This window comes from Parabacteroides sp. ASF519, assembly GCF_000364265.2.
Lineage (GTDB): Bacteria > Bacteroidota > Bacteroidia > Bacteroidales > Tannerellaceae > Parabacteroides > Parabacteroides goldsteinii.
Map to the genome: position 1 here is coordinate 4959595 of NZ_AQFV02000006.1, position 57671 is coordinate 5017265.

A 57671-nucleotide genomic window follows, 5' to 3' on the forward strand; every position below is an offset into this window, starting at 1 on the left:
ATTTCTGTGTCGGGCTATTCGGACTATCCGGTTGTGTCATTTCAATAACGCCTAATTCTAGTGCCTTTCGAATATATTCGGTTTTAAAGTGAGCTTTATTTTTTAAATTAAGAATATTCATCAGTTCCGTTCTAGACATTTCACCTTGAAACACTCCTAACAGTTCTTCCACAGGCATAGTTAGTGGTACGGTTACTGGTACGGTTACTGGTATGGTTACCTGTTCGGTCGTTTCCGAATTTGCAGCCTTACATTCATTAACTACAACTTCAAACACTGTTAATTTATTTACATCAAACTGTGCTTGCGGACTGCCATTATCCAATAACATACGCTGTACACGATCTATTCCACGATTAAACTTATTGACATACCCCATTACTTTCATTGCTTCAGAAATAATCGGATTACGATAGTCATTTACCGTCGGAAAGTTTTCCGGGCGCGCCTTGCCATACAAGCCTCCTGGGTTCATTATTTCAATCCTATCATTATACTGGTATAATCTCACCGGCATATTCGTTTGAAAGTCCCGGTGCATCAGAGCATTCATCATCAATTCACGAATAGCCCAGTAAGGATAGTTCGACACCATTTTCTCCCTAAGTACAGACACCGGAACCGGACGCTTCTTTACTATGGAGTATTCAATAAAAACATCCAACTGCGGCAACAACTCGGCAAAACATTTATTGAAAGCTCGTTCATCCTCTATTTCAGCCGCTTTATCCAGTCCTTTAAACTTGACAAATTGAATATAATCACCCGGCAAAAAACGTTTCGGAGTTTTACCAAACAATACGATAGCCGCATAGGTCGGACAATCATGTTCTATATCATAGAGGCATAAAGAAGCCATCTGCTCTTTAATATCTCTTGTGTCTGAAGCCAGAATTTCTGCATCTATGGCTTTGGGAAGATAGTCTTGCTTTATTTTATCAACAAGAATATCCTCTATGGAAGCCTGAATACAAGGTGTAATATCAAAAGTCGCCATATTGGCAGTACGTCTTTCTGTCAATATACGTTCCTCGGCTTCAGAGGCTATATCTTTCCGGGGGCCGATCCTGATAAATGTCCTGCCACGGTATCTGACAGGCGGAAAAAAAGAAGGCTGCACTTCAGCGACCAACAAGTCGCCTCCGGGAAATTCGAAACGATCTACATTCATCACAGGCAACGGTAATATATTTCCATCAGAACGAATAGCAGCAATCTTCTTTAATAAAGCATCGTCTACTTTGAGCCCTGATAAAGAACCATCATCATTCGCTCCAAGAATGAGATAACCATTTTGCCTGGAATCAGGGATATCATTGGAGAAAGCGCAAATAGCTTCGCAGAATTTATCCATATTGTTTGTTGACACAGTCCGCTCCACCCGAAAAGTTTCGGTACTCATCAACAATTGTTGCAATTCTTCTTTAGTAATCATATTCCTCTTTGATTTCAGAATCTTTTTTAAGTCTCACAAAATTATAAAATAATACGGCATCACCAAACCCTACTGTGCGCTTGTTACCTCTTTGGTTTCGCCTGCGGGAGTTGCTTTTTTTCACAAGGTCGTTGTGACGCCTTGCACAACGCCCTTTTGACGCCCGTCACAACGATCTTGTGCCGTACAGCACAAAGGCCTTGTGACGGGCGCCACAAAGCCTTTGTGCAAATTTTCTCATAAAGAGAGGACGCTATTCTATTTCGGGCCTGTCGCCGCCTCCCCCGTCGCCGGAAGTAGTAAGCGGGCGTTCGAATTCGATGGTACGGGGTTCTTTCAGCAGGCCGGTACCCGTAGTGTACTGTGTCACAATGCGCAACGTATATTGCGTGCCTTTCGACAGGGTGGCGGGAACCTGTATCTGTACGAATTTCGGATCGTTGCGGCGCAGGCGTCCGGTGGCCTGTGTAACGGCGCCGGAAGCGTCGATAAAGAAAACGCCTACTCCTTCCGCATCACCGGCTATGCGAACTTTATCTCCTTCGATATCGATCGTGTCGCCGATAGTGATCGTGCTGTCTACTGCGCCTGTCGCACCGTCGGTAACGCGGTTGATACCGGCTCCGCTGTCTTTTACGCCCAGCACTTCGACGCCGACTTTTGTCAACGCTTCGCGCATCTGGCTGGAAAGCGTTATGTCGAGCGTTATTTTATGGCGGGCCGGGTCGAACTGGTCTTTTGCCGTGATCCAGCTGCCACTGACGCGGGGAGTGAACTGGCAGGTTTCGGTCAGTACGCTATACCCTTGCTGCACCTTTTCGCGGATAATACGGTCGTGTTGATTGATGATCGACAACATGGTGTCGAATTTGATTTCACTGCCTTCCACAACGATGGCACGGGCGATGTCTTCGTTGCGAAAGGTGTTTTTCATGGTGGAAACTTCGGCTGTATAGTCGTTATCCACATCTTTGGTAAGAAGATTGAGCCGTAGCCAGATCTTCCAGAAAAATTCGTAAACTGCCATTCTGATTTAAGTTTAAATATTAATAATAGTATGCTACTGCTAAAAAAACAGTCAGCAGAAACAAAGATATTCAAATCTTCGGTTCCGCTGCTATGTATTGCCGTTTATTTTACTTGGCAGGGAGGTCTTTGATGCAACGGGCACCATATTTGGATTGCGGGCAACCTGTTTCCATGGCCGGCTGCGGTGTACTGTAACTTGTGGTATTTGCATTATCCGGCCAACCCTATTGTTTTACTTATGTATTCCCGGTTTTATCAATTTCCTTGATAAGATAAAAAACATATAGCCACATAATTTAAAAACTGGCTTGTTTTACATATGTATGTCCAATAATAATGGCTGTGTAAGTATTATGATTACATTTGCGTTCAGTAAAGCAGCAAGGCGATGAACTCAGAAAAACTAAAGGGCCATATACTGATTTTGATAACAAATATATTGTTTGCTATCAATATGCCCATATCCAAATATCTGTTACCTTCCCATGTGCAACCCGAGGCGCTTACCATCATGCGGATGGGATCTGCCTGCCTGTTGTTTTGGTTAACTTCGTTATTTATCAAACGGGAAAAGGTAACGATAAAAGACCTGGGACTGCTTTTTATCTGCGCCATGTGCGGGGTAGGCATCAATCAGGGACTGTTTATTGTAGGGCTGAACCGAACCTCGCCGGTGGATGCTTCCATCATCGCAACAGGCGTCCCTATCTTCGTCATGCTACTGGCAGCCGTTATCCTGAAAGAGCCGATCACCAAGATGAAAGCCTTGGGCGTATTGATGGGATGCATCGGGGGGATATCTTTGATCCTGGCATCCACACATGCTACGGGGCAAGCCAGCAGTCTGGAAGGTAATCTGATGATCATCGTCAGTGCTTTCGTATATTCCATCTACCTCGTTTTATCCAAACCGTTGAGTTTACGTTATTCAGCGGTAACGATGATGAAATGGATGTTTCTTTTTTCCACGTTGGTATTATTGCCTTTTACTTATCGACATGTTCTCGATACCCCTGCTTTCCAGCGGGAAACACTCAATATGCAAGAGCTTGGAGCCATCAGTTTCGTACTGATCGGTGCGACATTCATTCCTTATTTATTAATACCTATGTCGCTGAAACGCATCCGCCCGACAACGGTGAGCATGTATAATTATATACAACCGATTATCGCTTCACTGATTGCGGTCATGATAGGGCAAGACACATTCTCTTTACAAAAAGTATTATCGGCAGTCCTTGTTTTTACCGGGGTTTATCTGGTTACACAAAGTAAGAGCCGGGCAGATTTGGAAAAGGAAAGCCGTTGAAAAAGCTTTTGTACAAACTTGTTAATCACCTTTATAGCCAGAACCTTTATATATTTTATTTGTTTTAAGCAGAAAAATATACGTCACAACTATGGATAGTGTAAGTACTTCTAACAAAACACCCAACAAAAGTATGATATGGCTTATTGCCATATTGGTTATCGCCGTCATTATTGCCTTTCTATGGTGGTGGAACTATCGCAAATATATTTCGACTAATGACGCCAACCTTGACAGTTACCGGGTAAGCGTCGCATCACAGGTCATGGGACCGATGGTCAGGCAATATGCCTGGGAAGGCGATACGGTCAAAGCCAGCATGCTCCTTGCCGAACTTGACAGCAGCGGTATCGTTGCAGAGTTACAGGAAACCATTGCCCGCCGTGAACAGACGATAGCCAACCTGAAACTGGAAAAAGAGAATCTCAACACTGCCATCAAGAACCTCCAACTGGCAGAAATCGCTTACCATCAGGCAGAAGTGAACTATCTACGTGACCAAAAACTATACAGCACCAATGCCGTTTCGCAGGAAACATTCCAGGATGCGGAAGACTCCTGGAAAAGTACAGGCATAAAAGTAGAAGTAGCCAAAGATCAGATCAAGGTCTCACGGGCACAGATCACATCCGGTGAAGCGGCAATCGCCTCAGCTGATGCAGCGATAGAATCCACCCGTGTTTCATTGGGATATTATCGCATCACAGCTCCGGTCGACGGCGTGATTGCCAAACGGTGGTCGCTTCCGGGTGACATGGTTCAACCCGGACAGACACTCTTTACAATCAATGAAGGGAAAGACCTTTGGGTAGCCGTTTATCTGGAGGAGACCAAGTTCCGGACGCTCCGCCTCGGACAGAAAGCCGATTTCACGCTGGACGCCTACCCCGGACTCACCTTTTCCGGAAAGATATTCTATATAGGTACAAACACAGCTTCGGAGTTTTCATTGATCCCTCCTAATAATGCTTCCGGCAATTATACCAAAGTTGCCCAGCGCATCCCGATAAAAGTCTCCGTCGACCAGGTAAAAAAAGGAAAAGAAAATACCCGGATGCCGAAACTGGTATCAGGCATGTCTGCAACCGTTAAGATTATCAAGAAGCAATAATGGGTAAGAACGGAAATACAAATGATAATGCCTACAAATGGCTGGTGTTGGGCAACATCATGATCGGGACATTTATGGCCGTGCTCGACTCCACCGTCGTGAACACCGGACTTCCGGCTATCATGGGGACGCTCGGTGCCAGTATCAACACTGCCGAATGGGTTCTGACAGGATATATGCTGGCTATTGCGAGCATCCTTCCCGCAGCCGCCTGGCTGTCCGACCGGTTCGGATACAAACGGATTTATTTCCTTTCTTTATTGGTATTTACTTTCGGTTCGTTCATGTGCGGAAACTCCACCTCGATCGAAGAACTTATTTTCTGGCGTGTAATCGAAGGCCTTGGATGCGGAGCAATCATGCCTGTCGGAATGGCGATTGTCAGCAATGTTTTTCCTCCGGAGCAGCGGGGAACGGCACTCGGTTTCTGGGCCATCGCTTCGGCAGCATCCGTCTCGTTCGGTCCTTCCATCGGCGGTTATCTGGTCGACAATCTGAACTGGAACTATATATTTTATGTAAATGTACCGGTCGGGGCTCTCGCTCTCTTTGTAACAGCCATCCTGCAAAAAGAATATAAGGCGGAGACAGTACAGCCTTTCGATATTCCGGGATTCATCACTTCCGGCATCTTCCTGCCTCTGTTCATGTACGGGTTATCGGAAGTCAATTCGTCTACCAACACACAAGGCTGGAACAGTCCTGTCGTATTAGGCTCGATGTGGATTTCCGCACTTATGTTCATACTCTTTATTTATATCGAACTGACGGTGAAGCATCCGTTAATCAACCTGCGTATATTCAAAGACCGCAATTTCACCCTGGCAAACGTGATGATGTTCATCTTCGGGGTCGGCATGTTCGGAAGCACTTTCCTGATTCCCCTTTATTTGCAGAACAATCTGGGATATTCAGCCCTCCAGGCCGGCATGTTCTTTATTCCCGTAGGAATCATCCAGGGATTTTGTTCTCCCACTGCCGGAGCATTGGGGCAGAAGATAAACCCTAAAATACTAATTGCAGGCGGACTGATCCTGATGGCACTCAGTTTCTATCTCAACATCTTCCTCTCCTTCCTGACCGAAAAATGGTATATCATGATGAGCCTCTATCTTCGCGGCATCGGCATGGGAATACTTTTCACCCCATTATTAACTTTATCATTAGCCCGTATCAGTGTCGTACAAATGGCACAAGCATCGAGTATCACCAATATCGTCCGCCAAATGGGCGGCAGTTTCGGTGTTGCCATCTTCAGCCATATGCTTACCCAACGCACCAGTTACCATACCCAACGCTACAGCGAAGCATTAAATTATACTGGTGAGATATATCACCAGACAATAGATAAACTGAGTTTCTTCGCCTTACAGACAACCGGCACCACCGAAGAGACAGCCAAATCACTCGCCGAACAGCTAATAATCAAACGTCTCGAACTAGAAGCATACATAGGCGGCATCAACGATGATTTCTATATCGCATTCATCGTCACCTTGCTTTGTCTGCTCCCGGTGTTCTGGTTACGGCAGGTGAAAAAGGGCAAAATAAATAAACAATAGTAATCATCATACCCTCTTTTCCTATCAACTTTCCACTATTTTATCACTTTCTACTGAAAAAATGCTTGCATTTGAAAAATAATGTGTAATATTGCCCCTGCAATAAGATATGAAAACTAGAAAAGTAAAAGAATGATTGCAGGTATAGCATATTATACATGGGCATTGATGACCCCTTGGGGGGTTAGAATTTACAAATAAACAAGAGCAGCGGCCACGTCCTGCATTGTTGCAATCATTTGTATTGCATCCTTTATGCCGGTTCTTTCCGGTTCTTTTTATCAATTAATTTAGTTACAAATATATTGTCAGTTGTCAACCGTCAGCTGTCAATTAAAATAATACATACCGATGAAAGTATTGAAATTCGGCGGAACATCCGTAGGTTCCGTGAATAGTATTTTGAGTGTTAAGAAGATAGTAGAGGCTATTGAAGAGCCTGTAATCGTTGTCGTATCTGCATTGGGCGGCATCACGGATAAGTTGCTGGCAACCTCATCCATGGCTGCCAAAGGGGATGTCGGATACGAAAGGGAGTTCTCCGAAATCATAACACGTCACCTGGATGTGATTCAGGGTGTTATCCCCGACAAGATGCAGCGCATCGAAGTGCAGAAAAAGGTCATGAGCCTGCTGGACGAACTGGGTAATATCTTCAAAGGTGTGTACCTTATCAACGACCTGTCTGCCAAGACTTCCGACACAATCGTCAGTTACGGCGAACGCATTTCTTCACTCATCGTGTCGAATGTCATCGAAGATGCCAAGCTGTTCGATTCCCGTAAGTTTATCAAAACGCTCAAGCAGTTCAACAAACATATCGTTGATTTCGAACAGACAAACCAGCTCATTAAAGAGACTTTCAACCCGCTACCTAAAGTATCGCTGGTTCCCGGCTTTATCTCTTCCAGTACGGAAAACGGAGAAGTAACGAACCTGGGACGTGGCGGTTCCGACTATACTGCCTCTATCCTGGCTACTGCGCTCGATGCCAACGTTTTGGAAATATGGACGGACGTAGACGGTTTCATGACTGCCGACCCGCGCGTCATCAGTTCAGCCTATGTAATCGACCGGCTGACGTTTACCGAAGCGATGGAGTTGTGTAACTTCGGAGCCAAGGTCATCTATCCACCGACGATTTATCCGGTATATCATAAGAATATTCCGATCCGTATCCTGAACACATTCAATCCGGAAGCGCCGGGTACTTATATTTCCAAGGAAAAGGTAAAAGAAGAAGGGAAAGCCATCATCAAAGGTATTTCCTCTATCAACGACACCTGCCTGATTACCGTTCAGGGACTGGGCATGGTTGGTGTGATCGGTGTAAACTACCGTATCTTTAAGACATTGGCAAAAAGCGGTATCAGCGTATTTATGGTATCACAGGCCAGTTCCGAAAACAATACGACTTTCGCTGTCCGCAATGCCGATGCCGACCTGGCCGTGCAGGTGCTGGATGAAGAGTTCGCATTGGAACGCGCCCAGGGTGATATGAACGATACGGTGGCCGAAAAAGACCTGGCAACAGTCGCCATCGTCGGTGAAAACATGAAACGTACGCCAGGTATTGCCGGTAAACTGTTCGGTACGCTGGGCAGTGCCGGTATCAGCGTGATTGCCTGTGCACAGGGTGCTTCCGAAACAAACATATCATTTGTTATCAAGCACAAATATCTGCGCAAGGCTCTGAACTCTATCCATGATTCATTTTTTCTGTCACAATATAAGGTGTTGAACCTGTTCATTGCAGGTGTCGGAACGGTAGGCGGTAACTTACTGGAACAAATCCGTATCCAGCAACCTAAACTGATGGAACAAAACGGCCTGAAACTAAATGTTGTCGGTATCGCCAACAGTAAACGTGCCCTTTTCCTTCGTGAAGGACTGAACCTGGAAAACTGTATCGACGAACTGAAAAAGAACGGCGAAGAGAGTTCTCCCGAACATCTGAAAGAAGAGATTCTGAAAATGAATATCTTCAACTCCGTATTTGTGGATTGTACGGCAACCCCGGCTGTCTCCGACCTGTATGAAACGCTGCTCAACAACAACGTTTCAGTGGTAGCCGCCAATAAAGTAGCCGCCTCGTCCTCTTACAGCAATTATATCAAACTGAAAGAAACGGCCCGCCACCGTGGCGTCAAGTTCCTGTTCGAAACGAACGTCGGAGCCGGACTGCCTATCATCAATACGATGAACGACCTGAGAAACAGTGGCGATCATATCCTGAAACTGGAAGCTGTTCTTTCCGGTACATTAAATTATATATTCAATACGCTCAGTGCCGATATACCTTTCAGCAAGGCAATCCTGATGGCAAAAGAGGAAGGTTACTCGGAACCCGACCCCCGTATCGACCTGAGTGGAAAAGACGTATTGCGTAAACTCGTCATCCTGGCGCGTGAAGCCGGTTACAAAGTGGAGCAGGAAGATGTAAAACGCAACTTGTTCGTGCCGGATAAATATTTCGAAGGTTCGCTCGACGATTTCTGGTGCAAGGTGAAAGAACTGGATGCCGAATTCGAAAACAAACGCCAGCAACTGGAAGCCGAAGGCAAACGTTTCCGCTTCGTTGCCAAAATGGATAAAGGTGTTTGCGAAATCGGCCTGCAAACAGTCGACAGCCATCATCCGTTCTACGAACTGGAAGGCAGCAACAACATCATCATGATTTCCACCGAAAGATACCACGAGTATCCCATGATAATAAAAGGCTACGGAGCCGGAGCCGATGTAACGGCTGCTGGTGTATTCGCCGATATAATCTCTATAGCCAATATTCGGTAAGAAAAGGAATGAATTAAGTTAATACGAAATGAAAAGTATAATAATCCTGGGCGACGGCATGGCCGATGAACCCATTGAGGCACTTGGAGGTAAGACTCCCATGCAATATGCAGATACCCCTTATATGGATAAGCTGGCTGCATTGGGTGTTACCGGACAAATGAAAACGGTTGCCGACGGATTCCATCCGGGCAGCGAAGTTGCCAACATGGCCGTATTAGGATACGACCTGCCGAAAGTATACGAAGGACGTGGCGTACTGGAAGCTGCAAGCATCGGTGTCACCCTTCAACCGGGTGAAATGGCGATGCGCTGCAACCTTATTTGTGTTGAAGGAGATATCCTGAAAAACCATTCGGCCGGCCATATATCCACCGATGAGGCCGACGAGTTAATACAATTCCTCAACGAGAAATTAGGCTCCGACAAAGTAAAATTCTACACTGGTGTCTCCTACCGTCACCTTTTGGTTATCAAAGGAGGCGACAAACGGCTGGATTGCACGCCGCCCCACGACGTTCCCCTCCACCCCTTCCGCCCGTTGATGGTCAAACCGGAAGTGCCGGAAGCACAAGAGACTGCCGACTTATTGAATGACTTGATTCTGAAATCCCAGGAAATATTGAAAGACCATCCCGTCAACCGCAAACGTATGGCAGCCGGAAAAGACCCGGCAAACAGTATCTGGCCCTGGTCGCCCGGTTATCGTCCTGCCATGCAGACCATGCAGGAGATGTACGGTTTCAATAAAGGGGCCGTTATTTCAGCCGTCGACCTGATTCGCGGTATCGGCGTTTATGCCGGCCTCGAAGTTATCAGCGTGGAAGGCGCCACCGGATTATATGATACCAACTACGAAGGCAAAACGCATGCCGCCCTCGAAGCACTGAAAACAAATGATTTCGTCTACCTCCACGTCGAAGCCAGCGATGAAGCCGGACACGAAGGAGACGTAGACCTCAAAATAAAAACAATCGAATATCTGGATAAACGGGCCATCCGCATTATCTATGAAGAGTTGCAGACATGGGACGAACCGGTTGCCATTGCCGTACTTCCCGACCATCCGACTCCCTGTTCGATCCGTACACACACCAATACCCCCGTCCCCTTCCTGATCTACAAACCCGGACAAGAGCCTGATGCAGTGACCTGCTTCGACGAGTTCAGTGTCCTGAACGGTAAATATGGAGTTTTGGAAAAAGATGAATTTATAAAAGAATTATTATGAAATATTACAGCACAAACAAACAAGCTCCCCTCGCCACCCTGGAAGAAGCCGTAGTAAAAGGCCTTGCCGGTGACAAGGGATTGTATATGCCCGAACGTATCGTCCGTTTGGATGAGGGCACAATCAACAATATGAAAAATCAGTCTTTCCACGAAATAGCTTGTACGGTTGCACAGGCTTTTTTCGGTGAAGACATCGAAACGGAAACGTTGAATGAAATCGTAAAAGATACTTTATCGTTCGATACCCCTGTGGTAAACGTCTCTGAAAATATTTACAGCCTTGAACTTTTCCACGGTCCGACACTAGCCTTTAAGGATGTCGGCGGACGCTTCATGGCCCGCCTGCTGGGATATTTCATCCAAAAAGAAGGACTGAAACAGGTTAACGTACTGGTTGCCACTTCGGGAGATACGGGAAGTGCCGTTGCCAACGGTTTTCTAGGTGTACCGGGTATCCACGTGTATGTTCTTTATCCCAAGGGAAAAGTCAGTCCTATCCAGGAATGCCAGTTCACAACACTGGGACAGAATATCACCGCCCTTGAGATAGAGGGGACTTTCGACGATTGCCAGGCGTTGGTAAAATCGGCTTTCATGGATGACGAACTGAACCGCCACATGAAACTGACATCAGCCAATTCCATCAACGTGGCCCGCTTCCTCCCGCAATCATTCTATTATTTCAATGCCTACGCACAGCTGGATAAGCTCGGTAAAGCCGATAACCTGGTCATTTCCGTCCCCAGCGGGAACTTCGGAAATATCACCGCCGGTCTTTTTGCCAACTGGATGGGACTGCCCGTTAAACGCTTCATCGCCGCCAACAACCGCAACGACGTATTCCTTGAATATCTGAGAACAGGCGTTTACACTCCGCGTCCTTCCGTAGCCACGATAGCTAACGCGATGGATGTCGGCGACCCGAGCAACTTTGCCCGCATCATGGATTTATTCGACATCTACGGCGACAAACATCATGAAATATGCCAACACATCACCGGCTACCGTTTCACCGACGAAGAAATCGAATACACCATCAGATATGTATATGAAAACGATGGCTATCTACTTGACCCGCACGGTGCCTGCGGCTATCAGGCTTTGATACAATATGCACTCGAATCTGACGAAACCGGCCTCTTCCTTGAAACCGCCCATCCGGCGAAGTTCAAAGGAACCGTCGACCGTATCCTCGATGCAGACATTGAAATTCCGGCCAAGTTACAATCCTTTATGAAAGGGACGAAACAAAGTGTCGAACTCAGCAAAGACTTTAAAGCGTTCAAGGCTTACCTGATAACACAGTAATCATAGCCTGTTCCGTCCGGTATAGAGATTGTCCCTAGCGGTAGGTACGTTGTATCCCTATCCCTAGGGACAACCTGTACTTACCGGTAGGTACAGAGTGTACCTACCAGTAGGGAGCATCCCGATGTAGCACGCAACTTACCCTCCGTACAGTACAGATGACACATTACCTATCGCCAACCATCAGCTCCTCCAGGTACTTTTTCAAAATAAGCGCATGATTATGGTCCGGACTTTTAGAAGCATATAGCAACGTGACGATCGGATATTGACTGATCTTCTCCACAAATGCCTTTGCTGCCTCCGAACCGTTCAGCTCTTTGCTATACAATGCGGCAAACTCATTCCACCTTTCATCGGGTGCCTGATGAAACCACTTTCGAAGTTCTGGAGAGGGAGTTACATCTTTTTCCCACAAATCGAAATGTGCCGCTTCCTTTTTCATACCTCTGGGCCATAGCCGATCCACAAAGACCCTGTAACCATCCGTTGGCTCCGGATCTTCATATATCCGTTTCAATTTTATCTGTGTCATAATTATTTATCCATATTCCATTTATAAACAGCTTTTACAACCTTATTGTTACCATAAATCATCTTCAAATATTTTCTAATATTCCCGTAAACTTTCCTGTTGCCTATGATGTTTATTAAGTACAAAACATAAATAAACAAAATTATGAGTACAACAGTAAAATCAGAACAAAAAGAAAAAGCGACCCGCACTTCCAATAAAGAGATCGCAACATTTATCGGAGAACTTTTCTCATTCAACAGTAGTCTCAAACTTTTTCACTGGAGCGTAACCGGAACCGGCAGTTATGCTAAACATATGGCATTAGATGAAGCCATCGCCTCCTTGCTGGACGTGATCGACAGAATCACCGAAACAACATTCGCCTTGGTAGGCGACCTCCAGATTGCCATCCCGGAAACCAAAACTCCGAAAGACATCGTAAAACATGCATCAGATTTCTACAACTACGTAGAAAAACACAGAGACCTGTTCCCTGAAGCATTCTCACAATCCATCATCGACGACTATCAGGAAGCAATCCAGCAATTGCTTTACAGATTAGTCAGATTGCAATAGCATTACCTAGTGATCTGCCAGTTATTTTTTAGAGTTTATATATTTACACGGAGGAGTTGTTTTCAAAGACAACTCCTTTTGTATTTTTTTACCCCGGAGTATCTTTAGTTTCATAAACAAAACTATCTTTGTCCAATGGGACAGACAGGAACAAAGAAACTCGAAACAGATATACAGACCCGTAATGACTTATGCGTTACGCAAAATCCCTACGGAGAATTTGATCTGACCGGTATTTATACCGAGACTCAGTCTAAAGGCGGCCGTAACGTACTCCAAAACTGGGTTACCCATCCTGTTAACAATATCCAAACACTCCACTACCGCATCGAATCCATTCGCGCCGGTGGAATACCCAGCTTCGAAATAGACGGGAACACCCTGGACTTCATCGAATATTACCTGAATTATAATGAGCCGTCCCCCACAACCGTATTAGGCGTCCTCTCCTACTACCAATGGTTAAAAAACAAATTGCAGAAAAATCCGTGGAACTATATTAAAAGCCGTGGATGCTTATATTTATGTGAATTGATCCGGGAATTACGCCAGATCTCATCTCCCATAGAAGAGTCCGCACAACCGGACATTATCAAACAAACACTCCGGATGATACGTTCCTATGTGGACAGCAATGTTTTCGCTTCAATCCCGAACAGGGAAACCAGATTAACTTGTTACGAAATAGACCAGTTCGACTACATTTTCCGCAATAGGGGAAAAATCGCTGTACAGGGGATACTTGATATTGTATACGAATTGGACGCCTTTCGTTCCGCGCATCAAATAGCTAAAGAAAAAGGATTTTGTTACCCGGAATTACACTCCGGCGACACAGAGCTGGTCATACACAACTTTTTCCATCCGGCTTTGCCGCAAGCCGTACGTAATGACTGGCATTTGGAGGAAAAACATATCAATATTTTCACAGGTTCCAATATGGCTGGCAAATCGACGACTCTGAAAGCGTTATCGTCGGTTATTTGGTTGGCTCACGCCGGATTACCGGTACCGGCAACTTATATGCGTTGCCCGGTATACAAGGGTATTTTTACTTCCATCAATTTACCGGATTCTTTAAAAAGAGGAGAAAGCCATTTCTATGCGGAAGTATTACGTATCAAAAGCATACTGGAAAAAGTCAAGGAAGAAGATGCTTATTTCATCGTGTTCGACGAACTCTTCCGGGGAACAAATGCCCGCGATGCTTATGAGGCTTCGGTCATCGTTCTCAATCTGCTGAAAAAATATCCGCAAAGCAAATTCCTTCTCTCCACCCATATCATAGAACTTGCGGAAGCCTTTTATACAGAAAAAACATGTCAGTTCAACTACATGGAATCTGAAATAAAAGACGACCGTTTCCTTTGTAGCTATCGGTTGAAAGAAGGAATTTCCGAATCGCGCATCGGCAGCTGGTTAGTCAGAAAAGAGCTAAACACGCCTTAATCGAGTGCCCACTGCTTCATCTCATACATATCCAGATACTCTTCCCATTCGGGATCGACTTCCGTATAAATAGAAATAGGTAACAGATCGAACGGAGCGAGTGCCTCATTCAGACGTTCGCCGAAAACGCGGACTGTACGGGTGTAGAAAACCCATATCTTCTCTCCTGCCCCGGTATAAACAGCGGTAAGGATGGAAAGTTTATCTTTTTCCATGGCTTTCCGCAATGTTTCCTGTACGTTCTCCATCTGTTCGGCAAGTGCATCCATAGGCATTCCTTTCTCATCCCCTTCATATTTCCAGGTTATTTCAACACGTTCCTTGAATTTACCGGACTGGATAAATTCCGTCAGTTCATCGCGTCCGCTTACTGTTACCAAATGCCCGTCTTCGTCTTCCGACAAGGCTGTGAACCATTCATTACTTAATCTCATATATTTTATTCTTTGTTATTTACATTTTAGAATCATTTTTCCGTTTCTTCCACAGCTGCCAGCTATTAAATATATTCTGCCACAACACATAAGAACCCGGACCGACCGAAGAAACCGGGTCGAGATAAGTATAAGACATCCAGATGGCGAGCACCGTGTTCTTTTGTCCCAGAGCCTGACCGGCACTGATACGGTCTTTATAAATAGTTCCGATCCGTTTTCCGAGAAAGAATTGAAGGGCGCAAGTGACAAAACCGGCCAATGCGATCAATATCTCGACCTCTACCGGAATCGTACTGTGGGCAAGCGATTTCACGGTCTGAGCCGTTACGATGGCCAGCGCCATCCCCCACATATAAAAAGCCAGGTCATGGAAACCTAACAAAAAATGATGTATCTTCGGAAGACAATACCGGAAGAACAATGCCAGAAAAAACGGGAAAAGCAACAACGGAAATACTTTACTCAAAATCTTCAGAAAAGCAGTGAAGAAAGTAACGTCCGTATGAGGCTCGACCAAAGGAAAGATCAATGGCACAGCTACCGCCGCCAGAATATTCGATAACAGGGTATAAGTAGTCAGACTGGAAGCACTCCCACCCAACTTACCCGTAATAACAGCCGCCGCTGTCGCCGTCGGACAGATCAGACAAACCATCGCTGCTTCAAAAACCTCCCGATAGGAACCTCCCATAGGTACAAAAATCAACAAGGCTGCCAGGGCACATGAAGAAACAATCTGAAACAGCAACAACCATCCGTGCCACGGAGACGGCATCAACTCCCGCCAATCCACTTTACAAAAAGTAAGTAATAACTGACCAAAGATCAATAAAGGAGTAAGATACGCAATAAGCGTGTTCATAAACGGTTTTGTCGGCTCCAGAAAGGTGAAGTTGGCAAACATCAAATAACCCAATACACCAGTCAGCATTGCAACAGGCAATGTCCAGTTCTTCAGAAAGTTCAACATGAGACCTATCTTTATATTTTCGGCGCAAAGATATATAAAAAAGCCCCATCCGGTAACGAATGAGGCTCCTTATTTACATATGCCTGTTTTTCATTATTTTCTGAACGGCGCTTTGACCACCTGTGCTTTCAGATTACGGTTACGTACTTTCACAAAGAATTCTGAACCGGCTTTTGCATATTCGGGCTTCACATATCCCATACCGATACCTTTCTTCAACACTGGCGACATCGTTCCGGATGTCACAACACCGATAACCTGATCCTCTGCATCCACGATTTCATAACCATGACGGGGAATACCCTTGTCTACCAATTCAAACGCACACAATTTACGGGTAACGCCTTCTTTCTTCTGGCGTTCCAGTTCTGCACGGTTGGTAAATTCTTTTCCGTCCGCAAACTTAGTGATCCAACCCAATCCGGCTTCGATCGGAGAAGTCGTATCATCCAGATCATTGCCATACAGGCAGAATCCCATTTCCAGACGAAGTGTGTCGCGGGCACCTAAACCAATCGGCTTGATACCTTCGGGCTTGCCGGCTTCAAAGATTGCATTCCAGATAGTCATTGCATCATCCGGATAGAAATACAATTCAAAACCACCCGCACCGGTATAACCCGTATTGGAAATGATTACATTCTTACAACCGGCAAACTCTCCGGTCACAAAAGAATAATAAGGGATAGACGAAAGATCGACCGGAGTCAGGCGTTGCAGCACTTCAGTTGCTTTCGGTCCCTGGATAGCTAGCTGGGCAGTACGATCGGAAGAGTTTTCAAGCTCTGCTCCCACTGTGTTGTGACTGACACACCAATCCCAGTCTTTTGCAATATTTCCTGCATTTACGACCAACAGATATTTTTCCGGTTCATAGTGATAAACCAGCAGGTCATCCACAATACCACCTTTATCATTCGGGAAGCAAGTATATTGCGCCTTACCCAATGGCAAAACAGATGCATCATTGGAAGTGATACTCTGGATAAAAGCCAGCGCATTCGGGCCTTTTACCCAAAACTCTCCCATATGAGATACATCGAATACACCTACACCATTCACAACGGTCATGTGTTCATCGATTATGCCGGTATATTCGATCGGCATATTATAACCTGCAAATTCATGCATTTTTGCTCCCAATGCGATATGTACATCGGTAAACGGAGTCGTTTTCATGTTATTATTACGTTTAAGATTTTTGAGCCAGAAGCTCGGTTATTTTTATAATTGTTTGCATACTCTTTTCCAATGAGTTGACCGGAAGGAACTCATAACGTCCGTGGAAGTTCAACCCGCCGGCAAATATATTCGGGCAGGGCAATCCCATAAATGACAAACGGGCACCGTCCGTTCCGCCGCGAATCGGTTTAACCAGCGGTTTAACACCGACAGACTCCATGGCTTCAAAGGCCAGGTCTACGATATATTTCTTCGGTTCAACCACTTCACGCATATTATAATATTGGTCGCGAAGTTCCAGCGTTGTACTGCCCGGATAGATTTCGTTCATACGTTTTACCCACATCTTCAACTGTGCTTTCTTTTCTTCAAACAAAGTGCGCACATGGTCGCGGATGATATAGGACAAGGAGGCTTCCTCTACCGTACCCGACATATTGGTCAGATGATAGAACCCTTCGTACCCCTGCGTATGTTCCGGACGTTGTGAAGCCGGCAGCCACGAAGCGAACTCGATAGCCAGCAACGAAGCATTCAGCATCTTGTTCTTCGCATAACCCGGATGAACGTTCAAACCTTTAAAAGTTATTTTGGCAGCTGCCGCATTGAAGTTTTCATATTCCAGTTCGCCAATCTGCCCGCCGTCGATCGTATAAGCCCATTCACAACCGAATTTCTCCACGTCAAAATGGTTGGCCCCTTCCCCGATCTCCTCGTCCGGAGTAAAACCGATACGTATCTTGCCATGTTCGATTTCCGGGTGATCCTTCAGATATTTCATAGCAGCGATGATGGCTGCCACACCGCCTTTATCGTCGGCTCCCAGCAAGGTCTTACCGTTGGTTACAATAATATCCTGGTCTTTATAATCATTCAGTTCAGGAAACATCTGGGGAGAAAGAACTACATTCTCTTCGGCGCACAGGACGATATCTCCTCCTTTATAATTTACAATCCGTGGAGTCACATCTTTTCCCGACATATCCGGACTGGTATCCAGATGGGCGATAAAGCCGATAGCCGGAATCTTCTTATCGGTATTTGCCGGAAGTGTTGCCATCAGATAGCTGTTTTCATCCAGCGTGATGTCTTCCAGACCTATTTCTTCCAGTTCCTTTACCAATTCTTCTGCAAACACCCGCTGTCCCGGAGTACTTGGTGTTGTCCCGGTCTCTTCACTCGATTGTGTTTCAAACGTTACATACTTTAAAAATCTATCTAATACTGTCATAAGGTATACTTTTATATTTAAAGCATAAAAGTAGGTAAAGAGCGACGAATAACAAAATAATAAAGAGAAATAATTACCCAACGATTGTTTTGTAATTATTTCTCTTTTTATCTGGCTTGAACTATCTTGTCCCCGTGCTTGACACGGGGTCGCAAAAGAACCGGCAGTATCAAAATATACATATAGGATATGGTCTGTACCTTTGCGATCTCGTGTCAAGCACGGGAACGGGATAGTTCAATTCTTTCTATAATTACCCCCTCTTAAAAACAGCCATTGCCATTATAACAATGTGTACAAACACATTCCTTCGGCAGGCCGATCGAAGCGATCAGGTCTTCTACTGTATTGAATTTAAGTGTAGTGATATTCAGCTGCTCACGGATACGTTCCACCAACATATTATATTGCTCGGTACCTGTTGTAGCATATTTATCCAGATCTTTTGCATCATCCCCTTCCAGTTCCTTGACAATCCGGCGGGCAATCAGTTCCAGATGGGACTTGGAAGCAGAAAAACCGACAAACGGACAAGCATGCAGGATCGGAGGACATCCGATTCTCATATGCACCTCTTTCGCTCCATATCCATATAATATATTCACATTATCGCGAAGCTGTGTTCCGCGAACAATCGAATCGTCACAGAAAATCACCCGTTTCCCTTTCAGAAGGGCACGGTTTGGGATCAGTTTCATTTTAGCAACCAGGTCACGTACGGACTGGTTGGCCGGGGTAAAGCTACGGGGCCATGTCGGTGTATATTTAACGATAGCACGACGGTAAGGAATCCCTTTACCTTCAGCATATCCCAGCGCCATACCAATACCGGAGTCAGGGATACCCGATACAAAATCAGCATCCACCTCATCCTTCTTCGCCATAGCCAGACCGCTGGCATAGCGGGAAGCATCTACGTTCACCCCTTCATATTCAGAGACCGGATAACCATAGTACACCCATAAGAAAGAGCAAACCTGCATTTTCTTATTCGGCTTACGCAACTGCGTCATCTTGTCTGCCGTAAGCATAACCACTTCGCCTGGGCCTACATTATAATCTATTTCATATCCCAGATTCGGGAAGCTGCAAGGTTCGCTTGATGCCGCATAGGCACCTTCTTTCTTACCGATCAGGATCGGAGTACGCCCCCATTTGTCGCGTGCGGCAATAATGCCTTCCTCTGTCAGAATAAGCATCGAGCAGGAACCTTTAATCTTTTCGAAAACAATTTCCACACCTTCAACAAACGTCTTACCCTGAGAGATCAGTAATGAAATCAATTCAGTCTGATTGATCTGGCCGGAACTCATTTCTGAAAAGTGACATCCCTTATCCAGCAATTCATTCTGTAGTTCCTCCAGATTGTTCACCTTGGCTACGGTCACAACGGCATATTTACCTAAGTGAGAATTAATGAAGATTGGTTGAGGATCTGTATCGCTGATGATACCTATACCTGAATTCCCCTGGAATTTCTCCAGTTCACTTTCAAAACGAGTACGGAAATAAGAATTTTCCAGATTATGGATAGAGCGTTTGAAGACGCCTTCGTGTAGGGTTGCCATACCGCCTCTGCGGGTTCCCAGGTGAGAATTGTAGTCTGTGCCGTAAAATAAGTCAGTTGCACAAGACGAATTAGAAATAGTTCCGAAAAAACCACCCATTGTTCTTAGTGTTTTTGATTTTTGAATTAGGGTACAAATGTACAAGAATATTTATACATATACCAAATGTAAAGTTGAATCTATAGAAAAAAAGATAACCGCCGAAACAATTGATAAAATACCTCCTTCCGAAAATCTGTTTCATCCTATTGAAACATTTGTTTCATTAGGTAGAAACACTTGTTTCATTACAATGAAACACTATCTATACTGTGTTAATGTTTTTAGTTGACTACTTTCAGCCTCATCTATAATAGAGGTTGACTCGATATAGAGTTTACCGGTAAGATAAATCAAGCCGGCAATAAAGAATAAACACTTTTTAACCACAACTAAAATAAAAGGTTTACAGCCACTTAGAAACAAATATCACCTGTAATGCATAAAAACGCTTGCATTGTAAAAAATAATATCTACTTTTGCACCCGGGTAAGTCCTACACGGCATGCTCCCTCGGAATCCCCCAGGGCTTGACCGCAGCAAGGGTACTTGGTTGTAGCGGCGCGATGTAGCAAGCTTACCCACCTGCCTCTTTAGCTCAGTTGGCCAGAGCACGTGATTTGTAATCTCGGGGTCGTTGGTTCGAATCCGACAAGAGGCTCAGAAGAATTGAAAATTGATAATTAACAATTGAAAATTCAAAAATTTGGAAGAGGAGGTTTATGACAATAAACTTCCTCTTTTTTTATTGTTATACATTGCATATTATAACAAAAGGATTAATTTTGCTGATAGAAACTTTAAAACAGCAGCACAAATGGAAGAAAATAAAGGTCTACTATTAAAAAGCGCGATGACTTATGGTTTAGCCATGGGAATTTTCTGGGTGATCAAGTACCTGTTCTTTATTTTCAGCAATACGGTTCCTGCCCTAAACATTATATATATAGTGCTTACACTGACAGTTCCGTTCATCGCCTATTATTTGACAAAACGATACAAACAGGACATCGGCGGAAAGATCAGTTTCTTTCATGCCTGGCGCTTCGGCACAATGCTTTACTTTTTTGCCGCATTGATCTTCGCCCTCGAACATTTCGTGTTCTTCCAGTTTATCGCTCCGGCCGATTTTCTGGCAAACTCCGTAAACCAGATGATCGAAGTGCTGAAAGACTCACAGGTAAGCACCGAAGTCATAGAAGCAATCGGAAAAACCAATTTCACTCCTATCCATATGGCTATTCAGGGTGTTTTCAATAATATATTTTATGGTATTATACTTTCGATACCGGTAGCAGCCATTCTGTGCAGGAACAATGAAACCGGTGCGATCAGACAAGAACAATAAGGAGAAACAATACAAATAATGGATATATCAGTAGTTATTCCGTTGTACAACGAAGCCGAGTCTCTACCGGAACTGGAAGCATGGATAGAGCGGGTGATGAAAGAACATAACTTTACTTACGAAATTATATTTGTAAACGACGGCAGTACGGACAATTCATGGGAAGTAATCGAGGGTTTACAGCAAAAGAATCCTTGTATCAGAGCCATCAAGTTCCGCCGCAATTACGGCAAATCACCCGGACTACATTGCGGTTTCGAGCGTGCCCAGGGAGATGTAGTCATCACCATGGATGCCGACCTCCAGGACAGTCCGGACGAAATCCCGGAACTCTACCGTATGATCACGGAAGACGGATACGACCTCGTTTCAGGATGGAAAAAGAAACGGTACGACCCGTTATCCAAAACGATCCCGACAAAGCTATTCAATGCCACGGCCCGCAAATTCTCTGGCATAAACAACCTGCACGATTTCAATTGCGGCCTGAAGGCTTACAAAAATGTCGTTATCAAAAATATCGAAGTGTACAACGATATGCACCGGTATATTCCATACCTGGCAAAGATTGCCGGTTTCCATAAGATCGGTGAAAAAGTCGTACAGCATCAGGCACGCAAATACGGAACAACCAAATTCGGGCTAAACCGTTTTGTCAACGGCTATCTGGATTTGATCACGTTATGGTTTACTTCCAAATTCGGAAAAAAGCCGATGCATTTCTTCGGTCTGTGGGGAAGCGTGATGTTCTTTATCGGTTTCATCGCATTGGTATTCGTATTAAGCATGAAACTGATCTCCATGTTCTCCGGCGATTTACGTCCGTTGGTAACAAACTCTCCATATTTCTATATATCGCTTACTGCGATGATCCTCGGAACGCAAATGTTCTTAGCCGGATTCATCGGCGAGTTGATTTCCAGGAATTCATCCAATAGAAACAACTATAAGATAGAATCAGAAATATGAGTACACCCGGGGTGGAAACTTTTTAATTTATGTCAATTATAGAAATAGTGTTACTAGCCATCGGATTATCGATGGATAGTTTGGCCGTGTCCGTAACCGGCGGAGCAGTAATCCGGAATTGCACTGTGTGCAATATGGTTAAGATCGGCTCTTTTATGGGTATCACACAGGCCACAATGACAGTTCTGGGCTATCTGGCCGGTGTCGGATTCCAGAAATACATTACAGCCTTCGACCACTGGATCGCTTTCGTCCTGTTGCTTTACCTGGGAGGTAAAATGATATACGACAGTACGCAGGAAGAAGATGAAGACAGCAAAACAAATCCGCTCTGCAACAAAACATTGTTCGGACTGTCCATAGCAACAAGCATCGACGCACTGGCTATCGGTATCTCGCTGGCTATCCTGAAATCGGATATCATCATCCAGGCTTCCCTGATCGGAATCATCACATTCCTTATGTCTGTTTCAGGCGTTTATTTCGGAAGTCGTTTCGGACGTAAGGTGGATTTGAAACTCGACCTGATCGGCGGACTGATACTAATCGGTATCGGAGCAAAAATATTGATAGAACACCTGTTCTTCTGCTAATAAAATAAATGTATATGAAAAGTCAGGAATTACGTAAATTGGCACCGGAACTTGATTCACTCCGCCTCGGTAGTGGTTGGAGCATTGAAGATCTCAGCAAACCGCAAATCATCGTTGAGAGCAGTTACGGACACAGCCATCCCGGAAGTGCCCATCTGAACAAGCTGGTGGAAGAAGCCGGCAAAGGTATCAGCGATGCCGGAGGACGGGCTGCCAATTACTACGTCACTGACATTTGCGACGGCGAAGCACAGGGCCACGACGGAATGAACTATTCGCTCGTATCCCGCGATATCATGGCAGCCATGATGGAGATACACGTAAAAGCAACGCCTTTCGATGCGGGAATATTCATTACCAGTTGCGACAAATCGGTGCCTGCCCACCTGATGGCGATCGCCCGGCTGAATATGCCGGCCCTGCTCCTGCCGGGAGGTATTATGAAAGCCGGCCCCAACCTGCTGACTTTAGAACAAATCGGAACATACAGTGCACAATACGAACGGAAAGAAATAAGCGAAGAGCAATTCCTCGCTTATAAAAAAGATGCCTGCCCGACTTGCGGAGCCTGTTCATTTATGGGAACAGCCTCGACAATGCAGGTAATGGCCGAAGCGCTGGGTATCGCACTGCCGGGTTCGGCCTTAATCCCTACGCACGTACATTATATAAAAGAGATATCCCGGTACGCCGGCCAGCGTTCCGTCGAATTAGAGAAAGAAGAGTTACTGCCTTCCGATATCCTGACAATCGACGCTTTCAGAAATGCTATTATGGTGCACGCCGCGATAGCCGGTTCCAGCAACAGCCTGCTACATCTGCCGGCCATTGCGCATGAACTAGGCATTGACCTGCCGCCTGAATTATTTGATGAAATCCATCGCCAAATTCCTTTTTTACTGAATATCCGTCCAAGCGGATTCTGGCCGGGCGAATATTTCTGGTATGCTGGCGGCGTTCCCGCCATTCTGGAAGAACTGAAAGACGTGCTTAACCTGGATGTCCGGACAGTAACAGGCAAAAGCCTGGGAGAAAATCTTGAAACACTCCGCACAAACGGATTTTATGAAGGATGCCGCAAATACTTGTCCCCGCTTGGAGTAAAAGTCAGCGACATTATCAAACCGTTTAAAAGTCCGATCCGGAAACAAGGAGCGATTGCCATATTAAAAGGGAATCTCGCCCCGGAAGGAGCCGTTGTCAAACATGCCGCCATCTCCCCCAACCTGATGCAGGCAACATTAACGGCCCGTGTATTCGATAGCGAAGAAGAAGCATTGCAAGCTGTATTGCAGAAAAATATCCATCCGGGAGAAGCCGTCTTTATCCGTTACGAAGGCCCGAAAGGCAGCGGAATGCCGGAAATGTTTTACACGACCGAAGCCATCGCCTCCGACCCGGAACTGGCAGAAAGCATTGCCCTCATTACCGACGGACGTTTTTCCGGAGCCACCCGCGGCCCGGCCGTCGGACACGTCTCGCCGGAAGCATACGACGGCGGTCCTATCGCCCTGGTTGAAGACAATGACCTGATCCGTATCGACATTCCTGCCCGTAAGCTCGAGATCATCGGAACCAACGGCTTCCAACAATCACCGGAGGAAATAGACCGGATTTTGTCGGAGCGTCGTAAACAATGGACACAGCCTGTATCCCGCCATAGCCGCGGTATCCTGGATATTTTTACACGCAACTGCGCATCTCCCATGAAAGGGGCTTATATGGAAAACAAAAAGGCTTGACAACTGACATTGATTGAATTACAATAAATTTTAGTATCTTTGCTGCGCTAAAATTTAAAGAGATGTACAAGAAGATCATTCTGGCGGCCGGTTTATGGATACTTATGTTCACTGCCTGTACAAAACAGAAACAATATTTCGAAGAAAGCGGTTCCGTTTTTCATACTATCTATCATATTAAATATGAAGGTTCTGAAATACTGACAGAAAAGATTGATGCCGAATTTCAAAAGTTCAATCTTTCGTTAAATCCGTTCAATCCGAACTCTATCATATCAAAAGTGAACCGGAATGAGGCGGTCGAAGCAGATGACTGGTTTATCGAGGTGTTCAACAAAGCAAAAGAGGTATCCGACCATTCGGAAGGCATTTTCGATATCACCTGTGCTCCTCTGGTCAATCTCTGGGGATTCGGTTTCAGCAAAATGGACAGTGTGACTCCTCAAATGATCGACAGTATCAAACAATTCGTCGGTTATCAGAAAGTCAGACTGGACGGACGGAAAGTAGTAAAAGATGATTCCCGTATCCTGTTGAATTGCTCCGCGATTGCCAAAGGATATGCAAGCGATATCATAGCACGTCTGCTCGAACGTGAAGGTATTGAAAACTACATGGTCGAAATCGGCGGAGAAGTAACGATGAAAGGCGTCAACCAGAACGGAAAATGCTGGCGTATAGGAATCAATAAACCGGAAGACGATTCAACCGGAATAAAAAACGATATAGAAGAAGTAGTCCAGTTATGCAAAAAAGGAGGCGTTGCCACATCCGGCAACTACCGTAACTACTACGTCAAAGATGGAAAAAAGTACGCCCATACGATTGACCCGCGTACCGGATACCCATCCGAACAAAGCATATTAAGCGCAACAATTGTAGCTGAAGATTGTATCACCGCCGATGCTTATGCGACAGCCTTCATGGCAATGGGGCTGGAAAAAGCACGTGAAGCGGCAAAAAATATTCCCGGTATTGAATATTATGTAATCTACTCCGATGAAAACGGTAAACATCAGATAGAATACTCTACCGGTATGCTTCAATATCTGCCAAACAGGCCGATTGAAGCAATGCTGAACGAGTAGCAATTTTTTATGAAGAATTTTATTAATCAATTTGAATGCAAAGAAGTAAAAGCCGGTGAAGTAGTATATGACACAGAACAAATGGGAAACATATTACTTTTTGTCACTACAGGCAAACTTCTCATCTGTTCGAAAACGGCAACCCCGGTAGTAGAAGTCGATGAAGGGTATTTCGTTTTATTGCCTACGGAAAAACGTCATATCATAACGGCTATCACAGATGCACAGACAGTACTCATGCATGCGGGAACTTTATCCACAATGATCACGGAAGATCCGGAGTGGAATCCGGAACGCCCGGTCGTTCTACCGACTTTCCCGTCATTAGCAAAAACACTATTTTTGCTTGAATCCTATCAGAAAGAAAAAAGGTCTAATATAAATTAGACCTTTATTTACTTTCATTATTTTCTCCTTTTAAAACTGCTTGATCAGGAACGATGGATTGATCCGGAAATAAATCCCTGCCGAAAAACTGGTAGCGCTGCCGGATTTACCGACTTCACCAGCCCCCAGTCCAAACTTATCGACAGACAGATGCTGATATACATCCACATCTACCCCCAGGGAAAAACCTTTCCCGAAACTCTTTGAGTATTCCAACCCCAGATAAACCATATTTTGCCCGTCAAAAGAAACACCTTCATCCGATGTCGATACCGCTCCATAAAACGGACTGCCGAACATGGAGATGAATTTATTACTGTTCCAATAAGATGTTTTCACCCGAAAATCGTAAATATCCGCAGATGCCCGGACATAAAAACCGGAGCCGCTACCATATGGCCATAACTTACCGGCCTGCTGATAATAACCAGCGACATCAAATTCAAGATTTACATTCCGGAATATCGGATTACCTGTGTTCCAAACCGTACCGACTCCCACAGCGCCATTCATCAAAGTTTGTACAGAGTTAGTAAATATCGTATCGATCTCCCCTCCCCGATGTTGGGCCAATCCCTGCACCGGTGCATAAAAATGAAAACGCGCATCCGGATCATTCAGTTTATAACGCCCCGACAACCCGACAGTAAAGGCCTCCTGATGCGTATCTTCACGGAAAATAAAACTTTCCCAGTTCACCCAGACATCCAGATCAAACCTGCGGGAGTCATACAACAACTGAAGTCCGGCTTCAGGATCAGCCGTCAGGTTCAACTCCGGATTATATAAAGGTTCGATCAGGTTATGATTAGCACCGCCATAAATATCGCCAAGAACAATATTCACATGATCGGACAAAGCCATCTGCGCCCGAAAAAAAGGAAGGACATGGAAGCCATGCTGGTACTGGTCGCCTTTCCATTCGGCAATATCCTGATAAGCCAGGCTCGGATATTTCTTTGCACCCCAATAACGGAGCATATGCACCCCCAACTCAAGTTTTATATTACCCAGCGGATAAAAAACAGCTTTCGGTTGTATCCAGAATCCCGGCAAAGAATATCCTTTCATAATCGAACCGGTATATTCATTATCTTTAAAGAAACTTATATTATCCAACTCGACAGATAATTGCCCTTTCTTTTCCGGATCGATCCGGTGGTCCGACTTAAACACCCGGTCGGAAATTTGTGCCTGGGCCGAACATACAACAAATAGATTTGCAATCAGAAAGCAAATACCCGGCAGAAGCAGACGGGTAGATTTCAAGGGAAGAGTTTTCATTTATTTCAAAATTTGCAGCAAACGTAAGAAATTATCAGCAATAAAAAAAGGGATACGGATGTTTAGCTTCCGTACCCCTTCTCTTATACTATTTGTTAAAACTAACTCAACGTCTTGGAGTAGCTTCTTTAACAACCATCTGACGGCCTTCGTATTCAGCACCGTTCAATTCATTGATTGCATTTCTTGCTTCGCTTTCATTTGTAAATTCTGCGAATGCAAAACCTTTTGATCTGTTAGTGTCGCGATCAATGATTAACTTTACTGATTCTACAACTCCATACTCTTCTAAAACCTGCTGTAAGTCAGATTCTCTAACCCGATAGTTCAGGTTACCAATGTAAATATTCATACAAAAATGATATAAAATAATTAATAAAAAAACTGTAACAAATAATCTTGGAAAGGTCCATTACTACAAAATAAATTCACTTGTTGAATATTACATCGGAGATAAAAGAGCAATTTCTGAAAACTATGTTGTTCACATGCCACAAAGGAAAGTATTTTTATTCGATAAACAACTATATTCGTCAAAATTATTTGTGAAACCAATCTATTTTTATAGTTTTGTAACAAAATAGTTCAAGAGATAGATATTTTTTATCTTACGTACAACTCAAAAAACAAGCCTTTAGTACGAAGAGAATAGTACTTTTGTACAGAAAGACTGGCAAGTTATTGGAAATTATAGTATTTTTGACCAATTATATCGCATATTTATCCTTTTTAATTCAATTAAGAAGGCCTAAATTTGCACAATTATTTTTGAACTTAAATTGACATGGAAAAAATCGAAGTAAAAGAAGCTAAAGGGAAACTTGGCATTCTCGTTGTGGGTGTAGGTGGAGCAGTATCAACCACCATGATTACAGGTACTCTGGCTGCTCGTAAAGGAGTAGCGAAACCAATCGGCTCAATCGCCCAGATGGCGACTATGCGATTGGAAAGCGGAGAAGAGAAAGCAATCAAAGACATTGTGCCTTTGGCTGATCTGAACGATATTGTATTCGGCGGTTGGGATATATTCCCCGATAATGCATACGAAGCTGCCATGTATGCTGAAGTATTAAAGGAAAAAGACCTGAACAATGTGAAAGAAGAATTGCAGGCCATCAAACCGATGCCGGCTGCATTCGATCACAACTGGGCTAAACGCTTAAACGGAACGCACATCAAACAGGCTGCCACCCGTTGGGAAATGGTAGAACAACTGCGCCAGGACATCCGTGATTTCAAGGCTGCCAATAATTGCGAACGTATCGCCGTTTTATGGGCTGCAAGTACTGAAATCTACATTCCTCTGTCAGATGAACACATGTCGCTTGCCGCATTGGAAAAAGCGATGAAGGAAAACAATACGGAAGCTGTTTCCTCGAGTATGTGTTATGCTTACGCTGCTATCGCAGAAGGTGCTCCGTTCATTATGGGTGCTCCTAACCTATGTGTAGACACGCCGGCTATGTGGGAATTCTCCAAACAGATGAATGTTCCTATCTCCGGAAAGGACTTCAAGAGCGGACAGACATTGATGAAGACTGTATTGGCTCCGATGTTCAAAACACGTATGCTGGGTGTAAGCGGCTGGTTCTCCACCAACATCTTAGGAAACCGCGACGGCGAAGTATTGGATGATCCTGCAAACTTCAAGACAAAAGAAGTTAGTAAACTGTCTGTGATCGACAATATCTTCGAACCTGAAAAATATCCAGACCTTTATGGTGACGTATATCATAAGGTACGTATCAACTATTATCCTCCCCGCAAGGATAACAAGGAAGCATGGGACAACATCGACATCTTCGGATGGATGGGCTATCCGATGGAAATCAAGGTAAACTTCCTTTGCCGTGACTCTATCCTCGCCGCTCCTATCGCTCTCGACCTGGTATTGTTCAGCGACTTGGCTATGCGTGCCGGTATGTCCGGTATCCAGACTTGGTTGTCATTCTTCTGCAAGAGCCCGATGCACGATTTCGAACACCAGCCTGTTCACGACCTGTTCCAGCAGTGGAGAATGGTTAAACAGACTTTGCGTGATATGATCGGAGAAAAAGCACCTAGCTATCTGGATTAATACACACATATAAAAAGACTTCTTCTATCCGTCCAAAAACGATTTTTTCCTCGGATAGAAGAATTTCTTTTTCATATATCAATCATCTTAATTCAATTAGTTTCTGACAAATATGGATTATGCAATCATTGCAGCTGGCGAGGGTTCCCGCTTGGTGCAAGAAGGAGTAAAATGGCCCAAACCACTGGTACAACTAAACGGTACGGCGTTAATTGATCGTTTGATCAATGTTTTTCTGAAAAACGATGCGTCATCTATCAGTATTATTGTAAATGAAGAAATGACGGAAGTGCAGGAGCACTTGCGAAAACTGGAACTGCCTGTTCCTTTTTATCTGCTGGTTAAATCCACGCCCAGTTCCATGCATAGCTTTTATGAGCTCAGCCATCATCTGGACAGTGATCATATCTGCCTGACAACCGTCGACACGATTTTCAAAGAAGAAGAATTCGGTGGATACATCCAGGCGTTCCTGAAAGAAAGTCAATTGGACGGGTTAATGGCAGTAACCGATTTTATAGATGACGAAAAACCTTTATACGTAGATACAGACAACGATTTAGTAATCCAGGGCTTTCTGGATAAACAAGGAGAACCGCCATGTTCTTATATCTCCGGCGGTATTTACTGCCTGCGACGTTCCGGACTGAAAGTTCTGAATAATGCAATCGGACAAGGCATGTCACGTATGCGCAACTACCAACGTCAGCTTATTGCTGAAGGATTAAAGCTGAAAGCTTATCCATTCAGCAAAATCGTAGACGTCGATCATGCCGAAGATATCAAAAAGGCCGAAGATTTTTTAAACAGTTGATAGTTGACAAGTGACAACTAAATAAAAAAGTAATGAGTAAACTAACAATAGCAGGCATCCGCCGGGAAAATCAATTTTCCCCCAACCATATCGGTAACGATGCCGCCATCTTCTCTCTGACCGTCCAACATCTGCGCGATCTGGGATGTGAAGTAAACGAATACATAGAATCAGATCTGATAATCCATCAATTTGAAGAGACAGCCATCTTCAATATGGTCAGAAACTGGACTTCTATCCATAAACTACAGCAGATGGAAGATCAGGGTTATACCGTTATCAACTCCGGCTATGGAATAGAAAACTGTACACGCGAGAAAATGACCCGCCTGTTAATGTCGAACAACATCTCACATCCGGCCAGCCTGATCCTTCCTACCGATGAAGACCCGACAGCCGCACTGGAAAAAGCCGGATTTTATAACTGCTGGATCAAACGAGGCGACTTTCACGCCATCCACCGGGAAGATGTCACCTACGTCAGGAATCCGGAAGAAGCCAAAACAATCCTGAAAGAATACGCCATCCGCGGAATCAAGACTGCCGTAGTCAACGAACATCTGGTTGGCGACCTGGTTAAGTTCTATGGCGTGACCGGAACTGATTTCTTTTATTGGTTCTACCCCTCCAACCAACATCACAGTAAATTCGGGTTAGAACAGATAAACGGAACGGCCAAAGGCATTCCGTTTGACGATTCAAAGTTGCAGCAACTTTGCAGCCAGGCGGCAGAAGTACTGAACATTCATATTTACGGTGGTGACTGTATTATTTCAGATGACGGATCGATCCGGCTGATCGATTTCAATGACTGGCCCAGTTTTGCTCCCTGCCGGGACGAAGCTGCTCCCCAAATTGCCCGCCGCATCTATAATTTAATCAGCAAGTAATGGAAGAAACAAAAAAGAAACCCGATATAGAGTCTACACTCAAATCCCTGGATACCGAAGAATTCATCGATATCCACTTCTATCGCCCGATCGGTTATCGTTGGGCGTTATTCTTCAATAAGCTGGGAGTATCCCCCAATACAATTACCGTAGCCAGTATATTTATAGGTATTGCAGCCGGTATTTGTTTCTATTACCAGAGCCTGACAATAAATATCATCGGTATGTTATTGCTTATCTGGGCAAACTCATACGACAGCGCCGACGGACAGCTGGCCCGCATGACTGGTAAGAAAACACCATTGGGTCGTATTCTGGACGGAACAGCCGGCGACTGCTGGTTTATTGCTATCTATGCCGCCATCTGCCTTCGGTTGACACCGGAATGGGGTATCTGGATCTGGATATTTGCTGCTATCACCGGATTTTTCCACAGCAAACAAGCCGCCATGGCTGATTATTACCGGAATATCCACCTGTTATTCCTGAAAGGAAAAGCCGGAAGCGAACTCTCCCACTCTCCCGCCCTGAAAGAGAAATACAAGACGATGAGTTGGAAAAAAGATTTTATCTACAAACTTTTTGAAACATTTTATATCAACTATACCGTCGGGCAGGAAGCATTGTCGCCGAAGTTTCAGAAAATGATGAACATCATCCGGACCAAGTATCACGATGAAGCTCCGGAATGGTTCCGGAAAGCCTTCCGTGAAAAGAGCCTTCCGATGATGAAATACACGAATATGCTGTCATTCAACACACGTGTCATTGCTTTATTCGTCAGTCTTTTCATCGATATGCCCTGGCTGTATTTCGTATTTGAAATGACAGTATTGAATATCATGCTGGCATATATGATCGTAACACACGAACGTTTCTGTGCCCAATTCACTAAAGAACTCGAATCAAAATCATAAATATATGTTCGAATCAGACAAGATAAAAGGAATCATATTCGATTATGGCGGTACCATCGACAGCAATGGCATGCACTGGGCCGAAGTGATCTGGATGGCTTATCAGGCCGAAGAAGTACCGGTGAGCAAAGAGATCTTCCGGAATGCCTATGTGCACGGCGAACGGACGTTAGGTAAAAATCCGATCGTAAAGCCCCATCACACTTTCCTCGACATGCTGCGCCTGAAGACAGACATACAGATCGAATGGCTCAAAGCCGGCGATTTTATCCCCGAAGCGTATGCCACTCCCGGATTAAAACAGCGGCTGGCCGACTGGTGCTATGCTTATGCACGGAAGTCGATCGACACAGCCCGTCCCATACTGGAGGCATTGTCTCAAAAATACCCGCTGGTACTGGTCTCCAATTTCTATGGGAACATCGAATCCGTACTAAAAGATTTTCATCTGGATACTTATTTTAAATCGATTGTCGAATCAGCAGTTGTCGGTATCCGCAAACCCGATCCGGCTATATTCGGGTTAGGTGTAAAAGAATTATCATTACCGGCAGAAACGATCGTCGTAATCGGAGATTCTCACGATAAAGACATTATCCCCGCTACGTCTATCGGCTGCAAAACAATCTGGCTGAAAAGTATCGGCTGGAGCGATTACCGGGGGGATGAATCGGCCGACCTGGTTATTACCGATTTCACAGAACTGGAACAGGCATTCAGCCTATAGACTTTCTGACCATCAATAATTCAATAGAAACCTTTCCAATCATAAAAGTAGTCCTATCTTTGTTACCAAAAAGACAGGACTACTTTTATGATAAAAAAATATGCACTAGTACTATTCGTACTACTCACATCATGTGACCTGATAGACTACCATCCATACGACGGCAGAATCACGTACAAGGAAGACAAAGATATCAATGAAATGAATATTTTTAAAATCCGGAACGCCTGCCAGGATAAAGACACCATCCGTTTTATCTTTACAGGCGACACTCAGCGCTGGCTGGATGAAACGAATGACTTCGTGAAGCATGTCAACCAACGGGACTCTATCGATTTTGTCATTCACGGAGGTGACCTGACCGATTTTGGTATCAAAAAAGAATATATCTGGCAACATTCAATTTTATCCAAGCTAAAAATACCTTATGTTGCCCTGATCGGCAATCATGACATTATCGGCAACGGGGAATTGGTATACGAGGATATGTACGGTCCTAAAAACTTCTCGTTCAGCGTTGGCCCCTCACAGTATTATGGCGGAGGTGGTGCAATCCGTTTCATCTGCCTGAACACGAATGCGCTTGAATACGATTACTCTATTCCTGTACCCGATTTCTCCTTTATAAAGGGTGTACTGAACAGTACAACAGAAGATGATAAATGCACGATCTTTGTTATGCATGTGCCGCCCGGAAGCGAGCAATTCAATAACAATGTGGCAGATATCTTCCAGGAAAAGATACGGGAATTTCCCAATCCTCTTTTCTGCTTGCATGCCCACGACCATAACTTTGCCGCCCGCGACCTGTTCGACGACGGGATCATTTATTATTGCTGCGACAATATCGGCAAACGTACTTATTTACTCTTTACCGTAACACCTGATGACTACTCATATGAAATCGTTAAATTTTAAATTACTACTGCTCTTAACCTTGCTTTTTCCGTTTTATACAAATGCTCAGGACAGTATCCCTGCCCCGACTTTGTATGACAGACATATAGAAAGATACACTTCACTATGGGAAAATCTTATCCCTCGGTACAGTAAAATACAATTTGCCGGCTCCATGGGTATGTTCTCTTTCGGGATCGGATGGGACTACTACCGCCATCACTGGGAAACAGACCTTCTCTTCGGATTTGTTCCCAAAACCGCCCGTAACCTGAAAGCAGAAAGTTCAAAAAAACGTCACACCATGGCAACATTCACGGTAAAGCAAAATTATATCCCCTGGAGAGTTCCTTTGCATAAAAACATTGATTTCGAACCGTTAACAACAGGGTTATACATTAACACCCTGCTTGACAGAGATTTTTGGGTACAAAGCCCTGACAAATACCCTAAAGGCTATTACTTCTTTTCAACAAGAGTACGGACCCATATTTTTCTCGGCGAACGTGTCACCTTTAAATTCAATAATCCGGGAAGATGGCATAAATCAGTCACGCTGTTTTACGAACTCAGCTCATGCGATCTGTATATCCTTAACAAATTTGGAAACAAATATCTGAAGCCGAAAGACTATCTCAGCCTGTCATTTGGCCTGAAGTTTCAGATATTGTGATAAGAAATATTATACTTCCATAAGAGATTACTTATCACTACATTAATAATAAATACAAATATTTGTATATGCTACAGACTACATATGTTATTTTTAACCAGTAACCACACACCTGTTATTGTACTATTTAACACATAAAAACAGTCTTTCCAAAACATCAAAAAAAAGTTTCAACCGCCTTTCAAAACACACAATAACAAACTATAAACCACAGATATACAAGCAAAAACTATGACTAAAAAAAACGATCGTTTTAACTAGTCATTATTCTGTTTGTTTTAACAATTGAAGCACTTTCTATATAAGTTTTGAAAATTAAAATCTATATATTTTTTCTTTGTTGTAGATATGAATAAAATGCCTACCTTTGCGGTGACTAAAAAAAACGATCGTTTTAGCTAGTCATTGTTTTTCGTGAGCTCACATCTGTGACTGACGAACTTTGTTGTGTCAATACCTTATAGTTTGTTATGATTTATATATTCATTGCTATTTCTCTATTTATATCAATAGTTCTATCAGCGCTTATTATTCCAAGGATTCTCGTCGTAGCTTTCCGAAAAAAGTTATTCGACATCCCCGACGAACGAAAAGTCCATAGCGGAATAATTCCCCGTCTGGGCGGCATATCATTTGTCCCCACCATCCTATTTTCATTGGCTTTCACCACCGGATTAAGGTATCTTATCGGTTATGAAATCGCCATTGACAGCCTTCATTTCATAGTTCCTGAATTTTATTTCTTAGTCTGTGGCTTAACGTTATTGTATTTATCAGGCATAAAAGATGACTTGGTCGGACTGCGTTACCGAAGCAAATTCGTTATACAGATCATAGCAGCCTCCCTTATCCCCCTGTCCGGCCTATGGATCAACAATTTATATGGTCTTTTCGGTATTGAAGAACTGACTCCCTGGCTAGGAATTCCTTTTACAATCCTATTAACAGTATTCATTGTCAATGCGATCAATCTGATAGATGGCATTGACGGATTAGCATCCGGGTTAAGTAGTATATCACTGTTAACTCTCGGCAGCTTATATATCTATTATGGCCAGTGGATTTATGCCATGCTCGCTTTTTCTACACTGGGAGTACTACTTCCCTTCTTCTATTATAATGTTTTTGGTAATGTAGATCGCTGTAAAAAGATATTTATGGGTGATACTGGGAGTTTGACACTAGGATATATATTAGCTTTTTTAGCTATCTCCTATACCAATAACAATCCTGAAAGAGCCCCATATTCAGAGGGAGCTATCGTTATTGCCTTCTCTACTTTAATAGTTCCTATGTTTGATGTGATCCGGGTAATATTGGTGCGTGCCCGAAATCACAAAGGGTTATTTGACGCAGACAGAAATCATATACATCACAAATTTTTGGATATGGGTTTCAGTTCGCGCAAAGCAATGATCTGTATATTGGCAATGGCGTTATCTTTCAGTATCATCAATATGACATTAATATCCTATGTAAATAACAATGTTTTGTTTATAATGGATATTGTTGTTTGGGTTGGGTTGAATTTGTGGTTTGATAAGATCAGAGATAAAAATCAATAAGTATCGATTTACGTGAAGTGTCTCAAAATTATTTTATCGTAAAGACATACTTTAGATTAAGCACTAACTAAAAAAACATCAAACTTTAAATATTTTAAGTAATAACAATATTTTTTATACACAGTAGAGAATATGAAAGCTTGTTTTATGGGGTTGGGATATATCGGACTTCCCACAGCAATAATTGCTGCAAAGCATGGTGTAGATGTGTTAGGGGTTGATATCAATCCTAATGTGGTAGAAATGACAAATCAAGGTAAACTTCATATTATTGAACCTGGATTGGAGGAATGTTTGCAAGAAGTTGTAGCTACACAAAAGTTGAAAGCTTCTACTACTGCAGAAAAGAGTGATGCGTATTTTATTGTTGTTCCAACTCCCTTTAAAGGAAATCATGAACCGGATATATCTTACGTAGAGGCTGCTACCCGATCTGTTCTTCCATTATTAAAGGAAGGAGATTTGTATGTGATAGAATCAACATCTCCTGTAGGGACAACAGAAAAAATGCAGACATTGATTTTTTCTGAACGTCCGGATTTGAAAGATAAAATTTATATAGCTTATTGCCCGGAACGTGTACTGCCTGGAAATGTTATTTATGAATTAGTACACAATGACCGGGTTATCGGCGGGATCACCCCTGAATCTACAGATAAGGCTGTAGAATTTTATAGTTTGTTCGTACAAGGTAGTTTGCATAAGACAAATAGTAAGACTGCAGAGATGTGTAAACTCACTGAAAATTCATCTCGTGATGTTCAGATAGCTTTTGCTAATGAATTATCCATAATTTGTGATAAAGCAGGCATTAATGTTTGGGAATTGATTGAATTAGCCAATAAGCATCCTCGTGTAAATATTTTACAACCAGGTTGTGGTGTTGGAGGTCATTGTATAGCTGTAGATCCTTATTTTATAACTTCAGATTTCCCGATTGAGTCGCAAATTATCGCTAAGGCACGCGAAATAAACAATTATAAATCATTTTGGTGTGCAGAGAAAATCCAAAATGCTATGCTAAAGTTTGAGTTAGAAAATCACCGTAAGCCCTGTATCGCGATGATGGGATTGGCATTCAAACCGAATATTGATGATTTACGTGAATCTCCAGCTAAATACATCACGACCAAAGTGATGCTAAGTTGTAACAATGCGGATATTCTAGTGGTAGAGCCGAATGTGGAGAGCCATAATGTTTTCAAATTAACCGATTATCGGGAGGCTTATGATAAAGCGGATATAGTGGTTTTCTTGACGGCGCATGATCCATTTAAGTCGTTGCCGTATCGGGAAGACAAAGTTATCTTGGATTTCTGTGGGATTTATAAGAAATAGATGTAAGACGGATTATAAATAATTTGCTCCAAAAAAAGTTTTATCTTTGTTGATAAGGTATATAACTTTGTTATGAGTCAATATATAGTAGTAAGATCGTGATTCTTAAATGAACTAGAATCTTGCGAAAACCGTTGAATACCTTCTCTAAAGACGAATATCGTTCTTAATTTCATTAATACGGTTACTGGAAGTAAGCACTCAATTACTTCTTTGCTGTTATAGAATTTAAATATCTTTGGGTGATCGTAACCCCGAGTGACATACTTCCTTTATGCCAATGACAGGAACGACAGTCGGACGATTCTTTGCATATAAACACTTGACGAGGAACAATCCGATTTTGAAACATCTTCAATATTGGACTCAGGCAAGAACTGTCTTCACAACGTAAGTAAACGTGGCTTTGAGATGTTTGCCTGGTTCTACACTTTGATAGAAACTGAAAAGGATCGTGACCTTCAATTGAAGAAATGGTTAACCTGTCTGATCCGTGAAATGATGCACGGCAACTAGGATTATGCAAGTTTCCTTTAAGGAGTTTACTGTGTACAATAGAAAGAACAATCATTTGAAAACAAAAAACGAGATCCTATTTTGCTGATATAGAATTGAGAGGAAGTGATTGAGTGTTTACGCCAATATTAAATTCAAAATGTTTTTTTAATGAGACACAGTTTAGGAGACTGCAAAAGTGCCCTGAATAGAGTGTTTACTTTATATTGAATGATTACATATGACAAATTGTTCGTATTGGCTTGTCTGTGTTGACTTGTGCTCAAGTCATCAAGATTTTGCGGAATATTCGTTTTCTGATAGATTCCGTGATGATAAATGTTTTTTTGAGGATGAATACTTTCTGCTTATTTGCGATGGAGTTTTGCTGAATAAGAAAGACCTGTTTAGGTCAAACAGTTGTACCTCGATGAAGGATTTACTGTTCCAAATATTATTTGGTGAAACTACAGTAGAGAGATGGACGGGAGTTTTTACAGGATTCGTCTATGATAAAACAAAGCGGAAAGGATATGCTTGGGGAAATCAGACTGGAGATGTATCGTGTTTCTATTCTTTCGATGAAAAGAATAAGAAACTCTTTGTCTCAAACAACTTCAACATTTTAATAGAAAGAGTAGGATGTGGAGCTCTTGATGAGAAAACGTCTCATTTTCTTTTGACATACGGTTTTGTTCCTGATGATGGAACTATTTCCTGCAACATTAAACGAATAAATCCCGGCTGTTTGCTTCACTTGATGGGGACTGGTTTTCGACTGAAGAAATACCATAGGTTCACATGGAGTAAATCTGTTGATATGACAATGGAACAGGCGGTTGAAGGTCTTGACCATCATTTCCGCAAAGCAGTAAGATTATGCTTTGAAAAAGATATTGAGTATGGCTACAAACGTCATTTAGCTGATTTATCAGCTGGATTGGATTCTAGAATGGTGAATTGGATTGCCTGTGATCTTGCTTACAAGGATATTACAAATATTAGTTACTCTCAGTCACAAACTGATGAATATTGTTTTTCAGCTCAAATGGGGGAGAGATTTTTGAATGAATTTTTCCATCATTCTTTAGATGACGCCACGTTCCTCTATGATATTGACGAAATGGTTAAGCTACAGTTTGGCCTTGGTTGCTACTACAGCATCTCAGGTGGATATCAGTGGCTTAGATTCATAAATTTCTGTAATTACGGCTTAGAACATACAGGTCAGCTTGGAGATGTGATTGTAGGCAGTTATCTTCACAATGAGGTTCAAACTGTTAACCTCAATGCTGGTAGATACTCCTCGTTGCTTCCCCTTCGCTTTCATGTTCAACAGGAAGATTATAAATGTCATGAGGATTTTATGATGTACACTCGTGGTTTCAAAGGAATATTGAATACACATTACCTGCGAAACAATTTTACCTATGCGGTGTCACCGTTCCTAGATTTGGAGTTTATGGAATTTTGTGCATCGATACCGTTGAAACTACGATTGGATAGCAAACTATATTGGAAATGGCTTGACACAAAATATCCTGTGGCAGCATCGTTCCCTAGTTCTCGTATGAGGAATGACAGGAAAGTTATTTCCTTTCTCCATAAATTAAAGAACAAGGTTAGTTATGAGTTGTATGATTTGGGATATAAGTTGGGATTGTTGAAGTCATCGGTTAACAGGAATCACATGAATCCTTACCAGTATTGGTATGAGACCAATGAGCATCTGAGAAACTTCATTTGTGATTATTTCGACGAGAATATTCATATAGTTGGTGATTATCCAGAATTATACAAAGAAGCATGTACTATGTATAATAGTAATAATGCGATAAATAAATTAATGGCAATATCTTTACTTGCTACTGTAAAAACATATATCAAATAATCTTTTTTGTATTTGAAGTAGATATAATAAACTATAATTGATAAAAAGTTATCATAATGACAAAAAAGTACGACATGACAGAAGGATTTATCTGGATAAAATTATGCCGTCAATATATAACCATTAATTTTCTAGATAGATTAAAATGAAGATTTTTATTTCAAATTTGCAACTGCTGGATATTGGTGGTATTAGCACATCATTGCTTAATTTCTTGAACGAACTGAAAAAGGATAATGATATCACACTGTGCATTTTATCCAATTATGTCAGCGATAACGTCAGTTTACCCGAGGGTATCAAGTTAATCCAAGGTTCCAACATGCTTGGAGAAGCTCTTCTTGACCGTCGTCGCATCAGTAATATTGGTATTTATCGTAAAGTCCGCATGGTATTATTACGGATGCTGAAAAGATTTTTAGGTGTGAAGTTTATTCTCAAACTTTGCTTAAAAGGGAAAAAGGTAGAGGGATGCTATGATATGGCAATTGCGTTTTCTAACAATTTATACTCTAACAGCGGAGATATTACTTTGGGTGGCGACTATCAGTTTGTGCTCAATAACGTGAAAGCACGTAAAAAACTGGCATGGATACACAATGATGCAGCCAAGTGTGGAATAACCCGACATATTGCAACCGAGATATTTCGTGATTTTGATGGTATTATTCATGTAAGTAAAAATAACAAAATTCTATTTGATAAAATAGCGCCTGAGTATCAAGAGAAATCTTTCGTTATTTATAATATGTATGACATTCTTCGAATTAAACAATTGTCAGTAGAGTATGCCAATCCTTACGAGAATAATGGGAAAATACATTTAGTGACAGTATGTCGACTCGATGAGAAGCAAAAGAAAATTAGTCGTATTCTTGAAGCTGCCAAAATACTTATTGCAGATGGATATACAAATTTTGATTGGAAGGTTGTGGGCGATGGTATCGACCGAATTAGTTATGAACAAAAATTGAATGATTATTGTCTACAAAACTTCATTGAGTTTGTAGGGCTGAAGCCTAACCCTTATCCCTACATGAAGTATGCCGATGCTTTTGTATTGACATCACTATACGAAGGACTAAGCATGGCAAATGTGGAGGCTCAGATTCTCAATACACCGGCACTTGTGACCAACTATGGTGCAGCCGACGAGGTGGTTGTTAACAACATAAATGGTATCATCTGTGAAAACTCAGTAGATGGCGTAGTTGAAATGATCAAACGTATACTTGTTGAGCCTGCCTTACTTAGTAAGTTCTGTCAATACTTCATTGATAATCCTGTCAACAACAATTTGGCATTACAGCAGTTCTACGAGATAGCATTACATTAAGCATATGACTATGAATAGAGTTAACATTGATCTACGTCAGGCATTAGGCTTTGGGGGTATTGCAAATTTTGTAAGAAATCTTTCGTGTAATCTACCTACTACGGAAAATATTGTTTTTACAGGATGCACCTACCTAACACGTCAGAATGACAGTTATAAATATGAATGGTTTCCTGGTATAATCAAACGCACGATACTACCTTCTAAGTATTTTTTTTATTCAAAATTTAAACTCCCATTTACTTATGAAAAATGGATGAGGAGTAAAAGTGACTTCAATATATTTCTTTCATTCACTCTGCCAGTAGTTCGTTTTGAAGCACCTCTGGTAAGTACTATACATGATATTATCCTTTTACGAACGAATAGTGAACCATCGGCTGTCGTTGAAGAACACAAACGTATTTTAAACAAGACGATTGAACGGTCAAAATACATCCTGACAGTATCACAGAATAGCAAGCAAGACTTAATTGATTATTTTGGGCTTGACGAAAAAATAATTCACGTCATCCCAAATGGCATTGACCAACAAGCGTTCAGGCGATGTATAACAAACGCCGAAGAAACGCGAATGAGAAAAAAATACAGATTACCTCCAAAATACATACTAAATTTTGGCATATACCGTAATCATAAGAACATAGAAAGGCTGATAGAGGCATATTCTAAGTTACCACACTATATTAGAAATGAATATAAATTAGTATTAACGAAAAGTCATCCAGCTATAGATGATGCTATTATACGATATGCTATTGGTGATGATGTTAGAATTATAGGTTATGTTGACGAGATAGATAAGCCTGTAATATACAAATTAGCAAGTATTGTATATTATGCTTCGCTTTATGAAGGGTTTGGAGTTCCTGTGATTGAGGCTCAAGCTGCAGGAGTCCCAGTTATAACATCTAATATATCCAGTCTGCCAGAAGTGGCAGGTGAAGGTGCTGTTTTGGTGGATCCCTATAGTACAATTGAAATTGAGAATGCCATTGAGCGTTTGTGTGAAGATAATATATATCGTTCGCAGATTATAGATCGTGGGCTTATCAACTCACAACAATATACATGGGATTGTGCGAGTCAGAAACTTGTTCAATTTATTCATCAAATCATGTGAAAATGGTAACAAGTAGAACAGTCAATTCTTTAAAAAATACGGGTATATCGCTTTCTGTACAGATTGTCTGCATACTGCTCAGTTTCATAGGACGAACCGTATTCATCAAGCAACTGAACATTGAGTATCTTGGAGTAAACGGCTTATTTTCCAATATACTGACTCTTCTATCGCTTGCTGAATTGGGAATAGGCACAGCGATTACATACATGATGTACAAACCGATTGCCGATAATGATACCGAGAAGATTGCTGCGCTGAACAATCTTTATCGGCAAGTGTACAACTGCATAGGACTATTCATTGTATTGGTGGGATTATCTCTTACTCCTTTTATTACCTGTTTCATCAAGGAAGTTCCGAATATTGAGGAGAACATACATATAATTTATGTACTGTATGTACTTAACACTTCGATGTCCTATTTCTTCACCTATAAGAGGTCGTTGCTCATAGCCTATCAAAAGGAGTATGTCAACAACAAGAACGTACTGCAATTCACTTTGCTGAAGGAAGTTTCATTGGTTTTCATACTGTTTACAGTAAGGAGCTACTATATGTATCTTGTGGCACAAGTAATAGTGACATTTCTCTCCAACATTGCCATTTCCTACAAAACCAACCGACTTTTCCCTGAAGTCGTTAATCTAAAGCCAGCCAAAGTCCCTCGAAATGAGATAAAAGTAATAATGAAGAACACGATGGCTATGGTATGTCATCGTATAGGCTCCGTTATGGTTTCAGGAACAGGCAATATGTTCATCTCCTATTACGTAGGAATTGCCATGGTTGGCATCTATTCAAATTATGTGCTTATTTCCACAAGCGCATGCATGATAGTTGCAAAAGCTGTTAATAGCATAACAGCTAGTTTCGGAAATCTTGTGGCAACCGCTGATGATGACAAAGTTTATAGTGTATTCCGAAAGATATATTTCATGAATTTCACTCTTGCCTATGTCATTGCCATTTTCTTCTTCGCATTGGTTAACCCATTTATCGCTGTATGGATTGGAAGTGAATATTATCTAGACAAAATCTCGGTGTTACTTATTGCTGTCAATTCAATATTCTTCAATCAGTTGAGAATTCCATCGCAGATGGCTATTAACACCTATGGACTCTTTTGGCAGATAAAATGGAAGTCTATTATAGAGGCGTTAATAAACCTTGCTATGTCATTTCTGTTTACCGCCTATTTGGGACTGGGAATAAAGGGCATATTGCTATCTATGCTACTCTCAAATATTGCAACAAACCTGTGGTGGGAGCCATATGTAGTATTCAAGTATGGCTTTAAGATGCCTCTTGTGATATATATGAAGGAGTTTGCCAAAAGCACACTCATGATTGTTTGTACAATCATGATTATATCTTTTGCAACATCTTTGATTGACTCGGTATGCCCTGACGTCTTTATCAATTTTATATTGAGATTGTTAATGACAATTATAGTCTCTTGTTCCCTGTTGTATCTTTGTTACAGTGGCTCCGAAGAATTCTCTTATACATTTAGCTTATTAAGAAAACTATCTATCACTAAATGATTACTCTTCTATTTAAGGATTATAGTACTATTATTTCTTCATTCCATGGTATGATAACAATATCGGATTTGTCAATCTTTATCAGTAAGTACGTCATTTAAGGTATATAATTAAACTTCTAAATCTATCTCTGGATCTAATCTTTATATGATGCACACAAATTATAGCCCAAGTTTCATACAGATGTAGGATCTTGAGACAAATCAGAGCTGTCATTCTGCAATAGAGATAAGTTATTATCAAGATTACAGTAATTTTTTAAATAGAACTGCATGAAAATATTATATATAACAACAAGCTATGAGCAAAAGGCAAACTCAGCTTCAATTCGAAACAATGCGTTGGTAGAAGGACTTATCCAAAATGGATGTAAAGTTACAGTATTGACTCCACAATGGCCGGAACATATGCGATCCATCTATTTCACCAATCAGAATAAAGCAGATGTTATCCGAACTTATATTCCCGACTTGTCTATATTAAAAAAGACTTCTGTTCCCGGAAAAAGGAAGAGTAATTCAACATTGTCGTACATTAGAAGTTTGGTACGCGACCTAATTTATTTCCCAGACATTTGTAAGAAATGGAAAAATCTGATTAGCGTCGAAATTGGAGATTCTTACGATCTTATCATTTCATCCTCAGATTTAAAAAGTTCACATTTCGTTGCTTTGAAACTAAAGAAACAAAATCCTCAGATTCCATGGATACAAATATGGGGAGATCCTTGGAAAGATGATGTTAATTTGAGTTGGTTACATAAACGAAAAGCAGGGAAACAGGAATATGAATTACTGAAACAAGCAGACAAAATCATTTACGTTTCCAGCCTAACAAAAGAAAAAATGAGTCGTAACTATCCTGAAATATCAGATAAGTTATTTTATATTCCAAGAGGTTATTACAAAGCTATTCACAAAAGCAGAATGGATAATAATCTTTTTCGTATTGTCTATACAGGAGTATTATCTCCTGGTCGCAATGTTTTAAACTTCTTATCTGCCCTAGAGGAGTATAATAAAGAAAAAGAAAAGAAGATTTGTTTGGACTTCTATGGAAACTATCCATCGGATATGGAAGAAAAAATAAAAAAATATGTAAGTTGTTCAGTTCATTCAAATATCGATTATGAGGAAATCTTATCTTTATACAGAGAGTCTGATGCTCTTCTTTTCATATCCAACAAACAAGGTTCAACCCAGATTCCCGGAAAGTTATTTGATTATATGGGAACAGAATTGCCAATCATCTGTCTGGTGGATGATATAAATAGTGGTATTGTGCAAATATTAAGCTCGTATCCTCGTTGCCTTATTATACAAAATACTCCTAATGATATCCGGAGGGGATTAACAAATATTAACTTTTACTTAGGTAAACGATATGAAGTTGAACCTAACTTTTCACCTAAAGCTGTAGCTTCTGAAGTATTAAAAATGATGATATGATTTTATATATTGCTTCCATACTACTTTGTCTTGTTTCTTATTCAATCCCTCAACTGCGTAAATCGTTACTTTGGTATAATCTGTGCATGTGCATTTTATGTGTATTCTTGTGCTTTGGATACATGACTGGTTCAGACTGGAGACAATATGAGCCAATGTATAACGAAATAGATTTTCACAATCTATTTTATAATTACTTTGCTGAACCAGGATATTACATTTATATGCTAATATTCAAATTTATGCATTTTAGCTTTTGGAATTTCTTTATTCTGACGAAAGTTATTATCTTTTTTCTGTGTGCTCGGATAATAAACGAATATGTACCTGAATTTCGCTTCTTGGTATGGATGTTTTTTTTACCCTGGTTCGGTTTTTACTTATTCATTGACAATCCGATGAGAAATCTGATTGCTGTCGCAATCTTTCTCTATGCTAGTCGTTACATTATCAATCGTTCTTTCCTGAAATATTGTATTTGTATTTGCCTGGCCGTTTCTTTTCATTTCTCAGCGACCATTTTTTTCCCGTTATATAGTCTTTTCACGAAACGTATATCAACATTGTCATTCATCGTCTTTTTCGTTATTTTTATAGGAATATCCATTAATCGCGATCTTTTCTCTTCGATAATAGAACATGTCTTTGGATCCATTCCTTATATACAAAAAAAAATAGAATTCTATATTATGGGGGATAATCCGGATGGAGAAGGGAAGGGAATCTCATTAGGAATGTTTATCCATTTATTTTTTTTTATCCTTCTTTTACTCTATAGGAATCGAATAGAACAAACAAAAAGCGGAACATTTATCCTGAATGCATCTCTTTTTTATTTGTTAATTTATCGACTGGGGTCAACTATCGATATATTCTCTAGATTTCAATTATACTTATCTGTTTTCTATTCTATAGGAATAGTTTTATTAATTAATATTTTTACCAGAAGTTCTCGATATATTTATATAATATCTCTGCTATGTTTATCCTTTATTGCTTCAAGCAAGATTTTTTCATACAAATATATTCCTTATACAAATTATCTGTATTACATTTTGATAGATGAATATCCTTCTTTTGAATATCGTTCAGATTATAATTACAGAAACACACCTTATTCGCAACAATAAAATGAATTTAAAAATGAAACATAAAATCGTATTTTTACAAGCCGCTCTTAGAAATTCTCATTTCATTAAACGTGTTTTATCTTTGCGGGATGGTGGATTTGATATCAAAGTATATGGATTTGAAAGAGATAACGAGAATGCCAATTTTTTCCCAAAAGATATTTCAGTAGAAATAATCGGTTACATGACAAATGGGAAAAATTATCTCTCCAGACTATCAACCTTACAACAGGGACTCAATAAAGTATTCATAGAAAATCCGGATGCAATATTCTATGCTACAACTTTTGATATTGGTTTCTTTTGCTGGAAAGCAAATCGACCTTATATATATGAAATATCTGATTTTGTATATGTCAATTTCCCTGTTATTCTGCATCCTATTTTTAGATTTTTTGATAGAATATTGGTTAAAAAATCAAAAGCAACAGTATTAACATCTGAAGGCTTTCATCAATACCTATTTAAACGGAATAATATAGCTCCAAATATTCTATTTCTTCCAAATAAATTAAACAAGCAAGTGGAAAATATAAAGCGTGAAAGTCTGCAAACAGAGAATGAAAAATCTCTCAACTTCTCATTCATCGGTTTATATCGCTATCCAAATACAATATTAAGATTTGCCCGGATTATCGGGGAATATTTCCCCTACTATACATTTCATTTCTGGGGAAATGGTGAACTTAAAAACGAAATACAGGCTCTTACATATAAATATCCAAATATCATAGAGCATGGTCCATTTAAAAATCCAGATGACCTCCCCACTATTTATGCAAAAACAGATCTTGTGATAGCTTGTTATGATACTTCTACTATAAACGAAAGGATAGCAGAGCCAAACAAATTATATGAAGCCTTATTTTTTTGTAAACCCATTATTGTATCTAAACATACATATTTGGCAGAAAAAGTAGAATTGTTGCAATGTGGTTATGCGATAGATCCATTCAATGATGAAGCAATAGTAACTTTTATAAAACAGATCAGTAAAGAAAAACTAAAGGCAATCAGTCAACATATCTCAAGGATAGATAGCAAACTTTTGATAGACGATCCTAAACAATTATATCATGCGATTCAAAATTATTTTGCATCTGACACTGTACTACATAAATTCTAAAATGAAATATAATGAATCAAAATTTAATATCTATTATTACTCCTGTTTATAATGGAGAGAAATTTATAACTGAAACGATTTATTCCGTACAAAGGCAATCGTATCCGAACTGGGAAATGATTATTGTAGATGATGGTTCTAAAGATGGAAGTGCCCAAATCATCCAGTCTTTTTCAGATCAAGATAAACGAATTAAGTTCATTCAACAAGTTAATGCCGGCTCAGCAGCTGCGCGTAACAATGCATTGCGTCATGCGGAAGGTAGATATGTAACTTTTCTTGATGCAGATGATTTATGGGAACCAGATTTCCTAAAAAAGCAACTGGCGTTCATAAAAGAGAAAGATGCAGATGTTGTTTTCGCCTCATACAGAAGGATCAATGAACATGGATACGAGATTTTAAAACCATTTGTTGTACCGGATAAAGTCAATTATTCAGGTCTATTAAAGACCTGTTCCATATCTTGTCTCACGGCTTTATTCGACAAAGAAAAAACCGGCGAAGTATTCTTCAATGAAAATCTGAAAAGCATGCGGGATGATTTTGTCTTCTGGTTATCTATTCTCAAGAAAATAGATTACGCATATGGGAATAAAGAAATTCTTGCTCGATATAGAGTTTTTGCAAACAGCACAACAGGAAATAAAAAAAGGGTAATCATTCCTCAGTTTAAAGTATATCATGAAATAGAAAAATTAGGTATAGTCAAAAGCCTTTACTACTTACTCAACTGGGCAATTAATGGTTTTATTAAATACAAATAATAAGATGGACATAATTATTGGGGCTGGCGTATCAGGTATCAGTTACGCTAATTTCACAAATAATGAATATATTGTCTTAGAAAAAGATGACAGTATAGGTGGTTATTGTAAGACAATCAAAAGAAACGGGTACGTATGGGATTATTCTGGTCACTTTTTCCATTTCCAAAATCCCGAATTGGAGAAGTATGTATGCAAGAATATAGATCCAACAACTCTTAGGAAAATTAACAAAAAAACTCAGATTCTATACAAGGGGAAATATATTGATTTTCCTTTTCAAAAGAACATTCATCAATTGGATAAGGAGGAGTTTATTGACTGTCTGTATGATTTATTCGTCACAGACGAGATTCAACCAAATAGTTTTAAGAATATGGTATATAAGAACCTGGGGAAATCCATTTCAGAAAAATTCCTTATTCCCTATAATGAAAAATTATATGCCTGTGATCTGAATAAACTGGATGCAAATGCAATGGGACGTTTTTTTCCAAAGGCAAGTAAAGAAGATATCATCCAGAATTTCAGGAAAAGTGAAAACCAATCCTACAACAGTTTCTTTACATATCCTGAAGGAGGGGCCATTGAATATATAAAATCACTGGCTAGCAATATAGAATCGAATAAAATTTTTCTGAATGAAAAGGTCGAACAAATTGATCCGAAGAATAAAATCGTCCAAACAAACAAACGGACATTGTATTATGACCATTTGATTTCCACTATACCTTTTCCAAAACTTTTAGATATTTGTGACCTAGGATACAATAAGCAGTTATACACCTGCAATAAAGTTATGGTATTCAATTTAGGATTTGATCGCAAAGGCAGTGATCTTCAAAATCATTGGGTATACATTCCAGATAAAGACATTATTTTTTATAGAATCGGTTATTATGATAATATCATTCAATCAAATAAAATGTCTTTATATATAGAAATCGGTTTTCCAAAAGACGTTCAATTAAAAGAAGAATCGTTTTATTTGGATAAGGTTATGGATGATTTGAAAAAACTTAGGATTGTCCAAAATGAACAATTAGTCGATTATCATTCAGTTGTTATGGATCCAGCATATGTACACATCAGTAAAGAAAGTCTCGAAGACATTAAACGATTAAAAGAACAGTTAGCTTTTTATCAAATATATTCTATAGGACGGTACGGGAGTTGGACTTATTGTTCTATAGAGGATAACATCAAAGAGGCCCAGAAAGTTGCACAAACAATTTCAAAGAGTTAAAAATAATAATTTGCAATGAAAACAATAATGCTCGTCTTCGGGACTCGTCCCGAAGCAATAAAAATGGCTCCTTTGGTGAAGGAGTTTGAGAAGTATCCCGAACAGTTTAAAACAGTGGTTTGTGTGACTGGTCAACATCGCGAAATGCTGGATCAGGTGCTTCATCTTTTTGAAATCCATCCGGATTATGATTTGAATATCATGAAGCAAGGACAGGATTTATATGATGTAACTGCCCGTGTCCTTACTGGCATGCGAGATGTACTCAAAGAAGTACAACCGGATCTCGTGCTGGTACATGGCGATACGACTACTTCGACGGCTTCTGCTTTGGCTGCTTTCTATCAGCAGATACCGGTAGGACATGTTGAAGCGGGGCTTAGGACACATAACATGTATAGTCCCTGGCCGGAGGAGATGAACCGTTTGATAACGGGGAGGATTGCTACGTATCATTTTTCTCCGACACAGTTGAGCTGTCAGAATTTGTTGGATGAAGGTGTGAAGCAGAAGTCTATCCTTGTAACTGGAAACACGGTGATCGATGCTTTATATCTGGTAGTCGATAAAATTAAAGGAAATGAAGCGTTACAAAGGTCATTGACGGAAGAATTAAAAACTGCCGGATATGAAATCAGGGATCGTCGCCTTGTTCTTATTACCGGACACCGCCGCGAGAATTTTGGGGAGGGTTTCATTCAAATGTGTAAGGCTATCAAGACACTGGCGGAGAAGTATCCGGAAACGGATTTTGTCTATCCAATGCATCTGAATCCGAACGTGCGCAAACCAATTCATGAAGTTTTTGGAAATTCGGATTTGCAGAATATGTTTTTCATTGAACCGTTGGAATATCTGCCGTTTGTTTACCTGATGGAGAAATCGGCCCTTGTGCTTACCGATAGCGGTGGAATACAAGAAGAGGCTCCGGGATTAGGTAAACCGGTATTGGTTATGCGTGATACAACCGAGCGTCCTGAAGCTCTGGAAGCGGGAACAGTTAAATTGGTGGGAACGAATTACGATAAGATTGTACAGGAAGTTTCCGCTTTGCTGGACGATAAAGGGTATTATGACAAAATGAGTAAAGCAGTGAACCCTTATGGAGATGGTAAGGCTTGCGAAAGAATTGTTCATTTTGCAATGGGATAAAGAGGTTATTTTATATGCAAAAAAACCTGTCATCTTCTCCATATGAGAAAAAATAACAGGCTTCAAAATAATTTGGAACCAGCGGTAGCGTCTTTGCACATGTCGGGACGTTTTACTTAGTGGATACTAAAACCATAACCTTGAGAATTGAAAATTTGAAAGTCCCTTATTTCGGAGATGAAAGATATATGTTTTGAAGATAAAATAAGGGACTTTTGAATGCAAAAGATATATGTTTTTTAGAGGAAAAGGAGATTCTACTGTTGACAGGAAATATCTGTTGTACAGCATCAACTTAAAAGTTATGCTGACAGAAGAATTAAAACGCTATAAAAAAAAATTGGTGGAATTGTAGGTAAAAATTTGGCTTTGGATAAATTGGAAGCCTATATCGGAGAGTGTCCGGACCGCCGGATCGAAATAATGAAACTGGCCTGGCTGCTGGGGAGTGATGAGTGTCACCAAAAAAAGGGTTGGACTGATTTGGCAAATAAGTTTTTTGACAAATTCCGACCGGAAATATTGACTTGGTGTGGTTTTGACCTGGTAGATCCGTGGAAGGAGAGAGTACCGGTGAACGACCGGAAATTTTTGAGTGACCTGCTGGGGCAAATGAAGGTATATTATTTCAATGATGTGTCTTTCGACTTCCTGGCTGAGCACTTTTATCTCTGTTTTCGTTTGGAGGGAACGGTCGGTTCTTTTTGTACCGAAATGAAAGTACATGACTCCGATTATTCGGATTGTATCAAACATTTTTTGAATGAAATAAATAGGATTAATAACAAAAATAAGAAATAATAATTGATTAATACGCTGTATAACAGGTTTTTCTGTGCTTGTTTTTGCTGCGATTTTAGTAATTGCCGTCCGGTGCATACCCTCTACCTTTGTAGGGTGAAAGTGAATGATACCGGATGTTGTTAATCTTTGAAATCTGAAAAAAATGGCCGTAGGCCCTTATTTAGTTATAAATATTTATATTCTATATTAAAAGAGGAATTTCAGGACATTCCCGGGCGACTTGAAAAGTCTTCTATTAATAGGCTCAATATCAGAGATGTACAGACACGAAGCAAATTCATTTTCATCTTGATATCAATTTCAAACTTAATTTATATAGGGTATGAAAGATTATTGTGCTGAAAATGAGAAGAATACGTCCAATATTTTTGAAAGAGCATTCCTGAATGTTCTTAGGATCATCCTGAACCAATTACAGGCAAATCTCATCACTATCATTGATTCAAATTTTTCAGAAATGAAACTTATATCTAAATTAATCATTTGGGGAAGTATTTTACTGCTCCCCTTGAACTCTTACGCTCAAATCACGAAAGGACTGAGTTATCAGGCAGAGACTGGAATCAGTTTTAGCGGAGGGGAACATACTCCTTTCTGGCTGACAGCAAATAAACAAGGACTTTCGTCCATTGAGAAGAATAACGGATATCTGCGTGCCGGAATCTTCCGGGAGTTGGAAAACGATAAACGCTTCTCATATGCTTTCGGGGCGGATTTGGCTGTAGCCTATAATTTTACATCGACTTTTGTGGTGCAACAATTGTATGCGGATCTGAAATATCGTTGCCTGGGAGTTAGTATAGGTAGTAAAGAAAGACACAGTGAATTCAATAATCCGCTTTTAAGTAGCGGGGGATTGACATTTTCGGGTAATGCTCGTCCAATCCCGCAGGTTCGTATCGGCATTCCGGAATATACCGTTGTACCGGGAACAAAAGGATGGATGGCTTTCAAAGGCCATATCGCTTATGGTATATTTACGGACGATGGCTGGCAGAAAAATTTCGTGGCTCCGGGGAATAAATATACGGAACATGTACTCTATCATTCCAAAGATTTGTATGTGAAGATCGGTAATCAGGAGAAGTTTCCTTTGATTTTGGAAGGGGGGTTGGAAATGGCTGCTCAATTCGGAGGAAATGCATTTATTGGCAATGAGAAAATAGATATGCCGAATGGAATAAAAGATTTTTTTAAAGTGTTTATCCCCAGCGGAGGTAGTAGTGATACCCCATTGGGAGAACAACTGAATATCTATGGTAATCATTTGGGGAGTTGGAACTTTTCGCTAACCTGGTACGCTCCCAAAAACTGGACAATTCGCCCTTACTATGAACATTATTTTGAAGACCATTCACAGATGTTCGGTGAATATGGCTGGAAAGACTGTCTGGCGGGAGTGGAAATAACGTTTCCTAAGAATCCGGTGATCGGTAGTTTCGTTTACGAATATATCTCGACAAAAGACCAAACGGGACCAGTTTATTGGGACCATACACCTGAAATCCCTGAACAAGTGAGTGGTACAGATAATTATTATAATCATGGAATTTATACCGGATGGCAGCATTGGGGAATGGGAATCGGAAACCCTCTTGTCATGTCTCCCATCTATAATAACGACGGAGATATTGTTTTTAAAAGCAATCGGATGCAGGGACATCATTTTGGAATAATGGGTAACCCTTGTGCCGATCTGCAATACCGTATCCTTTTATCTGTTACCCGCAATTGGGGGACCTATGCGTTACCTTTTTATGAGATCAAAAAAAACGGCAATGCTCTAGCCGAGTTAAAATATACGCCTCATCAATTGAAAGGTTGGGATTTTACAGCTTCACTAGGGATAGACAGGGGAGCTATGTTGGGTAAAAGTGCCGGTGGTATGTTAACAATCAGAAAAACAGGATGGATACGATGAAAAGATATATAATAGCTGTGCTGCTGGTACTGATAGTTAGTGCTTGCGGAAAAACACCTATCAACGGTGACCTGGATGGGCGTTGGCAAATAATGAAAATAGAATATACTTCCGGAGAAGAAGAAACACCGGAGCGAGCTTACTACAGTGTGGCTTTGCATACAATCAACCTGATGCAAGTCGGAGGAACCAGTCAAACTGGAAATATGGAATATACCGGAGATTCACTATTTGTAGTCATGCCGATCAGTACAGTTGAAAACTTATTACCATTTGGCATGAACGGGACGGAACAACGTTTCGGTGTCAAAGAATTAACATCGAAACATCTGGTTTTACAATCAGATTATGCGCGGTTGGAATTCAGAAAGTTTTGATACTACTCTCTCCTAAATCGAAATAATAAAAACAAATAACAATATGAATATCATAATCAGAAATGTATTATTGGGGGGATTGCTATGGCTGGCAGTACCATTGGCGGCACAGGTTCCCCAGGATTTGATTGATAAGGCAAAAGCTGCGGGAATGACAGATGATCAGATACAGCAGGAAATTGCTAAGAGAATGGGACAATCAGGCGCAGGCCAAACAACTTCCAGGGCCTCCGATGCAGTAATTTCTGACCGGGTTATTGCTACTACTCCGGGCAAGGATAGTATCTATCTGGAAGAGCAACGCAAAAGGAATCTACCGGAAAACGATTTGAAAGAAACTGTTTTCGGACGAGAGATATTTTCTAATAAGAATCTGTCTTTTGAACCGGATCTGAATATTCCGACTCCTAAAAACTATATCCTGTCAGCCGGAGATGAATTGCTGATCAATGTCTGGGGAGATTCGGAATTGAATCTGAAACTGAAGGTTTCTCCCGAAGGAACAATTCTTATCCCTAATCTAGGCCCGGTATCTGTCAGCGGACTGACTATCGAAACTGCCGAAAACCGTATCCGACAGGAATTGGGACGGATCATGTCTACCCTATCGGGAAATACCGATGGAGCCAATACATTTGTATCTGTCAGTCTAAGTCAGATACGCAGCATCAAAGTCAATATTGTAGGTGAAGTCGTTGCTCCGGGAACCTATACCCTACCCTCTTTTGCCACTCTGTTTAATGCTTTGTATGCGGCAGGTGGAGTGAATGAGATCGGTTCGCTTCGCGGAATCAAAGTATACCGCAACAGTAAGGAAGTTGCAAAATTAGATGTATATGATTATCTCCTGAATGGCAAATACAATACGAATATCCGTTTGGAAGAAAATGATATGGTGATCGTTTCGCCTTACGACCAGCTGGCTGTGGTTCGTGGAAAAGTAAAACGTAACCGCATTTTCGAAATGAAAAAAGGGGAAACTTTACAACAACTGTTGAACATGGCCGGAGGTTTTACCGGAGATGCTTATAAGAAAGATGTCCGTATCAAACGAAAAGCCGATAGCCGTTATCAAATAGCGACTGTTACGGAAGATAAATATCCGACCTTTGCAATGATGGATGGCGATTCTTTGTTGGTAGACTCTGTAATTCCTTTTTATGAAAACCGTCTGATAGTGACGGGTGCAGTCTGGCGTCCGGGAGAATATGAGTTGAATGGAACTGTACATACCGTAAAAGGATTGATCAACCAGGCAGCCGGCCTGAAAGGTGATGAGTTTACCGGCCGTGCCCAGATCACCCGTTTGAATCCGGATTTCACAACAACAGTGATAGCCGTAGATATCCGTGGAATCCTGAATGGTACATCTCCGGATATAGAACTCAAACCGGAAGACATATTAAATATTCCATCCCTGTTTGATCTCCGCGAGCCTTATACGATCAAAGTAAGCGGAGCAGTGAATTATGTAGATACAGTCCTGCCCTACCGAAACAATCTGACGGTTGAAGATGCCATTATGATGGCCGGAGGTTTGAAGGAATCGGCAGCAACGGTCAATGTGGAAGTAGCCAGAAGAATTAAGGATACAAAAACTTACGAAAACAGTAATCGTACAGCCGAAGTGTTCAACTTTGAGTTGAATGACAATTTAGGACTGATATCCGTTGATGGAAAAAATAGTAATTCAGTCTTTACCCTTGAACCTTTCGATGAGGTGTATGTGCGTTTCTCACCAGGATATCAGGAACAGCAAGTAGTAAAGGTTGATGGTGAAATCACTTTCTCCGGTGATTACGTATTGGCAGAAAAGAACTCCCGTCTGAGTAATATCATAGCCAAAGCCGGAGGGATAACCCCTGATGCCTATGTAAAAGGAGCAAGCCTGAAACGCCAGCTGACAGAGGATGAGATGCGCCGCCTGGAAACTCTCCTGCAACTAAGTTCCAATAAGCAAAGCCGTGACTCGGTGGCTTTATCACTGGAAAATATCAAAAATTATTCAGTCGGCATCGATTTGGAAAAAGCATTGGCTAATCCGGGAAGTGCCCACGATGTGGTATTGCGTGATGGGGATGAGCTTTATATTCCACAATTACAAAGTACAGTTAAGATAAACGGAGCCGTAACCTATCCGAACAGTGTGACTTATACCGAAGGAATGTCTGTCGGAAATTGTCTTTCACAAGCCGGTGGATACAATGATATTGCCCGTAAATATCCGATCGTAATCTATATGAACGGCAAGGTTGCTACAACGAAAAAATGCTTTATCTTCTTCAAACGATATCCAAAGGTAGAACCGGGATGCGAAATCGTCGTTCCGACTAAGACGCAACGCGATCGTAAAACCAGCCTGGCGGAAGTTCTGAGCATAGCCAGTTCAACCACTTCGATGGCAGCTATGGTCACCTCTATTATTAATACAATGAAATAATTTTCAATTTTCAATCTTTAATTTTCAATTAACAAGGTGGATATGATTCAAATGAACACTCCTGACACAGATAATGCACAGGAGATCGATTTAATAGAATTGGCTAAGCGGTTGTGGGGGGAACGCAAATTTATTTTTAAATGTTGCGGAATTGCAGTTGTTGTCGGTCTTGTCGTAGCTTTCAGCATACCGAAAGAATATAGTACAACCGTAAAACTGGCACCCGAAACTTCCGACCCATCCAAAAAGATGGGAAATCTGGGAGGATTGGCTGCTATGGCAGGGATTAACCTGAACAGTACTTCAGGAGCGGACGCCATCTCCCCGGACCTGTATCCGGATGTAGTCAGTAGCATTCCTTTTTTACTGGAGTTATTCCCCGTACAGGTGACAAATGAGAAAGGTAATTATTCTGCATCCTTATATGATTATATGGATGATCACCAGAAAAGTGCGTGGTGGAGTTATGTGGTACAGGCTCCGTTCAAGTTGTTGGGTGTTGTGAAAGATTTGTTCTCAAAAGAAGAACCGGTAAGTAGTGGAGAATTGACTTCTTTCAGGTTGACAAAGGAACAGGCTGATGTTATAAATGCGTTACAACAACGCATTTCTGCCTCTGTGGATAAAAAGACATCGGTAATCACTGTATCCGTTCAGATGCAAGACCCGTTAATCTCGGCGAATATCACTCAAATTGTTTTGGAAAAACTTCAGGGATACATCACAAATTACCGTACCCAGAAGGTAAAGCAAGACCTTGAATTCACAGAGAAAGTATTCAGTGAAGCCCGTGAGTCCTACTACAAAGCACAACGTGCCTATGCGGCTTTTGAGGATGCCAACAAGAATATCATCTCAGCCAGTTACCGTACCGAACAGGAGCGTTTAAAGAATGAAATGACATTAACCTTCAATGTTTACAATACGTTGGCCCAAAAGTTGGAACAGGATAAACTCCGGGTACAGGAACAGACACCGGTATACACAATAATACAACCCGCCACTGTCCCTTTAAAAGCATCCTCTCCCAAGAAGCCGCTGATCCTGATTGGGTTTGTATTCCTTGCCATATTCGGTGGAATCGGTTATCTGTTTATCAAAGACCTTTTCAAACCCAAAGAGGAAACTGAGGTTTTAGATATTGAATAATTAGTTGGGGTATTTATATAGAGTTCAGTTTTTATCAGATTTGAACTATCTTGTCCCCGTGCTTGACACGGGGACGCAAGAGAACTGGCGGTATCAAAAGATATTATAGGATACAGTCTGTGCCTTTGCGATCCCGTGTCAAGCACGGGAACGGGATAGCTCAATTATTCCTAGTATTGACATATTTTCTGAATGTCACTCTGCGATCTTTATCATTCTTATCATTATTTTGTCACTGAAGAATCCGGCTGTCTGCTGGTAGGCTTTAGGGAGGATTCCGTTACTTTCATTGTGAAAGAGGTATGGAATAAGGAACCTGTCGGCTTGCCGGAAGTGGACAGGCTGTATACTGAAATGCAGCGAATCGGGGAAATGTACGGCTGTAATCAGTTTCGTATCCTGGCTCATGGCGGTTATCTGCCGGAGGCACTTTCCTTTGAACTGCACGGACTGACTGTTTCGGATGAAAGCTATCTGAGAAGTCTGGAGACGGGAAAGCATGTTGAACTCTTTTCACATAATGAAGCGGCTTACCGAGCCATCGAAGAAGGATTCAAAACGAACAGGATCGGAGCCGTTGTACAGGCGACTGGAACAGGAAAATCCTACCTGATTGCCCGCTATATCGTCAATCATTCAGAAGATGATATTTTAGTTATTG

Annotated in this window: 50 protein-coding genes and 1 tRNA gene (2 of these 51 only partly in view); 41 read left to right on the forward strand and 10 right to left on the reverse strand. The window is 41.4% G+C overall.

The features are described from left to right. Together C825_RS19905 and C825_RS19910 are read right to left on the reverse strand one after the other, a co-directional pair. Window positions 1–1435, reverse strand: partial view of an RNA/DNA-binding domain-containing protein gene (locus C825_RS19905; RefSeq protein WP_010799870.1) — the 5' portion only. Its footprint begins 38 nt before the window's first position; the window shows 1435 of its 1473 coding nt (coding positions 1–1435); it begins with the start codon at window positions 1433–1435; its stop codon lies off the left edge, out of view. Window positions 1436–1688: 253 nt separating this feature from the next. Continuing rightward, window positions 1689–2462 carry a DNA-binding domain-containing protein gene (locus C825_RS19910; RefSeq protein ID WP_007652907.1) on the reverse strand — a complete coding sequence of 258 codons (774 nt, stop codon included), beginning with the start codon at window positions 2460–2462 and terminating at the stop codon, window positions 1689–1691. A gap of 390 nt (window positions 2463–2852) precedes the next feature. Between C825_RS19910 and C825_RS19915 the strand changes: the two genes are divergently transcribed. The 6 genes from C825_RS19915 to thrC all read left to right on the forward strand — a co-directional run bounded on the left by C825_RS19915 (window position 2853) and on the right by thrC (window position 11780). Continuing rightward, window positions 2853–3773 (forward strand): DMT family transporter, encoded by a 921-nt coding sequence (locus C825_RS19915; protein ID WP_007652900.1) that lies wholly within the window; start codon window positions 2853–2855, stop codon window positions 3771–3773. 91 nt (window positions 3774–3864) lie between these two features. Beyond that, window positions 3865–4884, forward strand: coding sequence for an HlyD family secretion protein (locus C825_RS19920; protein WP_010799871.1), 1020 nt, complete (start codon window positions 3865–3867; stop codon window positions 4882–4884). Then, the gene (locus C825_RS19925; RefSeq protein ID WP_007652898.1) at window positions 4884–6446 is read left to right on the forward strand and encodes a DHA2 family efflux MFS transporter permease subunit; all 1563 of its coding nucleotides are present in this window, start codon (window positions 4884–4886) and stop codon (window positions 6444–6446) included. Before C825_RS19920 ends, C825_RS19925 begins: the two co-directional genes overlap by 1 nt. 351 nt (window positions 6447–6797) lie before the next feature. Further along, window positions 6798–9239, forward strand: a complete 2442-nt coding sequence (thrA, locus tag C825_RS19930; protein ID WP_007652897.1) for a bifunctional aspartate kinase/homoserine dehydrogenase I — start codon at window positions 6798–6800, stop codon at window positions 9237–9239. A 28-nt stretch (window positions 9240–9267) separates the two neighbouring features. Then, window positions 9268–10470 (forward strand): cofactor-independent phosphoglycerate mutase, encoded by a 1203-nt coding sequence (locus tag C825_RS19935; RefSeq protein WP_010799872.1) that lies wholly within the window; start codon window positions 9268–9270, stop codon window positions 10468–10470. Continuing rightward, the gene (gene thrC, locus C825_RS19940; protein ID WP_010799873.1) at window positions 10467–11780 is read left to right on the forward strand and encodes a threonine synthase; all 1314 of its coding nucleotides are present in this window, start codon (window positions 10467–10469) and stop codon (window positions 11778–11780) included. The genes C825_RS19935 and thrC overlap by 4 nt, the downstream gene beginning before the upstream one ends. Before the next feature lie 166 nt (window positions 11781–11946). Here the strand turns inward: thrC and C825_RS19945 are convergent, their stop codons facing one another. Further along, window positions 11947–12315, reverse strand: coding sequence for a DUF488 domain-containing protein (locus tag C825_RS19945; protein ID WP_010799874.1), 369 nt, complete (start codon window positions 12313–12315; stop codon window positions 11947–11949). A gap of 144 nt (window positions 12316–12459) precedes the next feature. Here C825_RS19945 and C825_RS19950 point away from each other — a divergent pair, with 144 nt between their 5' ends. Then, window positions 12460–12873: a DUF5856 family protein gene (locus C825_RS19950; protein ID WP_007652890.1), complete on the forward strand. Its 414-nt coding sequence runs from the start codon at window positions 12460–12462 to the stop codon at window positions 12871–12873. Window positions 12874–13008: 135 nt separating this feature from the next. Next, a complete protein-coding gene (locus C825_RS19955; RefSeq protein ID WP_010799875.1) occupies window positions 13009–14322 on the forward strand; it encodes a MutS-related protein in 1314 nt (437 codons plus the stop codon). On the opposite strand, the gene C825_RS19960 is transcribed toward C825_RS19955, so the two are convergent. From C825_RS19960 to C825_RS19980, 5 genes are all read right to left on the reverse strand, one after another. After that, entirely contained in the window at window positions 14319–14756 is a 438-nt protein-coding gene (locus C825_RS19960; protein ID WP_007652885.1) for a DUF695 domain-containing protein, read from the reverse strand. The two genes, C825_RS19955 and C825_RS19960, sit on opposite strands and share 4 nt — an antisense overlap. 19 nt (window positions 14757–14775) lie before the next feature. Beyond that, window positions 14776–15729, reverse strand: coding sequence for a hypothetical protein (locus C825_RS19965; RefSeq protein WP_007652882.1), 954 nt, complete (start codon window positions 15727–15729; stop codon window positions 14776–14778). Window positions 15730–15822: 93 nt separating this feature from the next. Beyond that, complete coding sequence (gene gcvT, locus C825_RS19970) at window positions 15823–16908, reverse strand: glycine cleavage system aminomethyltransferase GcvT (RefSeq protein WP_010799876.1); 1086 nt, start codon at window positions 16906–16908, stop codon at window positions 15823–15825. 13 nt (window positions 16909–16921) lie between these two features. Beyond that, window positions 16922–18142 (reverse strand): peptidase T, encoded by a 1221-nt coding sequence (gene pepT, locus C825_RS19975; protein ID WP_010799877.1) that lies wholly within the window; start codon window positions 18140–18142, stop codon window positions 16922–16924. A gap of 263 nt (window positions 18143–18405) precedes the next feature. Further along, the gene (locus C825_RS19980) at window positions 18406–19809 is read right to left on the reverse strand and encodes an amidophosphoribosyltransferase (RefSeq protein ID WP_010799878.1); all 1404 of its coding nucleotides are present in this window, start codon (window positions 19807–19809) and stop codon (window positions 18406–18408) included. Between the two features lie 527 nt (window positions 19810–20336). Between C825_RS19980 and C825_RS19985 the strand changes: the two genes are divergently transcribed. The 7 genes from C825_RS19985 (at window position 20337) to C825_RS20015 (ending at window position 25876) form a co-directional block, all read left to right on the forward strand. Further along, window positions 20337–20410, forward strand: a tRNA-Thr gene (locus tag C825_RS19985). 156 nt (window positions 20411–20566) lie between these two features. Then, a complete protein-coding gene (locus tag C825_RS19990; RefSeq protein WP_010799879.1) occupies window positions 20567–21097 on the forward strand; it encodes a DUF4199 domain-containing protein in 531 nt (176 codons plus the stop codon). A gap of 18 nt (window positions 21098–21115) precedes the next feature. Then, the gene (locus C825_RS19995) at window positions 21116–22066 is read left to right on the forward strand and encodes a glycosyltransferase family 2 protein (RefSeq protein WP_010799880.1); all 951 of its coding nucleotides are present in this window, start codon (window positions 21116–21118) and stop codon (window positions 22064–22066) included. 29 nt (window positions 22067–22095) lie between these two features. Then, complete coding sequence (locus C825_RS20000; protein WP_010799881.1) at window positions 22096–22659, forward strand: manganese efflux pump MntP; 564 nt, start codon at window positions 22096–22098, stop codon at window positions 22657–22659. 14 nt (window positions 22660–22673) lie between these two features. After that, window positions 22674–24401 carry a dihydroxy-acid dehydratase gene (ilvD, locus tag C825_RS20005; RefSeq protein WP_010799882.1) on the forward strand — a complete coding sequence of 576 codons (1728 nt, stop codon included), beginning with the start codon at window positions 22674–22676 and terminating at the stop codon, window positions 24399–24401. A 62-nt stretch (window positions 24402–24463) separates the two neighbouring features. Then, entirely contained in the window at window positions 24464–25489 is a 1026-nt protein-coding gene (locus C825_RS20010; RefSeq protein WP_010799883.1) for an FAD:protein FMN transferase, read from the forward strand. 9 nt (window positions 25490–25498) lie between these two features. Continuing rightward, the gene (locus C825_RS20015) at window positions 25499–25876 is read left to right on the forward strand and encodes a cyclic nucleotide-binding domain-containing protein (RefSeq protein WP_007652871.1); all 378 of its coding nucleotides are present in this window, start codon (window positions 25499–25501) and stop codon (window positions 25874–25876) included. A gap of 30 nt (window positions 25877–25906) precedes the next feature. Here the strand turns inward: C825_RS20015 and lpxZ are convergent, their stop codons facing one another. After that, a complete protein-coding gene (lpxZ, locus tag C825_RS20020; protein WP_010799884.1) occupies window positions 25907–27160 on the reverse strand; it encodes an LpxZ family protein in 1254 nt (417 codons plus the stop codon). Window positions 27161–27266: 106 nt separating this feature from the next. Further along, complete coding sequence (gene rbp, locus C825_RS20025) at window positions 27267–27512, reverse strand: RNA-binding regulator (RefSeq protein ID WP_007652869.1); 246 nt, start codon at window positions 27510–27512, stop codon at window positions 27267–27269. Window positions 27513–27944: 432 nt separating this feature from the next. On the opposite strand from rbp, the gene C825_RS20030 reads away from it, so the two are divergent. The 26 genes from C825_RS20030 to C825_RS20150 form a co-directional block, all read left to right on the forward strand. Then, window positions 27945–29237, forward strand: coding sequence for an inositol-3-phosphate synthase (locus tag C825_RS20030; protein WP_010799885.1), 1293 nt, complete (start codon window positions 27945–27947; stop codon window positions 29235–29237). A gap of 112 nt (window positions 29238–29349) precedes the next feature. Continuing rightward, window positions 29350–30051, forward strand: coding sequence for a nucleotidyltransferase family protein (locus C825_RS20035; RefSeq protein WP_010799886.1), 702 nt, complete (start codon window positions 29350–29352; stop codon window positions 30049–30051). Window positions 30052–30083: 32 nt separating this feature from the next. Then, window positions 30084–30941, forward strand: coding sequence for an ATP-grasp domain-containing protein (locus C825_RS20040; protein ID WP_010799887.1), 858 nt, complete (start codon window positions 30084–30086; stop codon window positions 30939–30941). Beyond that, the gene (locus C825_RS20045) at window positions 30941–31858 is read left to right on the forward strand and encodes a CDP-alcohol phosphatidyltransferase family protein (RefSeq protein WP_007652864.1); all 918 of its coding nucleotides are present in this window, start codon (window positions 30941–30943) and stop codon (window positions 31856–31858) included. Before C825_RS20040 ends, C825_RS20045 begins: the two co-directional genes overlap by 1 nt. Before the next feature lie 4 nt (window positions 31859–31862). After that, complete coding sequence (locus C825_RS20050; RefSeq protein WP_007652863.1) at window positions 31863–32585, forward strand: HAD family hydrolase; 723 nt, start codon at window positions 31863–31865, stop codon at window positions 32583–32585. Window positions 32586–32672: 87 nt separating this feature from the next. Continuing rightward, window positions 32673–33503: a metallophosphoesterase family protein gene (locus C825_RS20055; RefSeq protein WP_010799888.1), complete on the forward strand. Its 831-nt coding sequence runs from the start codon at window positions 32673–32675 to the stop codon at window positions 33501–33503. Continuing rightward, window positions 33484–34155, forward strand: coding sequence for a hypothetical protein (locus C825_RS20060; protein WP_044214539.1), 672 nt, complete (start codon window positions 33484–33486; stop codon window positions 34153–34155). The genes C825_RS20055 and C825_RS20060 overlap by 20 nt, the downstream gene beginning before the upstream one ends. Window positions 34156–34625: 470 nt before the next feature. Then, window positions 34626–35720 carry an MraY family glycosyltransferase gene (locus C825_RS20065; RefSeq protein WP_010799890.1) on the forward strand — a complete coding sequence of 365 codons (1095 nt, stop codon included), beginning with the start codon at window positions 34626–34628 and terminating at the stop codon, window positions 35718–35720. A gap of 132 nt (window positions 35721–35852) precedes the next feature. Next, a complete protein-coding gene (gene wecC / locus C825_RS20070) occupies window positions 35853–37058 on the forward strand; it encodes a UDP-N-acetyl-D-mannosamine dehydrogenase (RefSeq protein WP_044214540.1) in 1206 nt (401 codons plus the stop codon). Window positions 37059–37418: 360 nt separating this feature from the next. Further along, window positions 37419–37574 (forward strand): hypothetical protein, encoded by a 156-nt coding sequence (locus C825_RS20075; RefSeq protein WP_206672123.1) that lies wholly within the window; start codon window positions 37419–37421, stop codon window positions 37572–37574. 220 nt (window positions 37575–37794) lie between these two features. Next, entirely contained in the window at window positions 37795–39444 is a 1650-nt protein-coding gene (locus C825_RS20080) for an asparagine synthetase B family protein (RefSeq protein ID WP_010799893.1), read from the forward strand. Window positions 39445–39589: 145 nt separating this feature from the next. Next, window positions 39590–40780 carry a glycosyltransferase gene (locus C825_RS20085; RefSeq protein WP_010799895.1) on the forward strand — a complete coding sequence of 397 codons (1191 nt, stop codon included), beginning with the start codon at window positions 39590–39592 and terminating at the stop codon, window positions 40778–40780. 10 nt (window positions 40781–40790) lie between these two features. Then, entirely contained in the window at window positions 40791–41903 is a 1113-nt protein-coding gene (locus C825_RS20090; protein WP_044214542.1) for a glycosyltransferase family 4 protein, read from the forward strand. Between the two features lie 2 nt (window positions 41904–41905). Next, window positions 41906–43450 carry a lipopolysaccharide biosynthesis protein gene (locus C825_RS20095; RefSeq protein WP_016213009.1) on the forward strand — a complete coding sequence of 515 codons (1545 nt, stop codon included), beginning with the start codon at window positions 41906–41908 and terminating at the stop codon, window positions 43448–43450. A gap of 272 nt (window positions 43451–43722) precedes the next feature. Further along, entirely contained in the window at window positions 43723–44898 is a 1176-nt protein-coding gene (locus tag C825_RS20100) for a glycosyltransferase (protein ID WP_010799898.1), read from the forward strand. Then, on the forward strand, window positions 44895–46028 hold the full coding sequence (locus tag C825_RS27770) for an EpsG family protein (protein WP_010799899.1): 1134 nt from the start codon (window positions 44895–44897) through the stop codon (window positions 46026–46028). Before C825_RS20100 ends, C825_RS27770 begins: the two co-directional genes overlap by 4 nt. A 13-nt stretch (window positions 46029–46041) precedes the next feature. Continuing rightward, entirely contained in the window at window positions 46042–47154 is a 1113-nt protein-coding gene (locus C825_RS20105) for a glycosyltransferase (protein ID WP_010799900.1), read from the forward strand. An 11-nt stretch (window positions 47155–47165) separates the two neighbouring features. Further along, window positions 47166–47921 (forward strand): glycosyltransferase family 2 protein, encoded by a 756-nt coding sequence (locus C825_RS20110; RefSeq protein WP_010799901.1) that lies wholly within the window; start codon window positions 47166–47168, stop codon window positions 47919–47921. Between the two features lie 4 nt (window positions 47922–47925). After that, window positions 47926–49167 carry a protoporphyrinogen/coproporphyrinogen oxidase gene (locus C825_RS20115; RefSeq protein WP_010799902.1) on the forward strand — a complete coding sequence of 414 codons (1242 nt, stop codon included), beginning with the start codon at window positions 47926–47928 and terminating at the stop codon, window positions 49165–49167. 15 nt (window positions 49168–49182) lie between these two features. Further along, complete coding sequence (gene wecB / locus C825_RS20120; protein ID WP_010799903.1) at window positions 49183–50319, forward strand: non-hydrolyzing UDP-N-acetylglucosamine 2-epimerase; 1137 nt, start codon at window positions 49183–49185, stop codon at window positions 50317–50319. 369 nt (window positions 50320–50688) lie between these two features. Continuing rightward, window positions 50689–51120, forward strand: a complete 432-nt coding sequence (locus C825_RS20125) for a hypothetical protein (protein ID WP_016213010.1) — start codon at window positions 50689–50691, stop codon at window positions 51118–51120. 460 nt (window positions 51121–51580) lie between these two features. Next, window positions 51581–53044, forward strand: a complete 1464-nt coding sequence (locus C825_RS20130; RefSeq protein ID WP_044214708.1) for a capsule assembly Wzi family protein — start codon at window positions 51581–51583, stop codon at window positions 53042–53044. Then, the gene (locus C825_RS20135) at window positions 53032–53421 is read left to right on the forward strand and encodes a lipocalin-like domain-containing protein (protein ID WP_010799908.1); all 390 of its coding nucleotides are present in this window, start codon (window positions 53032–53034) and stop codon (window positions 53419–53421) included. Before C825_RS20130 ends, C825_RS20135 begins: the two co-directional genes overlap by 13 nt. 43 nt (window positions 53422–53464) lie before the next feature. After that, the gene (locus C825_RS20140; protein WP_010799909.1) at window positions 53465–55861 is read left to right on the forward strand and encodes an SLBB domain-containing protein; all 2397 of its coding nucleotides are present in this window, start codon (window positions 53465–53467) and stop codon (window positions 55859–55861) included. 42 nt (window positions 55862–55903) lie between these two features. Then, a complete protein-coding gene (locus C825_RS20145) occupies window positions 55904–57010 on the forward strand; it encodes a Wzz/FepE/Etk N-terminal domain-containing protein (protein WP_010799910.1) in 1107 nt (368 codons plus the stop codon). Between the two features lie 192 nt (window positions 57011–57202). Next, a protein-coding gene (locus C825_RS20150; RefSeq protein WP_010799911.1) for a Helicase associated domain protein crosses the window boundary here: on the forward strand, window positions 57203–57671 show its 5' portion. The gene runs 1793 nt beyond the window's last position; 469 of the gene's 2262 nt are visible here — the first part of the coding sequence; it begins with the start codon at window positions 57203–57205; the stop codon falls past the right edge of the window.

Coding starts and splice junctions, on each gene's coding strand:
- C825_RS19910 (WP_007652907.1), bottom strand. CDS start 2,462: ATGGCAGTTTACGAATTTTTCTGGAAGATCTGGCTACGGCTCAATCTT.
- C825_RS19915 (WP_007652900.1), top strand. CDS start 2,853: ATGAACTCAGAAAAACTAAAGGGCCATATACTGATTTTGATAACAAAT.
- C825_RS19920 (WP_010799871.1), top strand. CDS start 3,865: ATGGATAGTGTAAGTACTTCTAACAAAACACCCAACAAAAGTATGATA.
- C825_RS19925 (WP_007652898.1), top strand. CDS start 4,884: ATGGGTAAGAACGGAAATACAAATGATAATGCCTACAAATGGCTGGTG.
- thrA (WP_007652897.1), top strand. CDS start 6,798: ATGAAAGTATTGAAATTCGGCGGAACATCCGTAGGTTCCGTGAATAGT.
- C825_RS19935 (WP_010799872.1), top strand. CDS start 9,268: ATGAAAAGTATAATAATCCTGGGCGACGGCATGGCCGATGAACCCATT.
- thrC (WP_010799873.1), top strand. CDS start 10,467: ATGAAATATTACAGCACAAACAAACAAGCTCCCCTCGCCACCCTGGAA.
- C825_RS19945 (WP_010799874.1), bottom strand. CDS start 12,315: ATGACACAGATAAAATTGAAACGGATATATGAAGATCCGGAGCCAACG.
- C825_RS19950 (WP_007652890.1), top strand. CDS start 12,460: ATGAGTACAACAGTAAAATCAGAACAAAAAGAAAAAGCGACCCGCACT.
- C825_RS19955 (WP_010799875.1), top strand. CDS start 13,009: ATGGGACAGACAGGAACAAAGAAACTCGAAACAGATATACAGACCCGT.
- C825_RS19960 (WP_007652885.1), bottom strand. CDS start 14,756: ATGAGATTAAGTAATGAATGGTTCACAGCCTTGTCGGAAGACGAAGAC.
- C825_RS19965 (WP_007652882.1), bottom strand. CDS start 15,729: ATGTTGAACTTTCTGAAGAACTGGACATTGCCTGTTGCAATGCTGACT.
- gcvT (WP_010799876.1), bottom strand. CDS start 16,908: ATGAAAACGACTCCGTTTACCGATGTACATATCGCATTGGGAGCAAAA.
- pepT (WP_010799877.1), bottom strand. CDS start 18,142: ATGACAGTATTAGATAGATTTTTAAAGTATGTAACGTTTGAAACACAA.
- C825_RS19980 (WP_010799878.1), bottom strand. CDS start 19,809: ATGGGTGGTTTTTTCGGAACTATTTCTAATTCGTCTTGTGCAACTGAC.
- C825_RS19990 (WP_010799879.1), top strand. CDS start 20,567: ATGGAAGAAAATAAAGGTCTACTATTAAAAAGCGCGATGACTTATGGT.
- C825_RS19995 (WP_010799880.1), top strand. CDS start 21,116: ATGGATATATCAGTAGTTATTCCGTTGTACAACGAAGCCGAGTCTCTA.
- C825_RS20000 (WP_010799881.1), top strand. CDS start 22,096: ATGTCAATTATAGAAATAGTGTTACTAGCCATCGGATTATCGATGGAT.
- ilvD (WP_010799882.1), top strand. CDS start 22,674: ATGAAAAGTCAGGAATTACGTAAATTGGCACCGGAACTTGATTCACTC.
- C825_RS20010 (WP_010799883.1), top strand. CDS start 24,464: ATGTACAAGAAGATCATTCTGGCGGCCGGTTTATGGATACTTATGTTC.
- C825_RS20015 (WP_007652871.1), top strand. CDS start 25,499: ATGAAGAATTTTATTAATCAATTTGAATGCAAAGAAGTAAAAGCCGGT.
- lpxZ (WP_010799884.1), bottom strand. CDS start 27,160: ATGAAAACTCTTCCCTTGAAATCTACCCGTCTGCTTCTGCCGGGTATT.
- rbp (WP_007652869.1), bottom strand. CDS start 27,512: ATGAATATTTACATTGGTAACCTGAACTATCGGGTTAGAGAATCTGAC.
- C825_RS20030 (WP_010799885.1), top strand. CDS start 27,945: ATGGAAAAAATCGAAGTAAAAGAAGCTAAAGGGAAACTTGGCATTCTC.
- C825_RS20035 (WP_010799886.1), top strand. CDS start 29,350: ATGGATTATGCAATCATTGCAGCTGGCGAGGGTTCCCGCTTGGTGCAA.
- C825_RS20040 (WP_010799887.1), top strand. CDS start 30,084: ATGAGTAAACTAACAATAGCAGGCATCCGCCGGGAAAATCAATTTTCC.
- C825_RS20045 (WP_007652864.1), top strand. CDS start 30,941: ATGGAAGAAACAAAAAAGAAACCCGATATAGAGTCTACACTCAAATCC.
- C825_RS20050 (WP_007652863.1), top strand. CDS start 31,863: ATGTTCGAATCAGACAAGATAAAAGGAATCATATTCGATTATGGCGGT.
- C825_RS20055 (WP_010799888.1), top strand. CDS start 32,673: ATGATAAAAAAATATGCACTAGTACTATTCGTACTACTCACATCATGT.
- C825_RS20060 (WP_044214539.1), top strand. CDS start 33,484: ATGAAATCGTTAAATTTTAAATTACTACTGCTCTTAACCTTGCTTTTT.
- C825_RS20065 (WP_010799890.1), top strand. CDS start 34,626: ATGATTTATATATTCATTGCTATTTCTCTATTTATATCAATAGTTCTA.
- wecC (WP_044214540.1), top strand. CDS start 35,853: ATGAAAGCTTGTTTTATGGGGTTGGGATATATCGGACTTCCCACAGCA.
- C825_RS20080 (WP_010799893.1), top strand. CDS start 37,795: ATGACAAATTGTTCGTATTGGCTTGTCTGTGTTGACTTGTGCTCAAGT.
- C825_RS20085 (WP_010799895.1), top strand. CDS start 39,590: ATGAAGATTTTTATTTCAAATTTGCAACTGCTGGATATTGGTGGTATT.
- C825_RS20090 (WP_044214542.1), top strand. CDS start 40,791: ATGAATAGAGTTAACATTGATCTACGTCAGGCATTAGGCTTTGGGGGT.
- C825_RS20095 (WP_016213009.1), top strand. CDS start 41,906: ATGGTAACAAGTAGAACAGTCAATTCTTTAAAAAATACGGGTATATCG.
- C825_RS20100 (WP_010799898.1), top strand. CDS start 43,723: ATGAAAATATTATATATAACAACAAGCTATGAGCAAAAGGCAAACTCA.
- C825_RS27770 (WP_010799899.1), top strand. CDS start 44,895: ATGATTTTATATATTGCTTCCATACTACTTTGTCTTGTTTCTTATTCA.
- C825_RS20105 (WP_010799900.1), top strand. CDS start 46,042: ATGAAACATAAAATCGTATTTTTACAAGCCGCTCTTAGAAATTCTCAT.
- C825_RS20110 (WP_010799901.1), top strand. CDS start 47,166: ATGAATCAAAATTTAATATCTATTATTACTCCTGTTTATAATGGAGAG.
- C825_RS20115 (WP_010799902.1), top strand. CDS start 47,926: ATGGACATAATTATTGGGGCTGGCGTATCAGGTATCAGTTACGCTAAT.
- wecB (WP_010799903.1), top strand. CDS start 49,183: ATGAAAACAATAATGCTCGTCTTCGGGACTCGTCCCGAAGCAATAAAA.
- C825_RS20130 (WP_044214708.1), top strand. CDS start 51,581: ATGAAACTTATATCTAAATTAATCATTTGGGGAAGTATTTTACTGCTC.
- C825_RS20135 (WP_010799908.1), top strand. CDS start 53,032: ATGGATACGATGAAAAGATATATAATAGCTGTGCTGCTGGTACTGATA.
- C825_RS20140 (WP_010799909.1), top strand. CDS start 53,465: ATGAATATCATAATCAGAAATGTATTATTGGGGGGATTGCTATGGCTG.
- C825_RS20145 (WP_010799910.1), top strand. CDS start 55,904: ATGATTCAAATGAACACTCCTGACACAGATAATGCACAGGAGATCGAT.